The sequence below is a fragment of the Streptomyces sp. AMJ-169 genome, from assembly GCF_055597585.1.
On sequence record NZ_JBVLTJ010000002.1, the window covers coordinates 797638 to 853591 of the forward strand.

Below are 55954 nucleotides of genomic sequence, written 5' to 3' on the forward strand. Positions count from 1 at the left end.
CGCCTTCGGCGTTCTTGGTGGCGTACTTGGCGACGTACCCGGCGACCTTGGCGTCGGTGAGTTCGCCGTCGTCCAGGGCGGTGATGGGGTCGACCTTGTAGCGGTCGCCCCAGGCGATGACGCGTTCGCCGGTGGCGTCGGAGGTGATGGTGAGCCGGGCGCGCTGGACGGCCAGGCGCACGGCGGCGTTCAGGGCGTCGAAGGTGGCCCAGGGCGGGGGTGGGGTGGTGTGGCCTTCGGGTCCGTCGAAGCGGATCACGGCGTGGAAGTGGACCAGGCCGCGTTTCTGGTACTCGGCGACCTTCGCGAAGGAGACGCGGAGGGCGGAGTTCAACGCCTTCTGTGTCATGCCGAGTTGTTCGGCGAGGGCGCGGCGCAGGTACGTGGTGAAGCGGGCCCAGAGCTGTCCGGCGTGGGCGTTCCAGAGGACGGCGCCGGTGTAGTCATAGGCGGTCGGGTTGAGCGGGGTGCCCAACTCTGGTGCTTCCTCGGCGTGTTGGGTGCCGCAGGTGCAGGGAAGGGGTTTGCCCTCGTTGTTGGTCTTGCGGTGGTGGACGGGGCCGAAGGAGGGGGCGGTGAGGGTGACGAAGGCGCGGGGGTGGTTGCGGACGGTTTCCGCGACGTTCTTGCCGCCGGAGAGCCCGGCCTTGATGAGGTGGTAGGTGTCGGCGGCGTAGACGCGGGAGCAGGCGGGACAGCGGGAGGAGCGGCGGTTGCCGCAGGTGGTGAGGAGGCGTCCGGTGGGTTCGTCCTCGGAGTGGTAGGAGCGGACGATTTGGCTGGTGGTGGGGTCGGTGGTGACGGTCCAGCCGTGGAGGTTGACGGGGTGGGTGCAGCCGTGGAGGTCGCGGACTTGTTCGGTGACGCGGTCGAAGTCGTGGGTGTTGGCCAGTTCGACCAGATCCCGGAGGCCGGGGCTGGTCATGTGGCGCAGGTCGAGGTGTCGGCGCATGAGCGGCGGTCTCCTTTCTGGCGTGAAGGGCCTGCGGGCGGCGCGGATCGGCGTGTCCGGACTGCCCGCAGGCATGACGGAGTGGGCCCGGAGAGGCGGGCGGGGGAGGTGTGCCGGGAAGCCGGCGGAGGGTGCGCGGTCCTACAGGGCGGCGTGGAGGGCCGTGGCCATGGGGAGGCCGATGCCCAGGCGCGTCTTCAGCTGGGCCGGAGTAATCGTTTCTCCGTGCTCTGTCTGGTGGGACGCGGCGATGGAGCGTGCTTCGGTCAGCAGGGGCTCAGGCACCTTGGACGCCGGGGCGGCGGAGGTGGCCGGGAGGGGCTGAGGGGGTGCCGGAGCCAGGGCAGGTGCCGGTGCGGGTGTGGGTCCCGGGGCGCTGGTTGCTTCGGCTTCTTCGGCTTCTTCGTCGGCCGGGGCCGAAGCGACCGTGTGGAAGGACCGCAGGAGCTGCGGGCCGACGGCTCCCCAGCCCAGGAGCAGCAGGGGTGCTACGGCGTCGACGGCGGCGCGGCCGTAGCGTCCGGCGATGATGGGTTCGGCGATGTTGAGGGCCAGGGTCAGCAGGCCGGAGACGTGCATCAGGCGGGTTGCCGCCTTCATCTGCTCGGGCGGGACGCCGCGCAGGGAGAGGTAGCGCAGGGCGACCAGGAGGCCGACCACGGACAGGTCCACCATCGGAGCGATGAGTGGTGCGATCGGGGCGGGGACGCCGAGGCGCAGGGCCAGGGTCCAGACGTTGCCGAAGGAGAAGACGAACGCCAGGCCGGCAATGATGCCCATGACCACGGTCACGGTGCGTTGGGTGATCCGGTCCTCGGACATTGGGGTTTCACCTCCTTCCGGGAGAAGCCGTGGGGGGCTTATGGGCTCACGCGGTCCATGGCGGGGTGACGTAGTCGGGGCCGAGCTTGGTGAGGTCGACAGCGCCGGGGAGCAGATCGGCCGGGTCGGCGGTGAGGTGGTGGGTGGCGTACGCGATCTCGGCCGCCCGTTCGTCCGGCACGTAGGGGGTGCGGATGCGGGTGAAGCCGGGCTGTGACTGGTGGTTCATCGAGGCGACGCCGACATAGGTCGGGTCCTGGAGGTTGATCGGGTTGGCGTCCGGCCACTCCCGGATCTCCTCGCCGAGCGCGGCGACGGCGGCTTCGGCGGTCTTCTGCGCGAAGCTCAGGCCGACAGGGCAGACGTCCCGGATGAATGTCGGGATCGCGTCGCCGGTGGACTTCTGCGTGGCGAGGATGACGAGGACGCCGACCGAGCGGCCCTTCTTCACCAGGTCCTCCACCAGCCGGGCGTTCTCGGCGGCCAGGGCGGCGAGCTTCTTCGTCCGGGGGTCGTTGCCCTTGTGGTCGCGGAAGTAGGTGTGCGCCTCATCGATGATCAGCATGACCAGCGGCCACTTCTCGGACGGGCCCACGTCCCACATGGACTTCACCCCCAGCACCTCGCGCACCAGGGCCGAGCGCGCGCGGCGCAGGTCCACCAGCCGTTTGAACAGCCTGTTGGCTTCCTCCAGGTCATCGCCGACGAAGGCGAACATGCGCCTTGCCCAGTCGGCGTAGTCACCCTCGTACGCGGCGGACACCTTGCCGTCCGCGCAGGCGAACTGGACCCACGGGGCGGGTGCCCAGTCGGACAGCAGCCTGTTGAGCAGCGAGGTTTTCCCGTAGCCGGGGAGGCCGGCCACGGTGACGCCGGGTACCTGCGTCAGGTTCACGGACACCGGCTGCGCGTACTCGTCCAGGCCCAGGTCCCACCGAGCCGACTCTTCCGGCACCTCACCCGTGGGGCGGTGTTCGGTGGGGAACTTCAGCGGATCGAGCCGGACACCACGGATCACGACCGATCCCGGTTCGTCCTGGGTGACGGCGACACGGGTGCACCGCCAGGCGTCCGCCAGGTGTGGGGCCGCCTTCTGGTACTGCTCCAGGCCGACGCCGGGCAGGCAGCCCGCCCGCGCGATCACGCCGTACGCGTCGTGCGTGACCTTCAGCGCGGGGATCAGGACGCGCGGCTTGACGGGGTTGCCGTTCGCGTTCGACAGCGACGCCAGGGCGGTCGGCGTCCTGTCCGTGGCCGACAGCTTCAGCATCGGCGCGAGCCGCTTCCAGCCCCGCTGCACGCGCGCCGCCTGCATGATCGACCGACGGGTCATCGCGTCGGCGCGTACGTAGCGGACCAGCCACCACACCGACCAGAGCAGCAGCGCGGCGAGCGCCACGCCGACCACGAGGGACCCGTAGCCGAAGGCCCCTTCCAGCATGTTCTTCATGAGTCGTTCTCCCGGGAGCGAGGGGGACGGCCGGAACCGGAGTGGTGGGCCGGGCGCCCGGCCCGGCGCGAGGCGGGGGAAACCGCACCTTCGACACCGGACCGGGAAGAGGTGGCGCTCACGCCGCCGGGGCGAGCAGTTCAAGACGGTCCGCGCGGTACGCGATGCCGTCCGACAGCGAGCCGTTGAAGATCCGCGCCCACGGGGTGGCGAACAGCTCCTTCGGCGTCACCGGCACACCGGGCTTCAGGCCGTTGGGAAGGCCGGTCTCCGGCACGGTGATCTTCAGGGCCTCGGCGCGGTCCTCCTCCATGAGGAAGAGGGTGATCGTCATCAGCTTCGCGCCGGTCTCCCGGTCGGTCGCGAACTGGGTCTTCTCGGCGTCCGCGTACTTCGGCACCGGCAGGGTGCCGACCATGAACGACGAGGTGGGCAGCAGGCCAACACGGATACGGGCCATGGGAGGTACGTCCTTTCGTAGGTGCTCCACCGGAGGGGTGGGGCGAGATCAACAGTGCACTACGCCCACTTAGTGCGTCAAGCGCTTAGCGCACATCGCGCATAGGGTGAGCTAGCTCTGTCCGGATATGGAGGGGTGCGACAGGGTCTTACTGCGCGAGGTGGGCTAGGCCCGCTACCCTCGGACCATGACGCTGCCCAAGGATTCCGACACCCCGCCCTACCGCTTGGTCGCCGAGGAGCTGAGGCGGCAGATCCGCTCAGGGCGGCTCAAGCCCGGTGAGCGGGTGCCTTCCTCGCGTGACCTTGAAGCGACCTACGAAATCGCGAACATGACGGCACGTTCCGCACTGCGCATGCTGCGGGACGAAGGGCTGATCCACACGATGCCGGGGCGGGGCAACCTCGTCGCTGATCCCCTGCCGGCAGAGGCCGACCCGAAGGCCGGCGCTCCCGAGGCGGCAAGCGGGGGGCGGATGCCCACACCTGAGTACATCGAACTGTCCGAACGGCTGGACGCGATAAACGCCAGGCTCGACAGTCTGTTGCAGGTCTTTCAGCAACTCGGCGGCGCTACCGGGCCGAAGAAGTAACCGATCCCTTCTCGGCGGCCCGGCGCACCAGCTCTTCCAGTCGTTTCACCTTCTCTTCCACCTCCTTGAGCCGCGCCGCGATCCGTGCTGCTTCGTGCTCGTTCATGTCCACCCGCTTGCCGCTGTGCCGTTGCTGCCTGTCGTGTTCGATCGACCGCCGGGCGCCTGTCCGGAGACTTGCCCAACGGCCATCTGCCAGATCGGGGCCCGCCCGTACCGCCGGGCAAGCCGCCGCCACCGCTCTTGACCCGGGTCTACAGGCCGGACCGGGCGGACGGAGGACGAGTGGTCGCGCGCTCCCGCAAGGCGGGCAAGAACCTTCTTTCTCGTCCCGCCGGGTGGACCCGCGCTTTCGATTGCTCATGTGACTTGCCCTTTCGTTCGCCGGTAGGTCATCAAGGGTCCAGAGAATCGCCGGTTTGGGTAACCGGCGTTTCGGCGCTATGTTGCGCGGTCCGCCCCTGCGTGGATCACCCATAGAGGGTGTCGAAATCCGCACCGGCGTGACTCCCATTTGTGCGACTCGTGCCACTCTTTCCGTTCGGGCTGGAGTCCGGCTGACCCCTCTCATCTGCTACAGGTGCCGAAAAGCCGGTCGGTGTGACAGTCGCCGAGCAGAAATCGACCCCGTACCCGCAGTCGGCCGCCAGACCCATCACGCTCCCTCTGAAATCACAGGAAAATGGCGGAATGGGTAGTTAAGTCCCTTCGGGCTCCGCAGTCTGCATCTTGCGGCCCTCAGCCTGTGGATAAAGTCCGTCGATCTCCGGAACGAAACGTACGAAGTGCGATCAATAGACGCCGAAGTGGACAGTCGGAGGGGAAAACCTGGCGGCGCATGGTCGTGCGGTCGGCCAGGGCCCAGCGGCAGCGGAGCTGTTCAGAGTTTCTTTACTGGATCAAGGCGGCCCGCCTGCGGCGGCCCGCGCGCGCTGGCGGCATGGGCCGCCGCCGCTCCCTGTCTCCGCCACCGCTCCAGCGGCCCCCGCCACTCAGCGCGCAGCACAGCCGAAGCGGACAGCGGAACCGGAAAGCGACCCGGCCACCCCGGGCACCAGGACCAGGCCGACGCGCGCCGGGCCCGGCCGCGCCCCCAACCGGCCACCGCTTCAAGGGCATTGTCGACCGCAGGGCCGCAGCCCGAGCGGAGTCGACGACGCCCAGGCGGGAGCCAGTCAACGGCCGTGACGTATCGAGGAAGCGTGGCTGAGGCCGGTACGGGGTTGCCGGAAACACACGTGACGGGTGCTCGTCCGGCGCACCCGCCGTCGTGGCTGACTTTCGGTGGCTCAGGTCAGAACGACCCACGAGAACCTGATCTGCCCAGCTTCGCCATATGGATTGCAACGTAGTCCCTCCTGATCGGCAGCCTGAATTCGGGCACGCCTACCGCCCCGGTAGCATCGATACCGGGGTCCTGACGAGGGATTCCACGACCGGACCACCCGGAGTGCTGTGCAGGCTGAGGGGTGGTCCGGTTTCTCGTTGTTGGCTTCGCGTGGGCAAAGCCCCCGGGCTGGCCGGGGCTTGGGACTAGCGCAGAGCTGCGGCCACCTCGTGGAGGGCGGGCCGGTCTTTCGGGTTGTGGCTGAGCATGGCGTCGATCAGGTCGCCGAGCTTGCCGGGTGCCTTCACAGGCCGACGCTTACCGCTCGCGACGGCTTCCCGTTGCACGGGGCGTGGAGCGTCGTCGGGGTATTCGACGGCCCGCCAGCCGGTGGCGGAGATCAACAGGGATGCGCCGAGGGCGTAGACGTCGGCTTCCGGTGTGGGTTCGGCCTGGCCGGTGGCGAGGACGCTGCGGGAGATCTCCGGGGCTTCGTAGTGGACGAGGCAGCCGCGGAACGGGAAGTCGTATCCCTTGGGCACGTTGCCGCCGTGTGCCAGGGCGAGGTCGATGAGGTGGGTGCGGTCCGGGCCGATGATGAAGTGGGCGGGTTGTACGTCGCCGTGGGCCCAACCCTTGGCGTGGAGTTCGGCCAGCGCCTCGACGCAGCTCAGCGCGACGCTGATGTGGGGTTCGGTGGTCGCGTCCGGTCGGCGGCAGGGTTCCCAGAGTTGGTGCAGGTCCGGCCCGTCACGCCACGGTTGGAAGTTCCACGTCCCTTGCTCCCACTCGCCATATGCGAAGTCCTCAGCATCGAGGCGGTACAGCACGGCTCCCTCGCGGGCGGGGGCGAGCGCGGTCCAGGGCTGGGCGGGCCAGTCGGGGGTGGCCTCGACAGGGTGGCCGAGTTTGACGGCGTAGTGGCCCCGGGGACTGTGCACCTCCCAGACCGTGGAGCCCCGACGGTTGGCGACCAGGCGCCAGTTGGTGGGCATGAGTGCGTGGAGCACCACGATCGGTAGTTCGGAAGTCGGGCCGGACAACGTCACTTCTCCTTCTGGGCTTCCAGGTAGGCGCGGCCGACCACGAATCGAAGCCGACCGCGCCCGTTGGCTTCGTGTGCCTATGCCTGACCGTACGGTCGGCCGCAGTCCGCGTCGCAGTTCGCGAGGTTCGTGCCGTCGATGGTCCAGAGGTCGTCGAAGACCATGAACCCTGCCGCCTTCATCGCGTGCGCCGAGGCCGTGACCATCTCCGGGTCGCGGGCTCCGCCGCCGGGCTTGGGGTTGTGGTGCAGGAAGCGGCCCGCGTACTGCTCGCAGAGGTCCGCGTACTCCTTGGTGTGCAGGATCAGCGCGTGCAGGCCGAGGTCCACGTCGTCCGACGGGACCATGGGGACGGTGGCGGTGGCCGCCGTGACCACGAAGGCCACCGCCTGGTCCGCGATCCGTGCGGCGCGTTCGGGCGACTGGCCGTTGTGGACAACCACGAAGTGGGCGAGGCTCTCGAACAGTTCCTCACCGGCCACGGCTCGGCCGGTCCGCTGGTCGTTCGCTGTTGCCGTCATGGGAGAACTCCCTTGTGAGTGGCGCGGGATGGGCTTGGAGGCCGCCCCGAACGGGGTGGGGAACCAGGGAATTGGCACCCGTCCGGGGCGACCGGTCTTACAGGCCGGCACTGAGAGCCGTTCCGATCACCAGGCCGCACATTCCGCTGACCAGGAAGACGAACAGGGCTCGCGCGTACCAGCCGATGGCGTGCGTCACAGTCCGGTCCGGCTGTTGCCGTTCCTGATGGCCAGGCGCGCGCTCAGTTCCTCCCGCGCACTCAGCGTCACCACGTTGTCCGGCAGGGCGTCCCACTCCGTGCCGCCGGTGAGCGGCCGTATCTGCACTCGGCCGCCGACCTTGTCCATGACGACGCCGATGCGCCCGCTGGCACGGTCCTTCGCCAGTTCGCCGATCCCCGGTCTGATCTGCTGGTTGCTCGCCATGCACAGGAGCATCGCGAGCGAAGGGCCTTCGCCAAAAGGTCAGGCTGATTACCCAACTTGGGTAACATCGCGGCAAGTAGAGAATCAACGACGTTGCGTAGCCCTCGCAGGGGGGAGCCTGCCCGATGCCTGACGCCGACCGGCCGCAGGAACTGCCCGCCAGGCTGCTCACCGATCCCGAGATGATCGAGGCATGTCGGGTAAGGGACTTCGCCCAGGTCTTCCGGCTGGTGAAGATCCGGGCGGGTATCTACCCGTCGATGATCGCCAGGCGATGCGAGCTGACTCCGAGCCGAGTCGGTGAAGTCATCGCGGGGCGACGTCAGTTGCTGCACATGGACGTCATCGAGCGCATCGCGGACGGCTTGCGTATCCCCGGACACATGCTCGGCCTCGCACGACGGGGATGGGAGACGCCCCAGGCGCTTGTGGTCGCCCAGCGCGAGGCGCCCCAAGTGCTGGAGTCCGAACAGCCGGCGCCTGCGTCATTGCCGAGTCCCGAGGTGGACGGCATCCTGTCCCTGGCAACGCGAACGACCTTCAGCGCAGCCACACTTGACGCCTTCCGCTCCTCCATCGAGGACTACTGGCGACGCGACGACCAGCACGGCGGCGAGGCACTTCGGCCGGCGATCGTCGGCCAACTCCGCCATGTCGTCGGACTCCTGAAGGAGAACCGGCCTCCGTCGATCCAGAACGGCCTGTACGGCATCGCGGCCGAGTTGGCACGCCTCACCGGCTGGACCTACTTCGACGCCCGCCAGTACAGCCAGGCCCGCACGTACTTCACGGAGGCCCTGAACCTGGCCAAGGAGATCGACGACCGCCAGTTCATGGCCAACGTCCTTGCCTGCATGAGCTTGCAGGCCACCTACCAGGACAAGCCCGCAGACTCCCTGGCCCTCGTGACCGCCGCCCAGGACCAGGCCCACTCGTCTCTCGGTACGACGCCGCGTGTCCTGTCCATGCTCTCGATGCGCGAAGCCTTCGCCCACGCCACCTCGGGCAACCGGGATGCGACCCACCGGGCGATCGGCGAAGCGCACCGCCACTTCGAACGGATTCGGACTGGCGATGTGGACCCGTCATGGGTGGCGTACTTCGATGAACCGAAGCTCATCGTGGACACCGGCATCGCCCATGGCCAACTGGGCGAAGCGGCGACAGCCGAACCCTTGATTGCGGATGCCTTGCGGCGGGAGGTCGAGACGAACCAACGGGGCCGCGCGTTTCACGCGTTCTGGCTGGCGCGCACGCAGCTCGACCAGGGCAAGCTTGACCAGGCGTGCCACACGGCCACACAGGCCCTGGAATCCGCGTCGGCCGTATCGTCGGAGCGTGTGACGGGCCATCTCAGGGAGTTCTACGACCAGTTGACCCCGCACCGGCAAGAGCCCGTAGCACTCGCCTTCGAGGCACGGCTACGGATGGCGCTTCCGCCGGTCAGCGGATCGATTCGTCCATGAGCAGGTAGAGGAGCCCGACGAGTGACCCACTGCTGACGACTTCGCGGCGGTCGATCATCCCGCGCACCTCACTGAGGGGAATCCACTCGATGCGGTCGGACTCGTTCTTCTCGGTGGGCGGACCGACGTAGGTGGCGCCGTCTGCGCGGAAGACGTGGTGCTGGGAGTCAGTGATCCCGTTCGCCGGTTCGGCGTAGATCAGGGGCTTGATGGGGCCAGGCCGCCAACCTGTCTCTTCGAGGACTTCACGGGCCGCTGCCTGCTCCGGGGTCTCGCCTTCCTCGACCAGGCCCATGGGCAGCTCCCAGGCCCACGAATCCGTGATGAAGCGGTGCCGCCACATCATCAGAACCTCTTGACGGTCGTTGACCACGGCGGCCACGGCCAGGTGCCGCAGTCGGACGACGTGGTACTCCCAGCGCTGCCCGTCAGGCTGCTGAACGTCGACGAGGCACAGGTTCACCCACTTGTTCGTGTAGATCTGCCGTTCACCGTGGGTCTTCCACTCCATGCCTGCGGCCCCTCTCGATCGGACTCCAGGATCTCAGACTGAAGCCGGGGCGGGAGCGAAGTCCATCCTTTTCATGTCAGTGTGACGAAATCTTCCGGCGTGGGGGTGCGGTGGGACACCGCCGTACGAAAATGACGGCAACCCTGACGGCAACGACGGCACACAACCACGCGTGATCGCCAATCTGGGCGGTCAGAACGGGAGGCCAACGGCCCTTCTCGTGGGGTGCTGCCCGATCCTACGGATCAGAAGGTTGCAGGTTCGAATCCTGCCGAGTGCACAGAGAACAGGGGCCCCGGAGAGATCCGGGGCCTCTCTTTTTGCGTCTACGCTCGTTCGTGATGGCGCAGACATGGAAGTGTTCCGGGCTCCGGTGGGGCGATGGCGGGGCTGTGCTGGTGTGGGAGGGGGGTGTGCGCAGTGAGATGGAGTGGGGGAAGCGGGTCGGGTTCGGGGTGGCGGGGGGAGGGGTGCGGCGGTGTGTGGGGGCCCGGGGGAATTCCTGTCCCGTCTCCGCCGAAGTCTCCGCCCGGCGCGGGAACGCCCGCTGCGAGGAGTGCGCGCGGCTGGACCGGGCGCACTCCGTCGCCGCCGACGGGATCGCCGACGATCCCCGTACGTACCGGGTCTACCTCGCCTGGTTCGCCCCCGGGCTGGTCAAAGTCGGGATCACCGCTCTTGAGCGCGGCGGCGTCCGGCTGCTGGAGCAGGGCGCGCTCTGTCACAGCTGGCTCGGCGCCGGCCCGCTCATGGCCGCCCGGCGCACCGAAGAGCTGCTCCGGGCCGCGCTCCGGGTCCCCGACCGGATCTCCTACCAGGACAAACGCGCCCTGCGGGGGTACGCCGCCCCGCTCGTCGCCCCCGTCGGCATCCCGGAAATGGCCGCACTCCACCGCCGGGCCCAGTCCCTCCCCGGCTGGACCGACTCCCTCACCCCGCTCCCTTTCGAACCGGCCGACCACACCGAGCAGTTCGGCCTCGGTACGACTCCGGCGCCGCCCTCCGCCGAAGCCCCCGCCCCCTTCACTCCGACGCCCCCCTCCGCCGAAGCCCCCGCCCCCTTCACTCCGGCGCCCCCCTCCGCCGAAGCCCCCACCTCCGAGATCACCCACCTCACCCCCGCCGCCGCCCTCACCGGCACCCTCCTCGCCGCCGCCGGCCCCGACCTGCACCTCGCGACCGACGCGCACGGCATCGTCGTCCTCGACACCCGCCTCATGGCCGGCTGGGACCTGCTCCCCGCGCCCCAGGACGCCCCGCCCTTCCCCCTGCGCCGCCTGCAAGCCCCCCTCCCGCCTCAGGGCGAGCTGTTCTGAAGGCACATCCAGGTACAGCCCCCGTAAAGCTTCCCCCCAGCGTTTCATCAACGGAATCAATGGTTCCGCTGATCATCTCCGCCCCGCCGCACCCATAAGTCACCACATGTCCCCCGCACCCCCAGGACTCCCTGAGAGCCCCCTGTGTATTTCTCAGGGAAATCACAGATTCTGGAAAGCGTGCTCTCAGAGGACCCCGACATGGTGTCCAACATGACCACGACCTCGCCCCAGGGGCGCACCGAACTGCTGAGGCCGGACGGGAGCCCCGTCCGAGTGCTTGTGGTGGACGACGAGTTGTCGATCACCGAGCTGCTGTCCATGGCGCTGCGCTATGAGGGATGGCAGATCAGGAGTGCCGGCGACGGCACCGGTGCCATCCAGACCGCCCGGGAGTTCCGCCCCGACGCCGTCGTCCTCGACATGATGCTGCCCGACATGGACGGCCTGACCGTCCTGGGCCGGCTGCGCCGCGAACTGCCGGACGTGCCGGTGCTGTTTTTGACCGCGAAGGACGCGGTCGAGGACCGTATCGCCGGGCTCACGGCCGGCGGTGACGACTACGTCACCAAACCGTTCTCCCTGGAGGAGGTCGTCGCCCGGCTGCGCGGGCTCATCCGGCGTTCCGGCGCCGCCGACCGCCGCTCGGACTCGGTGCTGGTCGTGGGCGATCTGACCCTGGACGAGGACAGTCACGAGGTCTCCCGCGCCGGCGACAACATCCACCTCACCGCCACCGAGTTCGAGCTGCTCCGCTTCCTGATGCGCAACCCGCGCCGGGTGCTGAGCAAGGCGCAGATCCTCGACCGCGTGTGGTCCTACGACTTCGGCGGCCAGGCCAACGTCGTCGAGCTGTACATCTCCTATCTGCGCCGCAAGATCGACGCCGGCCGGGAGCCGATGATCCACACCCGGCGCGGGGCCGGTTACCTGATCAAGCCCGCCGCGTCATGAGCGGACGACGACGGCCGCGCCCGCAGAAGAGACGAACGGGAAAGCCGCGTACGCTGCGGGCCCGGCTCGTCGTCGCGTCGGTGGCGCTGATCGCCGTGGTGTGCGCGGTCATCGGTTCGGTGACCACGCTCGCGCTGCACCAGCATCTGTACGACCAGCTGAACGGCAAGCTGAAGGACGTCTCCAGCCGCGCCGCCGGCATGGGCGGTCCGCCCGGTTCGGAGGGCAAGGACGCCCCGGACGCGCTCTCCACCGGTACGGTCGACCTGACCGAGTTCGTCACCCGGGGTCCCCAGCCGCAGGGCACGCTGATCGCCAAGGTCGTCAACGGCTCGATCACGGACGCCAAGTACGGCCTGCGGGACGACAGCAGCAGCAACATCAACCCGATGGTGGCGAAGAACCTCACCGCCGCCCAGCAGACCGCCCTGAACAGCGTCGCGCAGGACAACGACTCGCACAGCGTCGACCTGGCGGGGCTCGGCAGCTACCGGGTCGTCTACGTCTCCGGCGGCAAGGGCTCGTACTACGTCGCGATCCCCACCAAGGACACCGACGGCACCATCACCACCCTCGTCTACGTCGAACTCAGCGTCACCGCCGCCGGTCTCATCGCCGCCGGTATCGCCAGTTACGTGCTCGTCGGCGTCGCCACCCGGCCGCTGCGCAAGGTCGCCTCGACCGCCACCCGGGTCTCCGAACTCCCGCTGCACACCGGCGAGGTGAACCTCAGCGAGCGCGTCCCCGAGTCCGAGACCGACCAGCACACCGAGGTCGGCCAGGTCGGCGCCGCGCTCAACCGGATGCTGGACCACATCCACGGCGCCCTGCACGCCCGCCAGCAGAGCGAGATGCGGGTACGGCAGTTCGTCGCCGACGCAAGCCACGAACTGAGGACCCCGCTCGCCTCGATCCGCGGGTACGCCGAACTCACCCGGCGCGGCCGGGAGGAGGTCGGCCCCGACACCCGGCACGCGCTCGGCCGGATCGAGTCGGAGGCGGGCCGCATGACCCTGCTGGTGGAGGACCTCCTCCTGCTGGCCAGGCTCGACGCGGGCCGCCCGCTCCAGTTCGAGCAGACCGACCTGATCCCCCTCGTCGTCGACACGATCAGCGACGCGCGGGCGGCCGGCCGGGACCACGTCTGGCGGCTCGAACTGCCCGACGAACCCGCCCTGATCTCGGCGGACGCGGCGCGCCTCCAGCAGGTCCTGGTGAACCTGCTGGCAAACGCCCGCACCCACACGCCACCGGGTACGACGGTCACCGCGCGCGTCCAGCGGCGCGGGCCCTGGATGTGCGTGGACGTCCAGGACAACGGCCAGGGCATCCCCGCGGACCTGCTCCCGCACGTCTTCGAACGGTTCGCGCGGGGCGACTCGGCGCGTTCCAGGGCCACCGGCTCGACCGGGCTCGGGCTGGCGATCGTCCAGGCCGTCGCGACCGCGCACGGCGGCGCGGTGACCGTCGACAGCGTGCCCGGACAGACCGTTTTTACGGTCCACTTGCCCGCGCTTTCCCCGGCGCTGCCCCAGCCCGCGCCGGAAACGAACTGGCAACTCGACTCACAGGGTCAGCACAGGGCCACCACATGGGTGCAACAGGGCGTCTGAGCAGAGTCGTTGGCATGCGAACCGACTCTTCTCCCGGCACCCTGCCGGCGCGGGAGCACCTCCCGGCCGGCGTCGCCGGTACGCCTGTCCTGGACGTAGTGATCCCCGTCTACAACGAGGAGAAGGACCTCGGCCCGTGCGTCGAGCGCCTGCACGCCCATCTGACCCGCACCTTCCCCTACCCGTTCCGGATCACGATCGCGGACAACGCCTCGATCGACTCGACGCCGCTGGTGTCGAAGGAGCTGGAGTCCCGGATCCCCGAGGTCAAGGCGTTCCGGCTGGAGCAGAAGGGCCGCGGCCGGGCGCTGCGGACCGTCTGGTCCGCCTCGGACGCCCCGATCCTCGCCTACATGGACGTGGACCTCTCCACCGACCTCAACGCCCTCCTCCCCCTCGTCGCCCCGCTGATCTCCGGCCACTCCGACCTCGCGATCGGCTCCCGGCTCGCCCGCAGCTCGCGGGTGGTGCGCGGGGCCAAGCGGGAGTTCATCAGCCGGACGTACAACCTGATCCTGCGCGGCTCGCTCCAGGCCCGCTTCTCGGACGCGCAGTGCGGGTTCAAGGCGATCCGCCGCGATGTGGCGCAGGTCCTGCTGCCGCTGGTGGAGGACACCGGCTGGTTCTTCGACACTGAGATGCTGGTGCTCGCGGAGCGGGCGGGACTTCGGATCCACGAGGTCCCGGTCGACTGGGTCGACGACCCGGACTCCACGGTGCACATCGTGAAGACGGCGACCGAGGACCTGAAGGGAGTGTGGCGCGTAGGGAAGGCCCTGGCCACCGGCTCCCTCTCGCTGGACCGGCTGACCAGGCCGTTCGGTGACGACCCCCGCGACCGCGAGATCATGGACGTACCCAAGGGACTGGCCCGTCAGCTCGTCGGCTTCTGTGTGGTCGGCGGTCTGTCGACGCTCTTCTACCTGCTGCTGTACAGCGGCTTCCGCACGTTCAGCGGTTCGCAGGTCGCCAACGCGCTCGCGCTGCTGGTCTCCGCGATCGCCAACACGGCCGTCAACCGCCGGCTGACCTTCGGGGTGCGCGGTTCGGGCGGCGCGATGCGCCATCACGCGCAGGGCCTCGTCGTCTTCGGCATCGGTCTCGCCCTGACCAGCGGTTCCCTGGCCGCCCTGAACGCGGCCAGCGACTCGCCCGGGCACTCGACCGAGCTGGCGGTGCTGATCGCCGCCAACCTCGCGGCGACGGTGCTGCGGTTCCTGCTCTTCCGCGCCTGGGTCTTCCCCGACCGGCGGGAGGCGGACGCGACGCCGCGGGAGCCGGCCGTCCCCGACTTCTTCAGCAAGGGCAAGCCCTCCGAGTTCCGCACCGGTGCCGCTGCGGACGCCCCCTGGCAGGACGCGACGATGCGCCTCCAGCCCGTCCGCCACGACGACACCGACCCCCGGGAGAACCGGCGATGACCACCCTCCAGCACGACGAGCGGACGACCTGGGAACCCGCCCAGGCGCCCGCCGAGCCGAAGCAGCCGATCGGCCGCAGACTTCTGCGCGGCCGTCCCGAGGACCCGAACTGGGCCCGCCCCGCCTTCCTCGGCCTGCTGCTGGCGACGGGCCTGCTGTACCTGTACAACCTGAGCGCCTCCGGTTACGCCAACTCCTTCTACTCGGCGGCCGTCCAGGCCGGTTCGCAGTCCTGGAAGGCCTTCTTCTTCGGCTCCCTGGACGCGGCCAACGCGATCACCGTCGACAAGCCCCCGGCGTCCCTGTGGCCGATGGAGCTGTCGGTCCGCGTCTTCGGCCTCAACTCCTGGGCGATCCTGACCCCCGAGGTCCTGATGGGCGTCGGCACGGTCGCGGTGGTCTACGCGGCGGTACGACGGCGCTTCTCCCCGGCGGCCGGCCTGATCGCGGGCGCCACGATGGCGCTCACCCCGGTCGCGGCGCTGATGTTCCGCTTCAACAACCCGGACGCGATGCTCGCCCTGCTGATGGCGGTGGCCTGCTACTTCGTGGTCCGCGCGCTGGAGGACGGCCGCACCAAGTGGCTGCTGTGGGCGGGCGTCGCCATCGGCTTCGCCTTCCTCGCCAAGACCCTCCAGGCGTTCCTGATCCTCCCCGCGCTGGCCCTGGTCTACGGCGTCTGCGCGCCCGTCTCCGTCAAGAAGCGGCTCGGCCAACTCGCCGCCGCCACCGGGGCGTTGATCGTCTCCGGCGGCTGGTGGGTGGCGATCGTCGAACTGTGGCCCGCGTCCTCGCGGCCGTACATCGGCGGCTCGCAGAACAACTCCTTCCTTGAACTTACCTTCGGCTACAACGGACTTGGCCGGCTGAACGGCGAGGAGACCGGTTCGGTCGGCGGCGGGGGCGGCGGGGGCGGCACCGGCCAGTGGGGCGCGACCGGCTGGGACCGGATGTTCAACTCCGAGATCGGCAGCCAGATTTCCTGGCTGCTGCCGGCGGCGCTGATCCTGCTGGTGGCCGGTCTGGTCGCGACGCGCAAGTACAAGCGGACGTCGGTGACCCGGAGTTCGTTCCTGGTCTGGGGCGGCTCGCTGCTGATGACGGCGCTCGTCTTCAGCTTCATGGCGGGCATCTTCCACCAGTACTACACGGTGGCGCTGGCGCCGTACATCGCGGCTGTGGTCGGGATGGGCGCGGGGCTGCTGTGGGAGAAGCGCGCGGAGTTCTGGGCGTCGATCACGCTCGCGGCGGCGGTCGTGTCGGCGGCGGGCTGGGGGTACATCCTCCTCAACCGGACGCCGGATTACCTGCCTTGGCTGAAGTGGCTGGTGCTGATCGGCGGCTTGGCCGCGGCGCTGGGGCTGGTCTTCGCGGGGCGGATCAACCGTCAACTCGCGCTGGGGGCCGCGGCGGTGGGCCTGGTGGCCTCGCTGGCGGGGCCGACGGCGTACACGATCAGCACGCTTCAGGAGGGCCACACCGGTTCGATCGTCACGGCGGGGCCTGCGGGCGCGTCGATGATGGGCGGGCGCGGGGGGCCTGGCGGGGGCGGTATGCGGGGTGGCGGGATGCCTGGTCAGCAGGGTGGGACGGGTAACTCGCAGCAGGGCAACGGGACTAACGGTTTCCCGGGCGGCGGCAACGGTGGCTTCGGCGGCGGCGGTACGGGCGGCCAGGGGGGCAACTCCCAGGGCGGCAACGGCAGTTCGCAGAACCAGGGCACTCAGGGTCAGGGCCAGGGCCGGCAGGGCCAGGGCTTCCCCGGCGGCGGTACGGCCGGCGAGGGCGGCATGGGCGGGGGCGGCGTAGGCGGTCTCCTGAACGGCGCCTCCGTCACCTCCGAGGCCAAGAAGCTGCTGGAGACCGACAGCTCCCAGTACACCTGGGCCGCGGCGGCCATCGGCGCGCAGAACGCGGCGAGCTACCAGCTGGCGACCGGCGACCCGGTCATGGCGATCGGCGGCTTCAACGGCACCGACCCGTCCCCGACGCTGGCCGAGTTCAAGAAGTACGTGGCAGCGGGCAAGATCCACTACTTCATCTCCAGCGGCTCCGGCGGCGGCGGGATGGCGGGCGGCAGCTCGACCGGTACGTCGTCCCAGATCACCACGTGGATCGAGGCCAACTTCAAGAAGGTGACGGTGGGTTCGGCCACCTTCTACGACCTCACGCAGAAGGCGAGCGGCTGAGGTAACTGAAGAGACGGTTCGCTGGGCGCGGGCGGTGACTCCTTTCGGAAGGGGTTGCCGCCCGCGCGGCGTTGTGCGGCGGCCTCTGGCAGGGGGCGCCGCCGGTTCGTGCGGTTCCCGGCGCTGCCTTGTACACCGTACGGGAGTTCTTCTACGGTGTAAGGCATGGCTACGACCCTCCCCGCGCCCACCGCTCTCCCCGGCGGCCATCCGCAGCGCTGGCTGATTCTCGGGGTGCTCTGTCTCGCGCAGCTGACGGTGCTGCTCGACAACACCGTCCTGAACGTCGCGATCCCTTCCCTGGAACGGGAGTTGGGGGCGACCACCTCTGACGTGCAGTGGATGATCAACGCGTACTCGCTCGTCCAGGCGGGGCTGTTGCTTACGGCGGGCAGCGCGGCGGACCGGTACGGCCGTAAGAAGATGCTGCTGGCCGGCGTCGTGCTGTTCGGCGTCGGCTCCCTGGTCGCCGGACTGGCCTCCTCCACCGGGCAGTTGATCGCCGCGCGGGCCGGGATGGGGGTGGGCGGGGCGCTGCTCACGACCACGACTCTCGCGGTGGCCATGCAGATCTTCACGCCCTCCGAGCAGGCCAAGGCGATCGGGATATGGGCCTCCGTGAACTCCTTGGGGTTCGCCGCCGGGCCGTTGCTCGGGGGGTTCGTGCTGGGGCACTTCTGGTGGGGGGCGATCTTTCTGATCAATCTGCCGGTGGTGGTGCTGGCGGTGGTCGCCGGGGTGATGCTGGTGCCGGAGTCGAAGAATCCTCAGGGGGACCGGCCTGATCTGCTCGGGGCCGTGCTGTCGACGGTCGGGATGTCGTCGCTCGTGTTCGCGATCATCTCCGGGCCTGAGCATGGGTGGGGGGTTCGGCGGGTGCTGGTGAGCGGGGTGGTCGCCGTTGTCGTACTCGCCGTGTTCGCCTGGTGGGAGGCGCGGGTTCCCTATCCGATGCTGGACATGTCCTTCTTCCGGAATCGGCAGTTCACCGGGGCGGTGGCGGGGGCCGTGCTGGTGTCCTTCGGGATGGGGGGCGCGCTGTTCTTGCTGACCCAGCATCTTCAACTGGTCCTCGGGTACGGGGCGTTGGAGGCCGGGTTGCGGACCGCTCCGCTGGCGGTGGCCGTCTTGGTGCTGAACTTTTCCGGGGCGGCCGCTCGTATCACCGCGCGGCTGGGCGGGCCGGTGACGATTCTTGTGGGGATGGGGGTGATGGCTGCCGGGCTTGTGTCGATCGGGGTGCTGGGGGAGGAGGGGTATGGGGGGACGTTGCTGGGGCTGGTGCTGATCGGGGTGGGGACGGCTACCGCGAGTCCGGCGATGGCTCACGCGATCATGAGTGCGATTCCTCCGGAGCGGGCGGGGGTGGGGGCGGGGGTGAACGGGATGCTGGCGGAGTTCGGGACGGGGCTGGGGGTGGCTGTGCTGGGGGCTGTGCTGACTTCGGCGGGGGAGTTGGAGGAGGGGTTGCGGGAGGGGCAGTTGGTGGGGGCGGGGGCGGTGGCGGCGGGGGGGTTGGTGGCGGGGGTGTTGTTGAGGAGGGCGGGGGTGGGGGCGGGGAAGGGGGAGGGGGTGGGGGTGTGAGGGCGGGTGCGGGTGGTGTGTGGCTGGTCGCGCCCACCTGCCGCCGCTCCACCAGCCCCGCGCCCCTTAGAAGGCGGCTGCGCCGCCAGCAGGGACTGGCCGGCGCCTCTTGGAGACAGCTGCGGCGCTATCAGGGGCTGGTCCGGGTGCCGGAAGAGGCGGCTGCGCGCCACCTTCACAGGCCGGCTCCCATCAGCGCCTGCCCCTCCCCCCCCCGCACGACCAGCTCTTCCCTGCCCGCCCCTCCCTTCAGACACCCTCTCCCCTTAGCCCCCCTCCCCCTGCCTCCTTGAGCACCGCTCCCCCCACCCCCCCTTAACCTGATTGATTGATTGATCGATAGATCAGTCAGCCATGTTCAGCCAGCCATGTTCAGCAGGAGGTGTCGATGTCGCGGCGGAGTGTGTGGCTGGGGGAGGGGGAGCGGCGTGGGCGGGTCAAGCAGCCGGCGGGGCTGGATCGGGGGCGTATCACCTCGGTCAGCGTGCGGCTGCTCGACGCCGAGGGGCTGGACAAGTTCTCCATGCGGCGGCTGGCGGCGGAGCTGGAGGTGACGGCGATGTCGGTGTACTGGTACGTCGACACGAAGGACGACCTGCTGGAGCTGGCGCTGGACGCGGTGTACGGGGAGTTGCCGGTGCCCGGGGAGGGGGAGGACTGGCGGGGGGAGCTGCGGGAGCTGGCGGGGTGGTACCGGGCGCTCCTGGTCCGCCACCCGTGGGTCTCCCCGCTGGCGGGCCGCTACCTGAACGTCGGCCCGAACGCGCTGGCCTTCTCCCAGGCCGTACAGAACTCCTTCCGCCGAACCGGCCTCCCGCCCAAGGACATCCAGGGCGGAATCGCGGCCGTCTTCCAGTTCGTCTACGGCTTCGGCACGATGGAGGGCCTCTTCCACGCCCAGGTAGCGGCTTCGGGCCTGACCCCGGACGCGTACTACGAGGAAGCAATGACGGCAACAGGCACCCACCCCTCCACGGCCCCCGCAGTAGAACGCTCACGGGACTTGGTCCAGGCGCGGGGGGCGGTGACGGTGGGCGAGATGCAGAACCGGGATTTCACGTTCGCGTTGGATCTGCTGATCGCGGGGATCGAAGCTATGGTGCGGCGCTCTTGAGCGGACTCGGCCACGGCCCTGCGTACAGGATCAACGCGGCCTGCCGTAGTCACCGGCATGCCCTCTGAGCTGCTCAAGTTTCCCTCAGAACATCTGGTAACTACTTGTTGTGTACATACGGTAACCGTAGGGTTCGATTGCTTGATCGCCACGGGGGCGGTCCACCTGAAAGGTGTCACATGGGCATCGGCTCACGGCGCGCACTGACCAGCGCTGCCACCGCTGTGCTGCTTATCGGCATTGGAACAACGGAAACCGCCGTCGCCGCGGACGCGCCGGCCGACGGTACGGCCGTATCGGCCGACCAGACGACGGAAGTGAACGACAGACAGGGCTGGGAAGGCGACGTCGAGCCGGTCGTTCCTGAGATCCAGAGGAGACCGCAGCGGTGTGACGGCCCGTCGACGTGGGTCAGCATCACGTCGAAGCAGAACTACCACATACCGTCGTGGTGGAACGGGACCAGTTATAAGGACGGTCCGGGCGGTTCCATGACCGTCAGCGTGACCAAGACGGGGACCATCACGGCCGAGGTGAGCGGGACGGTCACGGCGGAAGCCAATCTCGTCGTCGCCGCTGCCAAGTCGTCCATCACTTACAAGATTGCCGGCAGTGTCTCGATCGCGACCGGGCACACTTACACCCGCACGGTGGGCACGGGCAAGTACGGGCACTTGCAGTACGGCTCGTGGGGTTACAAGGTGACCTGGAAGAAGTACCGGCTGGGCGGCACCAGTGGCTGTAGCGCCGTCGAAGTCGCCCATGGTACGGCGACGTTGCCCACATCCGAGACCGGCTGGAAGTACTGGGAAACCGCGACATGACGCATGTGAGCCAGCGGACGGCGTGGTTCGTCCGGAGCGCCCTTGTGGTGCCGATTCTCCTGATCACCGCGTGCACGGCGGCGGAGAGCGGGAACACGGGCGCGCATTCCTCACCGTCGGCCGTGGCGAGCCCGTCGCGGTCGGCTGCTGGGCCGTCGGAGCAGAAGTTGACCGAACAAGCCCAGGCCGCGCTCACCGCGGTGCACAGCGGCACGCTGGTCGAGTCCGGTGCGGAGCGCGTGGCTGACGGCATCCACACTGAGCCCGGGTTGAGTGAAGGAAAGGTCTACCGGCTCAACTTGGTGTGCGCCGGCAGCGGCAGTGCGCAGCTGAAGCTCGCGCCTTCGAGCGGCTCCGTGGTGAAGGCCACGGTGCCGTGCGACGAGTCCGTCGTCCAGCAGCGGATCACCGCGGGCAAGGGGATTCGGATCGATGTCGATGGGGGTCAAGGGGCGACCGGCGTGATCGCCTGGCAGATCGACGCTGTCTGAGCCCATCACTGGGTGCTTCCCGCTTTGGTGCCGGGAAGCACCCGGTACTTCTGCCGCAGCACGGCATGCACCTCGGCCACGCCGGAGGGCGCGGCGTCCGGTGTGGCAGGGGCGTCCAGATGGAGGCGGCATGCCTCCTGGCCGAGGAGGGCGAGCTGGCCTGTGATGGCGGCGCAGCCGCCTTTCAGGGGCGCGGGGCTGTGTTGGATTTGCGGCTCCGCCGCGTGGGCGCGACCAGCCACACACTGCCCGCACCCGCCCTCAAACAGCACCCCCCACCCCCTCAGACCCCCCCACCCAACCGAGCCGGAAACCCCCCCGTCGCCACCGGCCCCCACTTCTCCGGTGTCACCCGGATGATGGACTTCCCCTGCCGCAGCATCGCCTCCCGATACTCCGCCCAATCAGGATGCTCCCCCGCGATATTCCGGTAGTACTCGACCAACGGCTCCACAGACTCGGGAACATCGAGCACCTCGGCGACCCCGTCGATCTGAACCCACGGCCCGTTCCACTCGTCACTGAGAATCACGACACTCACCCGCTCGTCCCGCTGAGCGTTCCGCGTCTTGGCCCGCTCCGGATACGTCGACATGACCAGCCGCCCGGAGTCATCGACCCCGCAGGTCAGGGGAGACGCCTGCGGACTCCCGTCGGCCCGCCGCGTCAGCAGCAGCGCACGATGCCGGGGCCGCACGAAGTCGAGGAGATCGGCGAGGGATACGCGGGTGTTAGTAGCGATGTTCGATGCCATGACAGCACCCTAGGCGCACAAGCTGCAGGACCCCAGACACACAGGACCCAACGCCCCAGACTCACAAAGCGCCGAGCGCCGAGCGCCGAGCGCCGAGCAGCGCGCCGCGAGCCCCGAGTCCCCAGCCCCGAGTCCCGAGTCCCGGCCCCTGGCCCTCACCTCACCGCGCCCCGAGCCCCCAGCCCCGAGCCTCCGAGCCCCGAGCCCCCAGCCCTCCCCTCACCGCCAACCCGAGCCCCCACCCCTCCCCCCCCACCCCAAGCTCCCCCTCACCCCTCCAGCACCCCCTCCCCCTGCACAGCCTGCACATCCAACTCCACCCTCAACGTAGTCCCAATAGCCGCAATCCCCGCCTGCACCACCTGGTTGTAATTCATCGCGAAATCCTCCCGCCGCAACTCAGCAGTCGCCCGGAACGCCGCCCGAGTCCCACCCCACGGATCCGCCCCCGTCCCCAGATACGACAGATCGAGATCCACCGCCCGCACGACCCCCCGCATCCCCAACTCCCCCTGCACGACCCACCGATCCGCCCCCGCAACCGTCAACCCCGTTGACCGGTAAGTAATCTCCGGGAACCGCTCGACATCCAGAAAGTCCGCCGACCTCAAGTGCCCGTCCCGCGCAGCGTTCCCCGTATCGATGGAAGCGGCCCGAATCACCGCCTCCACACGGGACTTGGTCACATCATCAGCGGCGACCTCGATGGACGCGCTGAACTCGGTGAACCGCCCCCGCACACTGGAGATCCCGATGTGCTGAGCGGCGGCGCCGACGACGGAGTGGGCGGGGTCGACGGTCCAGGCGCCGGGCGGCGGCAGCTCCGTACCGCCCTGGCGGGAGAGGGTGACGACCCCAACCTCCGCGCGGCCACTGGCGGTCACGAACGCGGTGGACGCGGCCGGCGCGTACCCGACGGCCGTGATGATGACGGTGTGCGGCCCGGGCGCCAGCTCACCGGCGTCCCGTACGACCCCCTCCCCGTCGGCCTCGGCGCGCAGCACTTGGGTGCCGGTCATGTCGGTCACGGTCACGACCGCGTGGGACACGGCCCAGCCGTCCCGCGTACGGATCTTCGCGGACAGGGACATCTCAGGTAACTCCTCGCTCAGAAAACCTAGTTCGACACCGCCACCGACACGGCACCCGCACCGACAAGCCGGCCTCCGACAAGCCGGCCCCCCCACCAAGCCAGCCCCTCCAACCAGCCGCCCCCCAACAAACCGCCCCCCCAACACAGCAGCCCGCGGCGGAAGATGGCTACCCCGCCACGGGCCCCTGCTCACCGCCCCCCACTCACTCCCCCCCCACTCACTCCCCCCCACTCACTCCCCGGGATGCCCCAACTCAACGTCATGCCCGTCAACCCCAGCCCCGGCAACCGTCAACGCGGAAGCCGCCGGCGGATACCCGGTAGCGATCACCGTGTACTCCCCACTGTCCAGATCGGAGAAGGCATAAGCCCCGTCCACCCCAGTAGTGGCACTCCCCACGACATTCCCGGCCGCGTCGACCAACGTCACCCGAGCATCCGCCAGCGGCCCATGCGGCGCCCGTACGACCCCCTGCAACCGAGCCCCGGCATCCAGCACAACTTCCGTACGAGTGACCCCGGTTACCCCGATCTCGACGGGCAGCGCCCGCGGCCGGAACCCCTCGGCGTTGACAGCGACCGTCACCGCCCCAGGCACCAGCTCCCCGAACACGAACTCCCCGCGCTCCCCGGTGACGGCGGTGGCGAGCAGATCGCCGCGTACGTCGGTCACGACGACCATCGCGTCCTTGACGACGTCCCCGCCCGCGGCGGCCCGCACGACCCCGGTGAGCCCGCTGGTCCCGCTGAGCAGGACGTCGTAGGCGAGGGCCTCGCCGCCCACGACGACGGTGGAGGCCTGCGGCTGGTAGCCGTCGGCGGAGGCGATGAGGACGTACGAGCCCGTACCCGGCGTGTGGAGGACGTAGGCACCGTCCGCCTGCGTGACCGCGCGGCCCAACTGCCGTCCGGCCAGGGAGATCAGGGTGACGGCGGCGGAGGGGACCGGAGCGGACTCGGCGCCCCGGACGTGGCCGTGGACGGGGGTGCCGTTCGGCACGGAGTCCCCGCCGGTGGAGGCGAAGGCCTGCTGGGGCTGGGCCTGGAGCTGAGCTTGGGGAGCCCCTTCCACTCCGCCCTCCTCAGCGCCGGCCCCGACCAGCGCCGGCACCCGCTCCTCGACAGAAGCCTCAACGGCAGCCGCAGCAACCGGAGTTACCTCAGCCTCAGCCTCAACCACAGCCACAGCCTCAGCCACAGCCCCCGCCGAACCCGCAGGAGCCGTCCCCCCACTCGCCGCAGCCGCCTGCGCCAACCCCCCCTGCGTCCGCAACGGAACCTCCTTGATGAACAACGTGATGACGAACGCGACCGCCGCCAGCCCCCCGGCGATGAGGAACACATCCGCGATGGCATGCCCGTACGAGCTCTCCATCAGCGTCCGGATGGGCGCCGGCATCTTCCCCAGATCCGGGATGCTGTCGCTCGACGAGCTCGAACCGGCCAGCGCCGCCTGGGACTTGGGGTCGAGCGCGGCGACCCCGTCCTTGACGTAGTGCGTGATCCGGTGCGCCATGACCGAGCCCAGCGCGGAGACGCCCATCGCCCCGCCGAGGGACCGGAAGAACGTCACCGTGGAGCTGGCGGACCCGAGGTCCCCCGGCTCGACCTGGTTCTGCGTGCACAGCACCAGGTTCTGCATCATCATGCCGATCCCGAGCCCCATGAGGGCCATGAAGATCGAGAGCTTCCAGTAGGGGGTGTCGTACCGCATGGTGCCGAGCAGGCCGAGGCCGGCGGTCACCAGGACGCCGCCGCTGACCAGCCACGCCTTCCAGCGGCCGGTGCGGGTGATGAACTGGCCGGAGACGGTGGAGGAGATGAAGAGCCCGCCGATCATCGGGATCGTCATGACCCCGGACATGGTCGGCGACTTGTCGCGGGCCAGCTGGAAGTACTGGCTGAAGAAGACGGTCCCGGAGAACATCGCGACGCCGACGAAGAGGGAGGCGAGGGACGCGAGGGTGATCGTCGGGTTGCGGAAGAGCCGCAGCGGGATGATCGGCTCGCTCGCCTTGCTCTCGACGAGGACGAAGAGCAGCCCGAGCAGGACCGACCCGCCGATCATCGTGTACGTCTGCCACGACACCCAGTCGTACTTATCACCCGCGAAGGTGACCCAGATGAGCAGCAGGGAGACGGCGCCGGCGATGAGGGTCGCGCCGCCCCAGTCGACCTTGACGTCGCGCTTCACGACGGGCAGGTGCAGGGTCTTCTGGAGGACGACGAGGGCGATGACGGCGAACGGGACGCCGACGTAGAAGCACCAGCGCCAGCCCAGCCACGAGGTGTCGGTGATGACACCGCCGAGCAGCGGACCGCCGACCGTCGCTACTGCGAACGTCGCGCCGAGGTAGCCGGAGTAACGGCCGCGCTCGCGCGGGGAGATCATCGCGGCCATGACGATCTGGGCGAGCGCGGAGAGCCCGCCGACGCCGACGCCCTGGAAGACGCGGAAAGTGATGAGCATCCCGGTGTTCTGCGAGAGCCCGGCCGCCATCGACGCGACGACGTAGATGACCAGGGCTATCTGGACCAGGGCCTTCTTGCTGTAGAGGTCGGCGAGCTTGCCCCACAGCGGGGTGGTCGCGGTCATCGCCAGCAGCGCGGCGGTGACGACCCAGGTGTACGCGGACTGGCCGCCGCCGAGGTCGCTGATGATGTGCGGGAGGGCGTTGGTGACGATCGTCGAGGACAGGATCGCCACGAACATGCCGAGCAGCAGGCCGGAGATGGCCTCCATGATCTGCCGGTGCGACATCGGGGCGTCGGCGCCGGGCGCGGCTCCCTCATGCCTCGCATGCTGGGCGGCCCGCACACCGGACGGTGTGGTCGTTGCCATGGGTTTCCTTCTCTTAGGTGGTCGCGGGTGTACGGGGTGTCTCAGCAGCTGCCGGTAACGACCGGCAGTCGTCGAAGCCGGCCCTCAACTGGGCCATGAGCCGCGTCAGTTCGGCGATGTCCCGCTCGTCCCAGTCGCTCAGCCGGGCGGCGAGCATCTGGGTGGTGCGCGAGAACAGCTCGTCGACCTGGAGCTGTCCGGCCGGGGTGAGGCGCAGGATGCGGGAGCGCTTGTCGGTGGGGTCGGGGCGGCGTTCGATCCAGCCCCGGGCGACGACGTGCGCGACGTGCCGGCTGGTCACCGACATGTCCACGGCCAGCAGCTCCGCCAGCCGGCTCATCCGCATGTCCCCGTAGCGCCCCAGCATCGCGAGCACGGCGCCCGAGCCGCTCGGGCAGCCGGCGGGCATGACCCTGGCCAGCTCCCGTTTCACGGCCCCGAAGGCACTGAACTGACGGATCAGTTCCTCGTACTGCGCCTGCCCGGCCATCACACCTCCTGCGGTCCAAGTTGTTGCTTTGGGCAACCATAGATTCCGTTGGTTGCTACAGGCAAATAAGGAGGGGTAGGGGCCGCATAAAAACTTGGCAAAGGCAAGTATTGCGGAAGTAAATGTGCAGGCGGGGGTGAGGGGGAGGTGAGGGAGCTGGTGAGAGTGGCGGGGGCTACGGCCCCCTCGCTTGGGCGAGTCCCGTCCTCTTCGCTAGGGTCCAGCCCATGGCTAACTCCCAGGGCCCGCAGGGCAACTACGACCCCGCCGGCAGCACCCAGATGTTCCGTGCGTTCGTCGACGAAGGCGGTCCCCAGGCTGCACCCCAGGCGGCCGCCGCCGCGACCCCCTCTTCCGGCCCGCGCATCGGCGTGATCCTCGGCGTGGTCGCCGCGGTGATCGTCGTGGCGGCGGTGGCTTGGCTGGCGTTCAAGTAGCCGGGCCGTTCAAGCAGTCGGCGTCCCCGGCCGCCCGCTCGGGCAACTGAGCCCGGGAGCGGCGCGGTTGGGGGAGCACGTCACCAGCGCCACCGAGAGATAGGCGGGCTGTTCGAGGTAGAAGCCCAGGGATACGTCCCCGCCGCGGGTCAGCCGGTCGGCGGCGGATGCGGTGAGGGGGGCTGCCGCCAAGTGTGGGGCGTACTCGGCGAGTTGACGCCCCAGCCAGTCGGCCGCCGCCCCCGGCTCGCGCCACGTCCCCCGGATCAGCCGCGCCGGTTTGACGAGCCAGTGGGCCGTCAGCAGCGGGGGCAGGTCCGTGACGGGGAACTCGGCGGCGACTTCCCGGTAGCGGTCGAGGAGTTTCTGTCCGGCGGGGCCGCCCGGCAGGGGCGGGTCGGGGTGCGGGGGCCGCCGAAGAGCCTCGTTGTCGAAGTGCCGCTTCGGACCGGTCCACAGGTAGCCGTGGTGGTGCAACTTCCGTCCCGTTCAAGGGGGGTGGGAGGGAAGGCGACCGGCCCGCCGAGCAGTACGACGGGACCGGCCGCCGGGGGAAGGGGTGTTGGGCCGGAGTCGGCCGGCAGCCGGGAGTCGGCCGTCGGCCGGGAGTCGGCTGTCGGCCGGGAGTCGGCTGTCGGCCGGGAGTCGGCCGTCGGGCCGGAGTCGGCTGTCGGCCGGGATGCGCCTGTCAGGCCGAGAGGCCGAACCGTGCCGGGTCGATGCCGGCGGCGGCCAGCTCGGCGGTGGTGAACCTCAGCGGCGCCTGCCCGGGCCGCTTGCTGTCACCCAGGGCCCACGCGTCCTCCCCGATCCGCGCGAGCGTCACGCACGACTCGCCGTCCGGGTGCGTGTTGCCGCCGCACGCCCGGGAGAACGCGGCGGTGTCGATGTCGAGCGCGTACAGCTGAGTTCCGTCCAGCATGCCGGTGCCTTTCTGTTTGTCCGACGACGGAATCATTCTCGGACCCTGAGAAAGGCGGCTGTAGCGTTATTCGTGTTGTGGGGTAGACGATCACGAGCGGAACGAATTCGCCCACCTTCCCAGCGCCGCCCGAGCGTCGTCACCGAAGAGCGCCTGCCGCTCGAAGTGGGCGAATAATTCCAGGTGTTCGGCGATGTCCCGGGCGTCCTGGAAAACGATTCTCCCGGTGAACGTCTCGACGGTGGCCAGGCGCTGGTCATACACGGTGAACGTGTTCATGGGACCCCGGCCCGCCGCGATATCGAAGGGGAGCACACCGATACGCACATTGGGCAGATGGGAGAGCGAGACGAGGCGGTCGATCTGTACGGCGAGTGCGGGGCGCGGGATCACCGGCCAGCGGACGGCCTGTTCGGTGAGGAGGAAAGTGAAGCGTTTCGTGATGTCGTAAAGGACCGCTTGGCGTTCCAGTTTCTTCGCCACCGTCTTCGAGACGTCGACCGGGGAATGGCTGAGGCTGGCCCGGACGTACTCGGGTGTGGCCAGCAGGCCGGTGATCATCGCGGGCAGGAAGTAGCGCAGCGCCCTGCCCTCGGCCTCCAGCCCGGCGAGTTCGGCTTGCCGCTTCTCCAGGCCCCTGCGCCACGACGCCCGGGTGCTCTGCCACTCGGTATTCGCCAGGCGGGCGAGGGCAGTTATGTCCGCCACGAGTTCCGGCGGTGCGGCGAGAGCCCGGAGGATCAGCTGAGTGTCGACAAGACTCGGAGTCACCCGTCCCGTCTCGATATTGCTGAGCTTCGTCTGTGAAATATTGCAGCGCAGAGCGAGCCAGACCTGAGTACGGCCGGCTCGCTTGCGCAGTGCGCGGAGGGTTTCCGCCAGGTCGGCTTTGGACCGGCCCAGCTCAGCTGGATCGAGCGTCAAGACCCTTCACGTAATCCTCGAAGGGCACGGCGTGTTCCAGGGCGATCCGCTTCCATTCCCGGTAAGGAGAAGGATCTCCCTCGAATTTCTCCCGGTTGATCTGAGTGCCGTCCGGCCGGTAATTCAGGTGCACCACGGCGCTCTCGTCGAACATCCACCAGTCCTGGCCGCTGAGGGGCAGACCGTAGTCGTCCTGCGTCACGTCCAGTACGCGGATGTCTTCGCCGGCGTGGATGTTCCCGGGGATTCCCCAGGCGAATTGGTATCGCTGATAGTCGGTCAGCGCCTCGCGTACGATCCGGACCCGCCCGATGCTCCGGCCCCCCGCGATGTATCCCCGCACCCGCTCATGCCATCGCGCGTTGTGCTGCGCGGGCATCTCCTCGCCCCGCAGGAAGCGGGCGAAGCTCGCCTGCTCCCCGGGCATCGTGTACGTGGGCTGCGCCTCGAAGCGCCACGCCTCCCGCCCGAACCCGTCGAAGAAGCGCCGCCACTCCTCACCGTCCAAGAACACGGACGGCCTCCTTGAGAACGGCCCCGGGAACCGGCGGCGCGAAGGCGTGGGACACGGCTCCCTGGATCACGAAGGACCCGCTCGCCGTCCGGTAGACGTTGGGGCAATCGTCGTCGTCGCAGTCGGGGCCACCGCCATTGCCGGTGAGCCGGGTCAGACCACTACGTGCCATCGGACTCCCTTCAGCCAGGCGGAGCCGCTCCCCACCCTCGATCACGACGCTAGGGTGACCGTCCGGGCACGTCTACGGCGGAACGCCGATATTCGCGTTGTCGGGTAGACGATCACCCGACCGGTCAACCGGACGTGGACATCACCGAGTTGACGCCCCACCCCCGGCCCCCCCGGAACCCCTCCCGGAACCCCCCGGACACAGCAAAGGCGTTGGCCGGCCCCCTCAGGGTCGGGCAACGCCTTTGCTTCAAGGAGTGGTCAGCGGACGTCGCCGATGAAGGACGTCCACGCGTCGGTGGTGAAGAGGAGGGTGCCGCGGGAGGGGTCCTTGCTGTCCCGGACGGGGATCAACTGGGGGATGTTCGCGGCTACTTCCAGGCAGTTCCCGCCGTCCGGGTTGCTGTAGCTGCTCTTGAACCATGCGGCGCCCGTCAGCAGGTCGTCGGAGACTTCCAGGCACGCGCCGCCATCCTGGTTGCTGTAGCTGCTCTTCCGCCACGAGATGCTGCTCAAGTCGATGGCTTGCACTGTGTTTCCTCCAACAGCTGCCTGATGAACTGGCGTGATACGTCCGGGGATAGGGCCAAATCCCGTACCCGATCGTATCGGAGCTGTAGCTGTCGGACGTCAGAACTTTCCTTGAACAGCTCGCCGCTGTATGCCGTTTCAACCCAGGCGCACACCTTCCCCACCTCGTCTTCCAGGAACATGGTGTCGGTGTTCGGCAGCCCATGGAGCCCGGCGGACATCGGGAGCACGTGGATGGTGATGTTGCTCAACTCCGACATCTCCAGCAGGTGTTGGAGCTGTTCACGCCACTCGGCGGGGTCCTTCAGCGCGGTGCGCAGCACGACCTCGGAGAGGACCGCCCGGAAGGTCACTGACGCCGGCGGCAGCAGCCGTTCGCGTCGGGCCAGGCGGTTCTCGACCTCGATGGCCAGCGGCTCCCCCTTCATCCCGCCCGCCGCGATCAACTCCGTTGCGTACCCCGGAGTTTGCAGCAGACCAGGAATCGCGCTGGGTGCGTACTGCCACATGCTGACCGCCTTCACCTCCAGCGCCATGTACCGCTGGTACTTCTTCTTGAAGCGCCGGACGTCCCCGTTCGCCAGCTCCCACAACGTCAGGAACATGTTCCCGGTGTCATAGAACGTGTCGAACGCGCTGGCCAGCTCCGGGCTCCCGATGCTCGCCCCGCTCTCGACCCGGCTGATGCTGGACTTGTCCCAGCCGGTCCTCCGGGCCACCTCCGAGATGGTTAACCCCATCTCCTCCCGGTAGCGCCTGACCTCTTGCGCGTACCTCCGCCGAGGTTCGTCGCTGAGCCCCGTGACCGGGTTCCGTTTCGGCATCTCCACTCACCGCCCTCCGTGTTGCGTTTTTGACCCCGCGATTGCGTGTGACCTGCTTTCGGGTGCGGAGAGGTATGGCGCAAGGCCATCCTCGTAGCACCTACCGACACGCAGAGTAGTACAACTACCGCAATCTGTATAGAGATTGGGCAAACAGAAGAAAGGGTGCGAAACGGGTATATCGCCATGCCTGAATTCCTGCCCGGCCCCACCTCACCACAGCAAAAAACCGCCCCCGCACCCAAGTTGGAGTGCGGGGACGGCCAAGTCCCGCCAAGGGAAAGCCCCTTACGAGAAGGGTCAGTCCGAGATGAGCCCCTCGCGCAGCTGCGACAGCGTCCGGGTCAGCAGCCGGGACACATGCATCTGCGAGATCCCGACCTCCTCCCCGATCTGCGACTGCGTCATGTTCGCGAAGAACCGCAGCATGATGATCCGCCGTTCCCGGGGCGGGAGTTTGGCGAGCAGCGGCTTCAGCGACTCGCGGTACTCGACCCCTTCGAGGGCGGTGTCCTCGTACCCGAGCCGGTCGGCGAGCGAGCCCTCGCCGCCGTCGTCCTCGGGCGTCGGGGAGTCGAGCGAGGAGGCCGTGTAGGCGTTGCCGACGGCGAGCCCGTCGACGACGTCCTCCTCCGACACCCCTAGAACGGCGGCGAGTTCGGGGACCGTGGGCGACCGGTCGAGCTTCTGGGACAGCTCGTCGCTGGCCTTGGTGAGCGCGAGCCGCAGCTCCTGGAGCCGCCGGGGGACGCGGACGGACCAGGACGTGTCGCGGAAGAACCGCTTGATCTCGCCGACGACCGTCGGCATCGCGAACGTCGGGAATTCCACGCCGCGTTCGCAGTCGAAACGGTCAATGGCCTTGATGAGGCCGATCGTTCCGACCTGGACGATGTCCTCCATCGGCTCGTTGCGCGAGCGGAAGCGCGCGGCGGCGTACCGCACGAGCGGGAGGTTCAGCTCGATGAGCGTGTCCCGGACGTACATCCGCTCGGGACTGTCCTGGTCGAGCGCGGCGAGCCGCAGGAACAGGGAGCGGGAGAGGGTGCGGGTGTCGATCGCCTGCGTGGGGGCCGGCAGCGCCGGTGCGGCGCCGGTCTCGAACGCCGTGACGTCGTCGAGCGGGTCGGGCCCGGCCGGCGCGGACTCGCTTTTCGCGAGCGTGAGCACCTTCGAGCTGCCCTGGTCTGCGGACATGCCACCCCCTTTGGGTCGCGGGACGGTCGCGGTCGGCGCCCCGGGAGGAACGTCGGCCTTCACCTGAATACCGGAGGCGGGGCCCCGGCAAACGCGCTTCCCGCAGAATGTCACATGTCGGCAACACGCTGTAGTGACATGTCGACATCTGGCTCATGAAACGGCCCTGGAAACAGGGGATGTGACAGTTTTTCAGCCCGTATGCCCGCTCCGGCCGGATGAACCGATTCGCTCGCTGAGGTGACGATTCGGCCGCGCGTACGAGTACGCGGGGGCCTCAGGAGTGGCGAAGCGTTACGCCTCGATGCGGTTGGCGGACCGCAGCCGCTGGAAGGATCGGGCCAAGAGCCGCGAGACGTGCATCTGGGAGACCCCGAGCTCGGCGCTGATCTGCGACTGCGTGAGGTTGCTGTAGTACCGCAGCAGCAGGATGCGCTGCTCGCGCTCCGGCAGCTGCACCAGCAGATGCCGTACCAGGTCCCGGTGCTCGACCCCGTCCAGCGCGGGGTCCTCGTACCCGAGCCGGTCGAGCAGCCCCGGCAGCCCGTCCCCCTCCTGCGCGGCCTCGAGCGACGTCGCGTGGTACGACCGTCCCGCCTCGATGCAGGACAGCACCTCGTCCTCCCCGATCCGCAGCCGCTCGGCGATCTCGGCGGTGGTGGGCGTGCGCCCGAACGCGGTGGTCAGATCCTCGGTCGCCCCGTTCACCTGGACCCACAACTCGTGCAGCCGGCGCGGGACATGGACCGTGCGAACGTTGTCACGGAAGTACCGTTTGATCTCCCCGACGACCGTCGGCATCGCGAAGGTCGGGAACTGCACCCCCCGGTCCGGGTCGAACCGGTCGATCGCGTTGATGAGCCCGATCGTGCCGACCTGGACGACGTCCTCCATCGGCTCGTTGCGGGAGCGGAAGCGGGCCGCGGCGTAGCGCACGAGCGGGAGATTCGCCTCGATGAGCGCCGTTCGCACCCTCAGGTGCTCCGGGGTGCCGGGGCGCAGGTGCTTGAGCTGTCCGAAGAGGACCTGCGTGAGGGCCCGGGTGTCCATGGCGCGCTGCTTCCGGGGGGAGGGCTCCTCCGGGGCTTCTTCTTGGGGTGGCGCAGTACTGGCCGACAAGGTCAACGCCACCTCTTCGTCCGTCGTCAACTATCCGTCAAAAGCGGTCATAGCATCACAAGACATCACCACTGTGTGCAAGCACCGCATAACGCCGTGTTGAAGGAGAGTGGGGGCAAATGGGGTGTTATTTGGCCCCATTGGCGAGCCAGGTGAAGAACTCACCGACCGCCTTCGCCGCGTTCGATATGCCCTCGAACCCCAGCTGGACATAGCTCGCGGCCTTCGCCGGATCCGTGATGATCACGTACAGCACGAACACGACGACCACGTAGACGGCGATCTTCTTGGCGTTCACCGCCACCGCGCCTCCCCCTTGTGCCACCCCTGTCGGACGGGCGTGAGTTTAGTCGTACAAACTCGAAGGGCCCCACCTTTGTCAGGTGAGGCCCTTCTGTGAGCGGTAGCGGAGGGATTTGAACCCTCGGTGACTTGCGCCACACTCGCTTTCGAGGCGAGCTCCTTCGGCCGCTCGGACACGCTACCGAGAGAGACCTTACAGCACCCGGAGAGGTGGTTGGTAATCGGTATCAGGGCTTCTTAGCGGGCGCGGAAGAAGCCGGACAGCAGCTCGGCGCACTCCTCGGCGAGCACCCCTTCGATGACCTCGGGCCGATGGTTGAGCCGCCGGTCGCGCACGAGATCCCAGACGGACCCGGTAGCGCCCGCCTTCTCGTCCCGCGCCCCGTAGACGACCCGGTCCACCCGGGCCTGCACGAGCGCGCCGGCGCACATCACGCAGGGCTCGAGGGTCACGACGAGCGTGCAGTCGGTGAGCCGCCACTCCTTGAGGGAGGCGGCGGCCCGGCGCAGCGCGAGGACTTCCGCGTGCGCCGTCGGATCGCCGGTCGCCTCCCGCTCGTTGTGGGCGGCGGCCAGCACCGTCGTACCGTCCGGACCCAGCACGACCGCCCCCACGGGGACGTCCGGGCCGGCCCGCCGCGCCTCGCCGAGCGCGAGCCGCATGGCGGACCGCCACGGATCACGCACCGGGTCCGGGACGTCGGGTGGTCGGGGGGTCAGCGGACGGCTTCCAGGACTTCGGTGGCGCCGAGGACGTCGGCGATCTCGCCGAGGGCGTCCTCCGTGAGGGACTTCAGCTCCTTCTCGCCGAAGCCGAGGTCGTCCAGCAGACGCGCGTCGCCGACGGGGCCGTGCGGAACGGCTTCGCCGGAGGCGTCGTCATCGTCGTCGGCCTCGCCGTCCTCGGTGCCGTCGAGGTCGAGGGCGTCCAGGTCCTCGTCCTCACCGGTGTCCCGGTCGAGGAGATCCGCGATCAGCAGCTCGCCGTACGAGCTGCGGGAGGCGGCGGAGGCGTCGGAGACATAGACACGCGGGTCTTCCTCACCGTCCACGCGGACGATGCCGAACCACGAGTCCTCCTGCTCGATGAAGACGAGGACCGTGTCGTCGTCCACGGACGCCTCGCGGGCCAGGTCCGCCAGGTCCGACAGGGTCTCCACGTCGTCGAGCTCTGAGTCGCTCGCTACCCACCCGTCTTCGGTGCGCGCGAGCAGTGCGGCGAAGTACACCGTGACTCTCCCACTGGTCAAAGGTGTGCCGGTTGGAGGTCCCCCCGGCGGAGGTTTGAGGGCGGGGTCGGTGCGCGGGCTCCGAGCCCCACCCACTCGGAATCGTGGCAGAAACAAGGCGTTCAGGGGACGTCTTCGGACCCCTGTGTCCGGCGGTTTTGATCGCGAATTGCCAAACGGCTGACCGCGAGTTCACCGGCGACTCAACTCTGCCATCAGCGGATCGTACGCGGCTTTGCCGTGCCCCAGCGCACGGGGCGCGGCGGGGGCGGGCGATATGCCGGTGATCTTTGCCTCAGGGGGTTCGGGAATGTCCGTGAGTGCGGTGTCTCACCGGTCTCACCAGCGGAACGTCCGCATCCGCAGCGCGTGCCGCATACGGGCGGCCTTGGCTCTGCGGGGCTGTACGCGATCGCGCAGCTCACGGGCTTCGGCGAGGTCGCGGAGGAAGAGGGCGCGGCGGCGGCGCCGCTCGGCGTCGGTCTCTTTGGCGTCGGTCGGGTCCTCGGACATGGGCACCACCCCGGGTCGGTCCGTGGGTTCCACTTTCCCTCCGGGGGGCGGGTTGACGCCAGGGGAGGGTTGTCGGGGTTCCTCGGTAGGGGGCGGGGCCGCTGGATGAGGGGGCGCGGCGGGCGAGGTTACTGTTGTGGACATGCGCCTTCACGTCGTCGACCACCCTCTGGTCGCCCACAAGCTCACCACGCTGCGCGACCAGCGCACGGACTCCGCGACCTTCCGGCGCCTCGCCGACGAACTGGTCACCCTCCTCGCCTACGAGGCGACCCGTGACGTCCGTACCGAGCAGGTCGACATCGTCACCCCGGTCTCCGAGACGACCGGCGTCAAGCTCTCCCACCCGCGCCCCCTGGTCGTCCCGATCCTGCGGGCGGGCCTCGGCATGCTCGACGGCATGGTCCGCCTGCTGCCGACGGCAGAGGTCGGTTTCATGGGGATGGTCCGCAACGAGCAGACCCTGGAGGCGTCGACCTACGCGACCCGCATGCCCGAGGACCTCTCCGGCCGGCAGGTGTACGTACTCGACCCGATGCTGGCGACGGGCGGGACGCTGGTGGCGGCGATCCGCGAACTGATCCGCCGGGGCGCGGACGACGTGACGGCGGTCGTGCTGCTGGCGGCGCCGGAGGGCGTGGAGATCATGGAACGGGAGCTGGCGGGGACGCCGGTGACGGTGGTGACGGCGGCGGTGGACGACCACTTGAACGCGCAGGGGTACATCGTGCCGGGGTTGGGGGATGCGGGGGACAGGTTGTACGGAGCGGCTGAATAGGGGCGAGGTTTGTAGGTTTTCAGGGGCGCGGGGAACTGCGCGACCAGCCACAACGCACCCGCACCCGGCCTAACACCCCTTGCCGCCCTCCCCAGTTGCCGCCGCAGTACTCCCCAAAGCGGTGATGGCCTTGGCAACGTCCGCAGGCGCGGCCAAGGCCTTGAACGCATCCCCGATGATGAGATCGACGGAAGCGTCCTTACGCGCCGCGTCGGCCTTCCGCTCGGCCCCCGGCAACTGCGAACCCAGCACCGGCATGGACGAGTTGACCCCCGCCGCAGGCCCCAGCACCATCCCGGCCCCGGTGACCTTCTTGTCGAACTCCGCACTGGCGTTACCGACTTGACCGATTCTGAACCCCCGCTTCCGGAGTTCATCGGCCGTCGTCTTGGCGAGCCCGCTACGGGTGGTCGCGTTATAGACGTTGACGGTGATCTGCGCGGGCTGCGGAAGAGAGACCGGCGCGGCCGAAGGAACCGTCGTAGGCGCGCACTTGGCCTTGCCGGCCGCGGCGGCGGAAGCCTTGCCCCCACCCCCGGTGAAGACATCGATGAGCTGGACGGTCCCCCACCCGGCGACGCCGAGAACGGCCCCGCAGACGAGAACCGCGCCCACCATCCGCCCCCGCCGCCGGGGCCGTCGCATCCGCGGGTACTTGTCCCCTGTGATGCGGTACTGGCCGCCCATGCCCGGGGGAGTCAGCATGCTCATGGGCGCAGCGTAGTGCCCCCCGAGGGCCGTGACGAATAGCAGATCATCCGACACCGTCGGTCGTTACGGGAATGAACCCGAAAGGGTCAACGGGGGTGGTGGGGAGAGGGTTTAGCGGGCCCGGGGTTGTCCGGGTGGCCCGGGGAGTTCCGGTGGGCCGGGTTCCTTGCGGGCCGGGATTTGCGGGCCGGGGTTCTTTGGGCCGGGGTTCTTTGGGCCGGTTCGGCTCAGTCCAGCTCAGTCCAGCTCAAGGACGCGGGCGTGCAGCACCTGCCGCTGCTGGAGGGCCGCCCGCACCGCGCGGTGCAGCCCGTCCTCCAGATACAGATCGCCCTGCCACTTCACGACGTGCGCGAAGAGGTCACCGTAGAACGTCGAGTCCTCGGCGAGCAGGGTCTCCAGGTCGAGCTGCCCCTTGGTCGTCACGAGCTGATCGAGGCGGACCGGGCGCGGTGCGACGTCCGCCCACTGCCGGGTGCTCTCCCGGCCGTGGTCGGGGTACGGCCGGCCGTTTCCGATGCGCTTGAAGATCACACGGAAAGCCTACCGGCCCAGACCTTCCGGGCGCAGCCATGACGACGGAGTGCGACGCTGCACATAACATCTTTTATTCGTCCGAAAGGGGTGGGGTGGGTGGCTGATAGTCGCCTCGGTTCGGCGGGCGGGGTGAGTCGGTCCGGCGGGGTGGGGCGGCCCCCGAGAGGGGGAGAGGGGCCGCCCCTGCTTCACGTGGCCCTGGACCCGGCGGAAGAACTCACCGGATTCAGCGGCTGTGCTCCTCCCGCTGGGGGAGCTGCTCGATATCGGTGTCGGTCCGCTTCTCGACGACCATCACGGCCGCCGCCTTCTTGGGCGCGGTACGCGCCGCCTCCGCGCGCAACAGGGCGCGCAGGACCGCATACGGATCTGTGACCATGCCTGTTGTCTTCCTTGCCTTGCCGAGCGAGATGGTTTCCGCGGAACGGCGACCATCAGCACCGCATGACGACACAGCGCACGGCGAGAATGCCGTAAGGGGCACCGGAGGAGGACTTGGGAACGGAGACAAGGGCGGGCGAGGCAAGGGGAGGCGGCTCGGAAATCCCCCCGGAGACGGGAAGCACCAAATAGATGCCCCGCTCAGGAAAAACGGAGGACGGCCGCAACCCCGTATCGACAACGTCATACTCGACGCTCTCGACAGCCATAGCCGCACAAGGCACCGCACACATTTCCACCGGCACGAGCAACGCAAGCACGACGACCACAACCCGCAGCCACTGACGGCCACCCAGAAACCGGCGTGCATCACTCACATCCCCCATTTGCCCACGCCACGCGGACCCTTTGCCGTGTACAGCAGGAATTCCACCCGTACGGGGCAGCGCGGGGGTGAGGAGGGGGAGCGAAGGGGAGGGATTGGGGGCGGCGGTATTACTTAATGACGGGGGGTGGGGGAGGGGCGGGCGGAGGGGCGCGGGGCGCAGGGGGACGGGGCGAGCTGGAGGAGGTTAAGGGGGGCGGGGCGAGCCGGGACGGAGGGAGCGCGGGGGCTCGAAGCGACAGGGCTGAGGCGGAGATGGGCAGGGGCGCGGGGCGCGGGAGAACAAGGGCGGGGCGGGGCGCCGGGGTTGGGGGGAGCAGGGGCTGAGGCGGGGGTAGGCAAGAACGCGGGGCGCGGGAGAACAAGGGCGAGCTGGACGTATTTGAGGACTGCGGGGCGGTGCCGATCTGCGGCTGCGCCGCGAGGGCGCGACCCGGACCGGGGGATGGCGGCGCGGGGCGCCGGGGTTAAGAGGGGCAGCGCCGAGGTGGGCGTAGGCAGGGTCGACGGCGACGCACTTGGGGGCTGCGGGGCTGTGTCGTTTTGCGGCTCCACCGCGAGGGCGTGACCGGCTTGGGCGGGCGCGGGGCGTCGGGGCGGACGTACGCAGGGCGGAGCGTTCGCGCTTGAAGCGACAGGGTCGAGGCCGGCGTACTCGGGGGCGAGCCGGGGGTGGTTGAGGGGCGTGGGCGGGTGTCGATTCGCGGTTCCGCCGCGTGGGTGCGAGGCCGAATTCGACTGGCCCGTGCGAAGGGTGGAGCGCTGGGATTGAGGGGCAGGGCTGAGGGCGCGGGTGGGAGGGGCGTAGGCGGGATGGAGTGCGGGGGTTCGAAGTGACGGGGTTGAGGCGGACGTGGCTAAGGGGCTTGGGGCTGTGCTGTTGCGGCTTTGCCGTGCGGGTGCGACCAGTTTGGGCGGGCGTGGGGCGTCGGGGCGGACGTACGCAGGGCGGGGCGCCGGCGCTTGAAGCGGCAGGGGCGAGGTCGGCGTACTCAGGGGCGCGCGGGGGGCTTAAGGGGCGCGGGGTGCAGGAAGACAAGGGCGAGCCGGACGTACCTAAGGGGCGCGGGGAACTGCGCGATCAGCCCACTGCCGCCCGCAGCCGGACTTGAACCGAACCCTCCTCCTCCTAACCCCCCTTCCCCGCCCGATCCGCCGCCTTCCTCTCCTGTTTGTACGCCCGGACCTTTCCCAAAGACTCCACCCCCGTAATATCCGCCACCGACCGAAATACCTTGGCCTCCCCATAACCCCCGGCAGCCTCCCGCCACCCCTCCGGCCGTACCCCCACCTGCTTCCCCAACAACGCCAAAAAGATCTGCGCCTTCTGCTTCCCGAACCCCGGCAGATCCTCCAGCCTCCTCAACAACTCACCCCCACTCGAAACCCCCCGCCAAACCCCTTCCGCATCCCCCTCATAATGCTCGACAAGGTACTGACACAACTGCTGAACCCTCTTGGCCATGGCCCCGGGATACCGATGCACCGCAGGCTTCTCGGAAAGCAACGCAGCAAACCCCTCCGGATCGAGCACGGCGATCTCCCCGGCATCGAGATCATCGACCCCAAGCCGATCGGCGATCGTACGCGGCCCCTTGAAGGCCCACTCCATAGGCACCTGCTGATCAAGCAACATCCCGACCAGAGCGGCAAGCGCCGACCGCCCCAGCAATTCATCGGCATCGGCGTCCTGCGCGAGATGAAGGGAAACGTCCATACAAAGATGATCCCGCCCAACCCCACCCAGCGCCCCTCGGGAACCCCCGCCCCCAACCCCCGAGCCGTACGCACATCACAAGTGCCCCACGGATACGACGCCGTCGCCATATGCAACGACCCCGGCACCGCCCCGATCGCGGACAGCAGGGAGTCGACGCCGGACAGCGAAGCAGGATCCCCGACGACGAACAGCTGGGCCACCGCCGGCTCAGACACCCCGAACCCGGTCCCTTGAACGGTCACCTCGATCCGTACGCCCGCTGGTGCGCCCGCCCAGCATGGCCGGAACTCACGGCGAGCCCCCCATCGGACACCCACCACGCCCACCTCGCCCACCTCGCCGACCTGAACGGCACCCCGGCGGCCCTCTTCCAGCTGTACGCCCCGCCGCCGACCAGATGGGCGCCCGCTGCGACGTCGGGGAGGGCGACGCCGGTGTTCGTGTCCTGCTGGCGCCGGCGAGGAGCTGGGAGGGCCAACAGGGCTGACCCAGGGCGCTGTTGGGGCGTACGTCTTCCGTGTGCGAGCCGCGCAAGAGCCGTCGGCGAGCCGGATCTCCGCGACGAGAGGACCGTCACCGCGCGGCATCCCCGGGGCACTAGCCTCGCCGCATGACCCCGGACGACCTCATCGCCCACTACTCCCTGGAACCGATCCCCCGAGAGGGCGGCCTCTTCGCCCAGACCTGGGCGGGCCCGCCGCTCCCCGACGGGACCCCCTCCGGTACGGCGATCGTCGCGCTCCTCAGGGCAGGCGACTACTCGGCGTTGCACCGCCTCCCGAGAGACGAGGTCTGGCACCACTACCTCGGCGCCCCACTGGAACTCCTCCTCCTGGCGCCGGACGGCTCGTCGCGGACGGCTGTCCTGGGCCCGCGGATCCTCGACGGCCAGTCGGTGCAGCTGACCGTCCCGGCCGGCACGTGGATGGGCGGCAGGTCCCTCGGGGAGTGGACGCTCTTCGGCTGCACGATGGCGCCGGGATTCACTCAGGAGGAGTACGAGCACGGGGAACTGGGGTCGCTCACGGAGCGTTACCCGAATGAGGCTGGGCGGATCAGGGAACTGTGCAGGCCATGAGGGGAGCGTGGGCATGAAGGGACTGCTGGAGGGGCAGATCGCGCTGGTCACGGGCGCGGGAGGCGTCGTGGGGCAGGGCATCGCGAGGAGGTTCGGGGAGGAGGGCGCCAAGGTCGTGCTGCACTGCCGCGAGGAGCGCCCGCAGGTGCGGGCCCTGGCGGAGGAGCTGGGCGGGGCCGTCGTGCTGCGGGCGGAGCTGCGCGAGGAGGAGCAGTGCCGGCGGCTGGTACGGGAGGCCGCGGAGCGGGCCGGCGGGCTGACGGCGCTGGTCAACTGCGCGGGCGTACAGCCGGTCCAGCCCCTGACGGGGATGAAGGCGGACGACTGGCGGGAGGTGATCGAGTCCAACGTGACCAGCGTGTTCGCCTGTACGCAGGCGGCGGCGGAGGCCATGAGGGAGACCGGCGGCGGCTCGGTCACCCACATCGCCTCGGTGGAGGGCCACTTCCCGGCCGCCGGCCACGCCCACTACTCCGCCTCCAAAGCGGCCGTCCTGATGCACGCGAGATCGGCGGCCCAGGAGTACGGTCCCTGGGGCGTCCGGGTCAACTCGGTCTCCCCCGGCCTGATCGAGAGCGAGGGCCTGGAGGAGGCGTGGCCGGAGGGGGTGGCGCGCTGGCGGACGGCGACGGCGCTGGGGAGGCTGGGGCGCCCGGAGGACGTGGGGGACGCGTGCGTGTTCCTGGCGTCTTCGCTGGCGTCGTGGGTGACGGGACAGGATGTGGTGGTGGACGGAGGGGCGACGGCGAGACCGACGTGGTGAGGGGCGGTCCTTTGAGAGGCGGCGCTTCTGGTGAGGGGCGGTGCTGCCGGTGGAGCGGCCCCTTTTATGAGAGGTGGCCTTTTCCGCCACCGACTCGATGAGCACACCGCCCCCCTGAGCCGTACCTATGAGAAGGCCAGCGGTGAGGGGTGACGCGTGCGGTACGGGTACAGGCGGGCTCTGTTGTTGCTGGGCGGCGTTCTCGCGCTGCTCCTCTTCGGGGGCGCGGGCCCCGCCTCCGCGCACGCCGCGCTGAGCGGGACCAGCCCCGCCGACGGGACCGTCGTGAAAACGGCCCCCCGCGAGGTCACCCTGACGTTCACCGAGTCCGTGGGCCTCCTCGACGACTCGATCCGGGTGCTCAGCCCGGAGAACAAGCGGGTCAGGACGGGGAAGGCGGCGCACGTGCCGGGCCGTTCGGACGCCGTGCGGGTGCCGCTGCCCGGCGGCGTCGGCGAGGGCACCTTCACCGTCGCCTGGCGGGTCGTCTCCGCCGACAGCCACCCCGTCTCCGGTGCCTTCACCTTCTCCATCGGCGCCCCGTCGGCGACCCTCGTACCCGTCTCCGCCGGCCCGGTCGAGAACCCGACGACCAACAGCCTCTACAACCTGACCCGTTACGCGGCCTACGCGGCCGTCGCGCTGCTCGTCGGCACGGCGGTGTTCATCGCGGTGTGCCGCCCCCCGGACAACCGCACCTTGCGCCGCCCGATGCGCACCGGCGCCTGGACCCTCGCCGGGACGACCGTCCTGCTGCTGTTCCTGCGCGGCCCGTACGAGACCGGCACCGGACTCGGCGGCGTCCTCGACCCGTCGTCCCTGCAACGCACCCTCACCACCCGCCCCGGACTCGCCCTGATCGCCCGGCTGTTGCTGCTCGCGGCGGTCGCGGCGCTGCTGTGGCAGAAGCGGCTGTCGCAGCGGACGACGCTCGGGATCGGCGCCGTGCTGGTCCTCGCCCTCGCCCTCACCTGGGCCGGCGCCGAGCACGCCTCGGCCGGGATCCAGGTGCCGGTGGCGATGACGTCGGCGGTGCTGCATCTGCTGTCCATGGCCGTGTGGCTGGGCGGGCTCACGGCGCTGGTGACGCTGCTGAACCGGGGGGCGCCGGTACCCGTTGCCGTAGCGACCCGCTTCTCCCGGCTCGCGGCCGGCTGCGTGACCGTCCTGATCGTCACCGGCGTCTACCAGTCCTGGCGCGGACTCGGCTCGCTGTCGGCGCTCACCGGCTCCGCGTACGGCCGTGTTCTGCTGGCCAAACTCGTGGCTGTGGCTGTGCTGTTGGTGGTGGGGGCGTGGTCGAGAGGGATCGTGAAGGGGCTGGAGCGGGCGGAAGGGAAGGTGGCCGAGGTGGTGGAGGAGCGGCGCGAGGAGGTTTCGGTGTCGGTGGGGGTTGTCGCGGCGGGGGGGATTTCCGAACGAGGCGTTGGGGCGGGGGGAGTTTCTGAACGGGGTGTTGGGGGCGGGGAGTTGGAGCGCGGGGTGGCTGGGGGAACCGGAACTCCGGGTGGGGCAGGGGCGGTTGGTGATTCTGGGGCTTCGGGCGGGGCGGTCGGCGGATCGGGGGCCTCGGTCAAGGAGCGGTCCACCCCCGCCGAGGACGCCCACCGCAAGGCCCTTCGCCGCTCGGTCCTCCTGGAGGTCGTCGTATCCGTCGTCGTCCTGGTCATCACCACCGTCCTCACCGGCACCCTTCCCGGCCGGGCCGAGGCGGAGGCGGCGGCGTCGGGTGGGGAGGTCTCCGTGCAGACGGCCTCGGTGACGCAGGTTCCGTTCACCGTGGACGCGCCCGGCGTGAAGGCGCAGGGCAAGGTCCAGATCACCCTCGATCCCGGGCGGGTCGGCCCCAACTCCCTTGAGGCGGTGGTCTATGCGGCGGACGGCGGCTTCTCGACGGTCCCCGAACTCCGGGTGACGTTCAGCCTCGACAGCCAGGACATCGGTCCGCTGGACGCCAAGGTGGTTGACCGGGGCGGGTATTGGGCGGCGGACTCGGTCAACTTGCCTATCGCGGGGGAGTGGACGATGCGGGTGACGGTGCGGGTGACGGAGATCGATCAGGTGAGTGTGGAGGAGAAGGTCAAGATCAGTCGGTGAGGGGTGGGGTGGGGCGGCGATGCTTCGGGCCCCTTGCTTCGGCGGACGTTGTTCTGGCGGACGTCGATTTGGCGGCGTTGCTTCAACGGGCTTTACCCCAACGGGCGTTGCTTCAACAGGCGTTGTTCCAGCTGGACTTGCTTCGGTTGGCCTTCCTTCAGCCGACCTTCCTTCAGCCGGCCTTTCGGAACACTTGGGCGGCGTGCCATTCCCGGTGCGCCGCCGCGACCTTCCGTACACCTGGCCGCGGCTCGCCGACGGCGCGCCCGGCGAGGTCGTACACCTGGGCGTGTGCGGCGGGACTGGCCCCGGCGAACCGGCCCGACACCGCCACCCGGTACTCCCCGTCGATCCCCAACACCCCTTTGTCGAACAGCTTGTGGTGCAGCGCGCACAGGCACAGACCGTTCTCCACGACATCGGGTCCCTGGAACGCCCACCACCGCACATGCGCGGCCTCAAGCCCGACCGGCCGCGACCCGAGCGTGCCGTCGTATCCGCAGAAGGCGCACCGGTACGCGTACGCGCTGAGCACCAACTCCCGCATACGGGGGTCGCGTTGCTGCCGCAGTACGGTCGCGTGCACGTACCGCCGCTCGTACCGCTGATAGCCGACGCCCTCCGGGTCGACTCCGATCGCGTCGCACAACTCCTCGTGCAGGGACGGCGGAAAGTGCAGATCGAGCAGCAACCGCACCATCCGGTCGAGGAGTTCGGGCTCCCGCCGCAAGTCCTCTTGCAGTTCCGGCACCAACCGCCCCACCGCACCAGCCGACTTGAGCACCCCGGCCCCGTTCCCAGGACTCCCCTCCCCCAGCTCGCTGCGCACCTCCCACACCCCGTCGCTCACGAGATGGTGAAAGGGATAAGCGGGAGTAGTGGCATGCCCGGGCCCATACTCACCGAGCAGCCGCTTCAACTCCCCCTCGACAGAGCTGTACCGCAACTCCCCCTGCTCCCCCCGAAACCGCCCCAACGCATAAAGCAACAACAACGGCTTATGCGGCGCCCGCACATCCCCCTTGACCCACTGCCGAAGATTCGCGACCCGCTCCAGCCAGTCCATGGGGGCGATCGTAACGACCCCTCGAGCCGCCCACCGAGCCCGACCGTCCCTTCCGGGACTGCGGGGGTTCCCGGCAGTGGGCTGAGAGTCCGGCTCGGCGCGGTGATCACGCAGAGCGCGGAGGCATTGGCGGAGGATACGAGATTCGAACCCGTGAGGGGCTGCCCCCAACACGCTTTCCAAATGTTCGTCTGAGGGTCCGTCGGTGTGCGTGAGCGTCCTGACCTGCCGTGGGATGGTGCCAATCGGCCTACTCGAACCCCCGCGCACGGTGCTGAATGCAACCCAAAATGCAACCCTCCGGCACCCTGGGCAGCCCCTACTGGCATCGGCCTGGCGGCTGATCCGGCAGTGGATCGCCCTCCGCCCGCCGGCGTGGCTTTCGGCCGCTCAGGTGCCCCGGCGGGGGCTCCTCCGGACCCCGCCCCCGCCGGTCTTGATCCAGTACTGGGGAGAGGGGCGTGACTCGGCTCTGAGCGGCTCGGCTCGAGCATGCGCACGCGGCACCGTTTGGTGCCGTTCCTGTGCCCTGGACAGGCGGCCGGCTTCGGAGCGCATCGCCGGTACGGTCCGATCGCCTCGGACGAGAGCCAAAATGTCACGTTCCTAATACAGGGATCGATGTAAAGTCTTTGATACAGAGCAGTACTGGGACGATCGGGAACGAGCACGCATGGCCGAGTCGGCAGAGGCATCCAGGAAGACGACAGCGCGGATTGTCTGGGACACCGCGGACAAGTACCTGCGCAACATCGTCGACGAGGAGGACTATGGCGACTACATCCTGCCGTTCACGGTGCTCCGGCGTCTGGAGTGCATGCTCGCCGGCACCAAGGACGGGGTGATCAAGTACGTCGACGCGCTCGGCGGGATGCCTCAGCACCTTATCGACATCGCGGTCAAGGACCGGTTCGGGCTGGGCTTCTACAACGTCTCGGCGCTCGACCTCGCCACGATCGCGTCGGTCGACGACAACGTGGAGAAGTCCCTCAAGAGCTATATCGACGGGTTCTCGAACAACATTGCCGACATTTGGGTCTCCTTCGACTTCAATCGGCGCGCGAAGGTACTTGCCGACGCCAATCGTCTCCACGCCGTCGTCAAGCATTTCTCCACGCTCGACCTCAGCCCGAGCAGCCTGAGCAACACGGGCATGGGCGACGTCTTCGAGGACGTCATGTACCGCGCTTTCAACAAGAAGGGCAAGGCCGCCGGTAACTTCTACACTCCGCGAGACGCCATCAAGCTGATGGTCGACGTCCTGATCGCGAACGACGACGACACCCTCGCGAGAGAGAACACGGCGCGTTCGATCTACGACCCGACGGCCGGCTCCGGCGGCATGCTGCTCATTGCCCAGGAAGCGCTGCGGCGCATGAACGAATCGATCGACGTTACGCTCTACGGCCAGGAGCTCATGCCCTCCGCGTTCGCCCTCGGCAAGGCGGACCTGCTCATCCAGGGCGGCCGCCCGGACGCGATTAAGCAGGGCAACACCCTCGTCGAGGACCTCTACGAGGGGCAGACCTTCGACTACGTGCTCTCGAATCCTCCGTTCGGCATCGACTGGGAGGTCGAGGAGAAGGTCGTGCGGGGCCAGGCGAAGACGCCCGGCTCTCGCTTCAGCCATGGCCTCCCCAGCATCAGCGACGGGCAGATGCTTTTCCTGGCGCACTGCGCGTCGAAGCTCAGTCCGGCCGGCAAGAACGGCCAGGGCGGACGCGCCGCGGTCGTCTCCAACGCGGCCCCACTCTTCAACGGCGACAAGGGGCCGACGGCGATCCGTGAGTGGCTCCTCGACGAGGACCTCATTGACGCCATCATCGCCCTACCGGCCAGCATGTTCTACGGCACCGGCATCCCGACCTATGTCTGGATCCTCGACACGAACAAGGACCCGGAGCGCAAGGGAAAGATCCAACTGATCGATGGATCGGGCCAATCGGCTCTGCTGCGCAGGCCCATGGGCGAGAAGCGCCGGGAGATGCGTGCCGCAGACCGGGACCCGGTGCTCGAGGCGTACAAGGCCTTCGACCACGCAGATCCTGAGATCTCCCGCGTAATGACTCCGGACGATTTCAAGTTTCGGGACGTTCCCGTCTATAAGCAGGCGCGTCTGGCTGCCCGTTTCAGCGGAGAGGCGGTCGAGGCGCTGCGTGAACGGAAGGACTTCACGGACGAGTACGCCGCGGTGCTCGAATCGCTCGACGGTACGAGCTGGAACGATCTGCCCAGGGCCTTCCCACAGGCTGCGAAGGCAGCTGGGCTGAAGGCTCCGCTCGGCCTAGTGGACGCCGTGATGAAGGCGATGGCCGTGCCGGACGACTCAGCGCAGCCAGCTGTCGACCGGAAGGGCAACGCGGTCACCTCGAGCGGATGGAAGATCACAGAGCGCGTGCCACTCAGCGAGGACCTGACAGAGCACATGGAGCGCGAGGTCGTCAAGTTCTCTCCTGACGCCCAGTGGGACGAGAGCAAGGCGAAGTACGGCAACGAGATCCCGATTACGAGGATTTTTTACACGCCGCGGGCACCGAAACCGCTCGACGTGATCGACTCCGAGGTGCAGCGCCTCATGGGTGAACTTGCTGACATGTTCAAGCTGGTGAGCGACCAGTGACCGATCAAGCGGTCCACGAGTCGCTGCTTGAGAGCTCCGCCTTCGTCATGGCTCCGGTCGGATCCATCGTCGTAGAGCGGAACGAGAAAGTCGGTGAGACGGAGTTCTCCGCGCTGTCGGTCGGGAAGCGGGGTGTCACGCCCCAGCTCGCTGGCGTCGCCAAGTCGCAGACCGAAGGTGATCGGAAGCTAGTGCGCACCGGAGACCTGGTCATCAACTCGCGATCCGACCGGCGCGGGGCTTCTGGGCTGGCCCACCAGGACGGCAGCGTCTCTGTCGTTTACTCCGTCATGACGCCGAGGCCGGAACTCCTGGTTCCGGAGTACGGCCATCATCTGTTCCGCAGCATCGCGTTCCAGGACGAGTTCTTCCGTTGGGGCACGGGCATCGTTGACGACCTGTGGTCCACCAACTTCACTCGGATGTCACGCATTCGCGTCCCCTTGCCGCCGTTGGAAGTCCAGCGCGAGCTCGCGGCCCGGCTCGACGAGGCCGATGACATGATCGCGAAGCTCGATGAGCTGACCGACGCACTGCGTGCACGGGCAATCGACACGGCTGCGCTGTTCGGTCTCTCCGAGGAGGACTCGCGCCGAGGCGAAGATGCGCAGTCTCCGCTGTCCGGGACGCCTGAGCACTGGGACCGCACGAAGTTCGGCTACGACTTCACCGAGAGCACCGAGCGGAACGGCGAGAACCCGCCAGGGCCCCTTCTCTCGATCTCCGAGTACCGGGGAGTCGAGCTGAACACGCGGATGGATGGTCAACAGGCATCCCTGGATGTGGCGAAGTACAGGGTAGTGAGGCCGAACCAGCTCGCCGCCAACATGATGTGGCTGAATCACGGCGGGCTCGGCGTTTCGTCGCTCACCGGTTACATCAGCCCTGACTACAAGGCGTTCTGGATCTCGCCGCGATTCCACCCGCGCTACGTGCACCACCTTCTTCGCAGTCCCCGATATGTCGACTACTTCGGAGCCATCGGCACAGGAGTCCGCCCCAACGCCCAGCGAGTCACGAAGACCGCACTCGACATGATGCCCCTGCCGCTGCCTCCCATGGACGAGCAGCAACGCATCGCGGACCATCTCGACGAGGTGACGGGTCGCATTGACGGCATGCTGTCGAAGATCGCCAGCCTTCGAGACCTCCTCGTGGAGCGGTCTTCCGCGTTCCTGCTCGACGTCGTCACCGGACGGAAGGAAGTCGCATGAGCCACGCACAGCTGATGGAGCGCGAGTTCGAGGAGAACATCTGCGCCGAGCTGGCCGGGCGCGGCTGGCTGTACGAGGACGACGGGAAGTCGACGGGCTGGGATGTCGGCCTTGCGATCGCGCCGGCCGACGTGCTCCATTGGCTGAGCACCCAGTACCCGGACGAGTACGAGAAGGCCGTCCCCGGCGACCTGGTCGACGGGCAGAAGGCCGACGCCGAGCGGAAGCTTCTCGAGCACATCATCAAGGAGCTCGCCAAGGCTACAAGGATGGACCCAACGACCGGGCACCCGGTCGGCGGTCTGCTTGGCGTGCTACGCAAGGGCTTCTCCTACGCGCAGATCGGCCGCCCCACGGCGAAGTTCGGCCCAATGATGGCTTTCCCACCAGCGAACCCGAACCTGACCGAGGTCGTAGAGGCGGCCGAGTCGGTCCGACTGCGGGTCCTGCGCCAGGTGCGCTTCGACACGAAGACCAACGAGAGCATCGACGTCGTGCTCCTCGCCAACGGCCTGCCGGTCGTCACCATGGAGCTCAAGACCGACAACACGCAGACCGTTAACCACGCGATTCGCCAGTACAAGGAGGACCGCAAGCCGGGGAGGAGCCGCCCGCTGCTCGCGCCCGGGCGCGTCCTCGTCCACTTCGCAGTCTCCAACGACCTCGTCTACATGACGACCAAGCTCCAGGGCGGGGACACCGTCTTCCTGCCCTTCAACCAAGGCAACGACGGCCACGAGGGCAACCCGCCCTCGGGCACCGGCTCGTCGACGAACTACCTGTGGCGCGAGATCCTCGCGCGCCCGACCTTCATGCGGATCCTGAAGGACTTTGCGCTCTTCGAGCCCGGCAAGTCCGGCAAGAAAGATGAGGATCGCCTCGTCTTCCCGCGATTCCACCAGCTGCGCGCCGTCGAGCGCGTCGTCGCGGACATTGAGGCGAACGGGACCGGCAAGCGCTACCTAATCTGGCACTCGGCTGGCTCGGGCAAGACCAAGACGATCGCCTGGCTCAGCCACCGCCTGATCCGTCACATGAGCACCAACTCGAAGTCGACGTTCGACTCGGTCATCGTCGTCACCGACCGCACGGTCCTCGACGAAAACATCCGCGACGACATGAACCTGGTGCAGTCAAGCAAGGGGCTCGTCGTCGCGGTCGGCGAGAAGTCCGGCGCCAAGTCGCCGCAGTTGAAGAAGGCGCTGCTCGAGGGCGACCACATCATCACCTGCACCCTGCAGACGTTCCCCGAGGTCATGAAGCTCATCGAGGACACCCAGGAACTGCGCGGCCGACGCTGGGCCGTGGTCGCGGACGAGGCGCACTCCTCGCAGTCGGGCTCCGCCTCGCGTCAGCTCAAAGAGCTGCTCGCCGACGTCGAGCTGGATGTAGGAGAGGACGACATCGGCGCTGACGACCTCCTCATGGCCAAGGACTCGGCCATCGCCGCGTCGAGCAACATCACCTTCATCGCCCTGACTGCGACCCCAAAGGCGAAGACGCTGCGTCTGTTCGGCACCCAGCGCGAGGACCGCTGGGAGGCTTTCGATACATACACGATGGCCCAGGCGATTGAGGAGGGCTTCATCCTCGACGTGCTAACGAACTACTCGACCTACGACATGTTCCTCCGCGTGAAGAGCACGCTCGAGGGTGAGGATTCCGAGAGCGAGATCCAGGTCAACACCGGCGAGGCGGTCTCAAGCATCGTCCGCTACGCGAGGCTCCACCCGACCGCGATCGCACAGAAGGTGCGGGTCGTCGTCGAGCACTTCCAGCGCAACGTCATCCACATGCTCAGCGGCCAGGCGCGCGCCATGGTCGTGACGAGCACGCGCATGGAGGCGCTGAGCTGGTCGCGGAAGATGGACGCGTACATCGCCGAAAAGGGCTACGACCTGCACACGCTGGCCGCGTTCTCGGGGTCACTCACCGATGAGGACGGCGAGAGCGTCACCGAGGTGTCGGTGAACGGCGTGAGCGACGTAGGCAGGGCGTTCCGCGAGGAGGGCGTCTACCGCGTCCTCATCGTCGCGAACAAGTTCCAGACCGGCTTCGACGAGCCGCGCCTCATGGCGATGTACGTCGACAAGAAGCTCTCCGGCGTCGCCACCGTACAGACCCTCTCCCGGCTGAACCGGATCTACCCCGGCAAGACCGCGCCGATGGTCGTCGACTTCCGCAACACCCCGGCGAGCGTTCAAGCGGACTTCAAGCTCTACTACTCCGACGCGCACGTCGACGGCGACGTCGATCCCAATGTGCTGATCACGCTGGGAGAGCGGCTCGACACGGCTGGGCTCTACACCCACGAAGAGATGGACGCCGTCGCCGATGCCTTCCTCGAGGACGCAGGCGGCGAGGCGATCGCCAAGGCCCTGTCTCCGATCAAGAACCGGTGGAGTGGCCAGTGGCGTCAGGCTGTGCTCTCGAAGGACAAGGTGAAGAAGGAGTCTCTGGAGTCTTTCCGGGCCGATGTACTCGGGTATCGCAACGCCTGGCAGTTCCTCAGCCAGATCGTCAACTACCAGGACCCTGAGCTTCACCGTCGCGCGATCCTGGCGACGCTGCTCGGCCGCAACCTTCATACCGACGGCAACGACTACGACGACAGCTTCCTCGAGGGCGTGCAGCTCTCCGGGGTCAAGCTCGTGCCCTCCGCCATCAACGAGGACCACTCGCTGAGTGAGGGGAGCGGCGAGGGCATCAAGCTCCCGATCTTCGACGGCGAGCACATGGGCAGCGCTGCGCCGAAGCGCGGCCCGCTTGACGAGGCCATAGACAAGGTCAACGAGATGTTCAAGGCCAAGGGTGTCGACGTCAGCCCCGAGAGCGTCTCCGGGTTCATCACGACCTTCTGGGGCTTCCTCGACGCGAACGAGGAGGCGGTGGCGATGGCAAAGAACAACACCGTCGCCCAGCTCAAGGCGTCTGAGGGCTTCAGCGGTGCCGTCGGGCTCGCGGTCCTGAAGACGGTGGCCGAGTCGAAGGAGATTCAGTCGTACTTGACCGATCCGGCGTTCATCGGGCAGATCGCCAACATTGCGGCGGACGCCCTCCACGCCCAGCACAGCTCCGGCCCGGACTCGGGCTCCGAGGCTGAGGGGTAAGGCGCATGAACGAGGAGTCCGAGGCGAGCCTCGGTGACATCATCCGCGAGGTCCGCAAGAAGCAGGGGTGGTCGCAGGGGGAGCTCGGCGAGAAGGCAGGGGTGTCGCGCCCGACCATCGCGCGCGTCGAGGCGAACAATGACGTCACGACCGCGACCATCGCCAAGGTCGCTCGTGCCCTCGGCCTGAAGCTCGAGCTCAGGGACGACGACTGATCATGCGGGCCAGCGCGAGCATGTCCGAGCATCGTCGTTGTCGGAGCTCTTCGGTAGGGTCGCTCCAACGGCTGCAAAGGGACGGGTCATGGCGTTGACGATGTCCCTTGCGAGCGGAGTCCGGCATTTGGTGCTCCCCCGGGATTGCGGCTGTCGTGTAGTGAAATGGTGGTCAAGTCGAGCAAGGGACCGGTGGCGTAAGTCAACACGCCAGCGACCTTCGCACCGCGTCCACCAGCGACGTCGCACGCACATCGTCGGGACCGCCGATGATGTGGTTCATCGCGTAGCCGAAGGCGATGCCGTGCTCCGGGTCGGCGAAGCCGAGGGAGCCGCCGCGGCCGGTGTGGCCGAAGGAGTTCGGGCCGGCCATGGGGTTGGCCTCGGTGGGCAACATGTATCCGGAGCTGAACCGGCTGGGCACCACCATCACCTGGTCCGCACCGCCGGCCTGCTCCTTGGTCGCCGATGCGAGGATCCCCGGATCGAGCAGGCGTACGCCGTCCACCTTGCCGATCAGAGCGGCGTACATGCGCGCGAGTCCGCGCGCGGTGCCGATGCCGTTGGAGGCCGGGAGTTCCGCGGCCTGGACCTCGGGTGAGTTGAAGTCGATCTCGGCTGGGTCGGTGACCTGGAATGCCCTGTTGCTGAACGAGTTCGGGTCGCGCCAGGCGGCGACCAGTTCGCGGAGCTCCGGGGGGATCTCCTCCGGCGGTACGGTGGTGAGGTCGACCTCGGGCTGCTGGTACACCATCCGGCTGACCCGGTCACGTTCGCTCGCCGGCAGTCCGATGAAGAAGTCCAGTCCCAGCGGGGCGGCGATCTCGTCGGCGAAGAAACGGCCCGGCGTGCGCCCGGACACCCGGCGGATCACCTCACCGACCAGCCAGCCCCAGGTCCGGCCGTGATACCCGTGCGCGGTGCCCGGCGTCCACTGTGGGCGTTGAGCGGCCAGCGCGGCCACGATGGGCTGCCAGGCCAACGCCTCGGCCAGAGGGACCGGTTGGTCCAACGCGACCACGCCGGCCTGATGGGACAACAACCAGCGCACCGGGATGTCCGCCTTGCCGTTCGCGGTGAACTCCGGCCAGTACGTGGCCACCGGGGCGTCCAGGTCCAGCGCGCCGCGCTGGGCCAGCAGATGCGCTGCGGTTGCCGTGGCTCCCTTGGTCGCCGAGTAGACCAGTTGCAGTGTGTCCCGCGTCCACGGCCGACCGGTGTCAGGGTCGGCTGTCCCACCCCACAGGTCCACCACCGGCCGACCGTCCTGGTAGACGCACACGGCCGCGCCGATGTCCCCGTGTCGGGCGAAGTTCGCCGCGAACGCTTCGCGCACCGGCTCGAACCCGGCCGCGACCACACCGTTGATCGTCGTCATGCCGCCCATCCTGGCATTTCGGCTCCTGGGCCCGGGATCCTGCATCCCCAGCACGGTCTCCTCGCTCCCGGTGCCCAAGCCGGTACCGGTCAGGCAGCGACAGGCAGCGCCTGAAGACGCTCACGGAACTCACGGACAGCGGGGACGGACCTGTGCGGTTGGAGCTGCTCGGAGAATTCCTTCAGGCGGTCCAGGGCTCGAACGGAGCTGACCTTGTCTTCGAGCAGTCCGGCGCCGTAGTTCGCGGCGTCGAGGGCTCCGTCCAGGTCGTTTCCGGCGAGGCGGGCCTCGGCCAGACGGCTGGACCGTACGGCCTTGTCCCGGGGCGCGGCCTTCTCGACGGATGTCTCCAACGACCTCGTCGCGCGCTCCACCTGGCCCGAGCGCAGCAGGACCTTGCCCTCGGTCGACTTCAGTTGCGCCTCGCCGAACCAGTCGAGCCAGTCAGGGTTTTCCTCCACCGTGTGGCGCTCCCAGAGGAGACCGGCACGGTTCAGGGCTGTGCCGGCCCGCTGGTGATCGCCGTCGCGGGACAGTGCTTCGGCCTTGTGCAGGTAGAGGAAGGACTGCGTGTAGGGCGACAGCGTGCGAGGAGCGTTGTCGATGGCGGTCGAGATGAGATCGACCCGCTCGGCGGTCCGTCCGGCCTCGGAGACGTGGACCCCCATCTCCGCCAGTACGAAGGCCCCGAAGGCGTCGTCTCCAGCGGTACGGGCGCTGCGCAGGGCTCCGACGTAGTACCGCTGGCCCGCGGACCGCAGCCCTGCGTCGTAGGCCATCCACCCGGTCAGGTGCGACACCCGGGCCGCCAGCGCGTACAGACGTGTGTGGATCCCGCCTGTGTATCGGCCGGCGCTCAGGAGACCGGTGATCAGGGCGAGGTCGCCGCGCGCCTGTTCCAGGAGCCGCGCGCCTCCGAGTTGGTCGTCGAGTGTACGGAGTGTGCTGATGCGCTGCTCGATCGTTGAGACCATCGTGTCCGTGACGCGGTCTCCGTTGAGCGCCGCGGCGAAGGCGGAGGGGGCCTCGACCCAACTCGCCGCGAGCCCCGTCAGGGCGGCGCCGGTGATGGTGAGAAAGCCTCGACGGTCCAAGCGGCCACTCCCCACGAGATCGGCCAATGCCTCAACGGTACCGGCCTCGTTCCAGGGAGCGGTGAGCCCGGTCATCTCCCAGACGGGAAGCCACCGTGGCCACCCGTCGGCCCGCACCAACCCGTATGGAACACGCAGGAGGTCCGCGAGCACGCGCTGAGCATCCGCGTCAGGCTCCTGCCCCTGCTCCCACTTCCATACGGTCGTCCGGTTGGTCGCCAGTGGGATTCCGAGCAATTTCCCGTGCGCCTGCATGAGTCGAGCGAATTCGGCCTTCCCCCATGCGTGCGACTGGCGGACGAAGGCCAACGGGTGGACTGCTAGCGGCTCACCGGGCACGTCATCACTCCCGTCATCCCCTCAGAGCGTGGTACAGAGGCTACTTGCCGTGTGCTCGTGTGGAGGGTCGTCCCCCGGAGAAACCCCCCAGAAACGTTCCGCGTCGGCACGCTCTGGCCGTTGACTGAGTATCAGCCGCTCAAGAGGTCTTCGCACAGCACGGCAGCCTCTTGTACGCCTGCCCAGATCGGCGGTTTCGTCCCCGCTCCCGTCGGGGACGGAGCCGCTCCCCCCCATCCGCTTCGGAGGCGTTCCCATGCCCACGCTCGTCACTCGTATCGTTCTCGCGGGCACTGAGGGAGAGGTATCTCCCGCCCGGCGCGCGGTCGTTGACCAGGTGCGTGCGTGGGGCGTTCCCCTGGATGACGAGACGGCTGACACGATCCGACTCGTCGCCTCCGAGCTCATCACCAACAGCGTGGTCCACGGAGAGGGGCCGGTCACCGTGGTTCTTTACCACCGACCGGGCAGTCTGGTGATCGAGGTGCATGACGGCAATCCTGGTGCCCCGACCTCGCGTTGCGCGCAGGCGGAGGACGAGAGCGGGCGGGGTGTGGCCTTGGTCGACTTCCTTGCGGTGCGGTCGGGGTGGGAGCCCGTCGGGCACGGGAAGCGTGTATGGGCTCAGCTCGTGATCCCGAAGCTGGCGCCCGCCGTTCGGGCCGCCGTCCTACGCCGGTTCTTCACCATCCGGCCGATCCCTGATGCTGGAACCGTGCCCGAGCCGCTCGCCCTGGCGGTCACCTGATGGGACGTCACATGTTGCGCCCTTCCCCACTGCCCGATGCCGATGAGGTGTTCCGTCCGACGCGTCGGGACATCGACCCGGTCACAGGCGAGCCGACCGAGTACGCGCTGTGGGACCGCCACGAGTGGGAGCCACGCGGAGACTGCTGGCTTTGGTGCGGACGCCACGACGTCGAGGTGACGTGGATCGGCCCCGCCCTCTCCAGCGGCATGCACGCGGCGCTGTACTCCTGTCGCGCGTGCTTGTACGCGCTGGATCAACGAGTCCTGGAAGCCAACATGCGCCAGGACACGAGTGCCCCGCCCGTGACCCACTGGCTGAGATAGGTGGACTCGGGCCGTCGGCACAAGACTGCGGCCCACCGCACCACCCCCCTGACCGCCGCCCCTGCGCCTCCGTTCCCTGCGGCCGTGGGGGCGGCTCTCGGTGCGCTTCTCCCACGGCGCATCAGGCATCACCGCGGTCTCCGCGATCCGAACAGACTTCCCGCCGGGGCCCCGGCGGGAGAACCGAAGAGGAAAGAGCACGAGGTGGCACCACACATCACGCCGCCGCCGGCCCCGAGTGGCCTCCTGGTCGCGGTTGAGGAACTGACCGCCGTCCACGACAGGTACGACAGCCTCCGGTCCGACAACCAGGGCAGCTCCGGCGATGCCCCGTGGCCGGGTGGTGACGGCAACCTGACCGACACCGAGTAGCACCGGCGGCGGGGGCTGCACGGTCCGTCGTGCGGCCCCCGCCGTATCCGCGTCCGCGTCGCGTGGTCGAACTCATGAGG

Annotated in this window: 55 protein-coding genes and 1 tRNA gene (1 of these 56 cut by a window edge); 22 read left to right on the top strand and 34 right to left on the bottom strand. The window is 68.7% G+C overall.

Going from position 1 to position 55954, the window contains the following annotated elements; translation table 11 throughout:
• The 4 genes from ACYUD3_RS08045 to ACYUD3_RS08060 form a co-directional block, all read right to left on the bottom strand.
• Positions 1-952 carry the 5' portion of a replication initiator gene (locus ACYUD3_RS08045; RefSeq protein ID WP_470965868.1) on the bottom strand. Its footprint begins 512 nt before the window's first position, so only the first 952 of its 1464 coding nucleotides appear in the window; it begins with the start codon at positions 950-952; its stop codon lies beyond the left edge, outside the window.
• 141 nt (positions 953-1093) lie between these two features.
• Positions 1094-1774 carry a DUF2637 domain-containing protein gene (locus ACYUD3_RS08050; protein ID WP_470965871.1) on the bottom strand — a complete coding sequence of 227 codons (681 nt, stop codon included), beginning with the start codon at positions 1772-1774 and terminating at the stop codon, positions 1094-1096.
• A 46-nt stretch (positions 1775-1820) separates the two neighbouring features.
• Positions 1821-3224, bottom strand: coding sequence for an FtsK/SpoIIIE domain-containing protein (locus ACYUD3_RS08055; RefSeq protein WP_470965873.1), 1404 nt, complete (start codon positions 3222-3224; stop codon positions 1821-1823).
• 118 nt (positions 3225-3342) lie between these two features.
• A complete protein-coding gene (locus tag ACYUD3_RS08060) occupies positions 3343-3684 on the bottom strand; it encodes an SCO3933 family regulatory protein (protein ID WP_470965876.1) in 342 nt (113 codons plus the stop codon).
• Positions 3685-3871: 187 nt separating this feature from the next.
• On the opposite strand from ACYUD3_RS08060, the gene ACYUD3_RS08065 reads away from it, so the two are divergent.
• Entirely contained in the window at positions 3872-4276 is a 405-nt protein-coding gene (locus ACYUD3_RS08065; RefSeq protein ID WP_470965879.1) for a GntR family transcriptional regulator, read from the top strand.
• Here the strand turns inward: ACYUD3_RS08065 and ACYUD3_RS08070 are convergent.
• The 4 genes from ACYUD3_RS08070 to ACYUD3_RS08085 form a co-directional block, all read right to left on the bottom strand.
• On the bottom strand, positions 4257-4382 hold the full coding sequence (locus ACYUD3_RS08070) for a hypothetical protein (protein ID WP_470965881.1): 126 nt from the start codon (positions 4380-4382) through the stop codon (positions 4257-4259). The two genes, ACYUD3_RS08065 and ACYUD3_RS08070, sit on opposite strands and share 20 nt — an antisense overlap.
• A gap of 1427 nt (positions 4383-5809) precedes the next feature.
• Positions 5810-6646, bottom strand: coding sequence for a protein kinase domain-containing protein (locus ACYUD3_RS08075; protein ID WP_470965883.1), 837 nt, complete (start codon positions 6644-6646; stop codon positions 5810-5812).
• Positions 6647-6726: 80 nt separating this feature from the next.
• Positions 6727-7170 carry a glycine-rich domain-containing protein gene (locus ACYUD3_RS08080; protein ID WP_470965886.1) on the bottom strand — a complete coding sequence of 148 codons (444 nt, stop codon included), beginning with the start codon at positions 7168-7170 and terminating at the stop codon, positions 6727-6729.
• 195 nt (positions 7171-7365) lie between these two features.
• Positions 7366-7596 carry a hypothetical protein gene (locus tag ACYUD3_RS08085; RefSeq protein ID WP_470965888.1) on the bottom strand — a complete coding sequence of 77 codons (231 nt, stop codon included), beginning with the start codon at positions 7594-7596 and terminating at the stop codon, positions 7366-7368.
• 125 nt (positions 7597-7721) lie between these two features.
• Here ACYUD3_RS08085 and ACYUD3_RS08090 point away from each other — a divergent pair, with 125 nt between their 5' ends.
• Positions 7722-9062: a helix-turn-helix domain-containing protein gene (locus ACYUD3_RS08090; protein WP_470965890.1), complete on the top strand. Its 1341-nt coding sequence runs from the start codon at positions 7722-7724 to the stop codon at positions 9060-9062.
• On the opposite strand, the gene ACYUD3_RS08095 is transcribed toward ACYUD3_RS08090, so the two are convergent.
• Positions 9040-9573, bottom strand: coding sequence for an NUDIX hydrolase (locus ACYUD3_RS08095; protein ID WP_470965893.1), 534 nt, complete (start codon positions 9571-9573; stop codon positions 9040-9042). The two genes, ACYUD3_RS08090 and ACYUD3_RS08095, sit on opposite strands and share 23 nt — an antisense overlap.
• Before the next feature lie 341 nt (positions 9574-9914).
• Here ACYUD3_RS08095 and ACYUD3_RS08100 point away from each other — a divergent pair, with 341 nt between their 5' ends.
• From ACYUD3_RS08100 to ACYUD3_RS08140, 9 genes are all read left to right on the top strand, one after another.
• Complete coding sequence (locus tag ACYUD3_RS08100; protein WP_470965895.1) at positions 9915-10889, top strand: DUF2797 domain-containing protein; 975 nt, start codon at positions 9915-9917, stop codon at positions 10887-10889.
• A 213-nt stretch (positions 10890-11102) separates the two neighbouring features.
• Positions 11103-11843, top strand: a complete 741-nt coding sequence (locus ACYUD3_RS08105; protein ID WP_059202906.1) for a response regulator transcription factor — start codon at positions 11103-11105, stop codon at positions 11841-11843.
• Positions 11840-13456, top strand: coding sequence for a sensor histidine kinase (locus ACYUD3_RS08110; RefSeq protein WP_470965898.1), 1617 nt, complete (start codon positions 11840-11842; stop codon positions 13454-13456). Before ACYUD3_RS08105 ends, ACYUD3_RS08110 begins: the two co-directional genes overlap by 4 nt.
• Positions 13457-13470: 14 nt before the next feature.
• The gene (locus ACYUD3_RS08115; RefSeq protein WP_470965901.1) at positions 13471-14877 is read left to right on the top strand and encodes a bifunctional glycosyltransferase family 2/GtrA family protein; all 1407 of its coding nucleotides are present in this window, start codon (positions 13471-13473) and stop codon (positions 14875-14877) included.
• On the top strand, positions 14874-17066 hold the full coding sequence (locus ACYUD3_RS08120) for a glycosyltransferase family 39 protein (protein ID WP_470965903.1): 2193 nt from the start codon (positions 14874-14876) through the stop codon (positions 17064-17066). The genes ACYUD3_RS08115 and ACYUD3_RS08120 overlap by 4 nt, the downstream gene beginning before the upstream one ends.
• A gap of 165 nt (positions 17067-17231) precedes the next feature.
• A complete protein-coding gene (locus ACYUD3_RS08125) occupies positions 17232-18650 on the top strand; it encodes an MFS transporter (RefSeq protein ID WP_470965905.1) in 1419 nt (472 codons plus the stop codon).
• 388 nt (positions 18651-19038) lie between these two features.
• A complete protein-coding gene (locus tag ACYUD3_RS08130; RefSeq protein WP_470965908.1) occupies positions 19039-19764 on the top strand; it encodes a TetR/AcrR family transcriptional regulator in 726 nt (241 codons plus the stop codon).
• Between the two features lie 179 nt (positions 19765-19943).
• Complete coding sequence (locus ACYUD3_RS08135) at positions 19944-20588, top strand: hypothetical protein (RefSeq protein WP_470965910.1); 645 nt, start codon at positions 19944-19946, stop codon at positions 20586-20588.
• Positions 20585-21079 carry a hypothetical protein gene (locus ACYUD3_RS08140; protein ID WP_470965912.1) on the top strand — a complete coding sequence of 165 codons (495 nt, stop codon included), beginning with the start codon at positions 20585-20587 and terminating at the stop codon, positions 21077-21079. Before ACYUD3_RS08135 ends, ACYUD3_RS08140 begins: the two co-directional genes overlap by 4 nt.
• 283 nt (positions 21080-21362) lie before the next feature.
• On the opposite strand, the gene ACYUD3_RS08145 is transcribed toward ACYUD3_RS08140, so the two are convergent.
• From ACYUD3_RS08145 to ACYUD3_RS08160, 4 genes are all read right to left on the bottom strand, one after another.
• Positions 21363-21833, bottom strand: a complete 471-nt coding sequence (locus ACYUD3_RS08145; protein WP_470965915.1) for a PPOX class F420-dependent oxidoreductase — start codon at positions 21831-21833, stop codon at positions 21363-21365.
• 269 nt (positions 21834-22102) lie between these two features.
• The gene (locus tag ACYUD3_RS08150) at positions 22103-22924 is read right to left on the bottom strand and encodes a YceI family protein (protein ID WP_470965917.1); all 822 of its coding nucleotides are present in this window, start codon (positions 22922-22924) and stop codon (positions 22103-22105) included.
• 234 nt (positions 22925-23158) lie between these two features.
• Positions 23159-25687: an MFS transporter gene (locus ACYUD3_RS08155; protein WP_470966073.1), complete on the bottom strand. Its 2529-nt coding sequence runs from the start codon at positions 25685-25687 to the stop codon at positions 23159-23161.
• A gap of 94 nt (positions 25688-25781) precedes the next feature.
• The gene (locus ACYUD3_RS08160; protein ID WP_470965920.1) at positions 25782-26258 is read right to left on the bottom strand and encodes a MarR family winged helix-turn-helix transcriptional regulator; all 477 of its coding nucleotides are present in this window, start codon (positions 26256-26258) and stop codon (positions 25782-25784) included.
• A gap of 227 nt (positions 26259-26485) precedes the next feature.
• Between ACYUD3_RS08160 and ACYUD3_RS08165 the strand changes: the two genes are divergently transcribed.
• Positions 26486-26695, top strand: a complete 210-nt coding sequence (locus tag ACYUD3_RS08165) for a hypothetical protein (RefSeq protein ID WP_470965922.1) — start codon at positions 26486-26488, stop codon at positions 26693-26695.
• A gap of 9 nt (positions 26696-26704) precedes the next feature.
• On the opposite strand, the gene ACYUD3_RS08170 is transcribed toward ACYUD3_RS08165, so the two are convergent.
• From ACYUD3_RS08170 to ACYUD3_RS08235, 14 genes are all read right to left on the bottom strand, one after another.
• Positions 26705-27172 (bottom strand): hypothetical protein, encoded by a 468-nt coding sequence (locus ACYUD3_RS08170; protein WP_470965924.1) that lies wholly within the window; start codon positions 27170-27172, stop codon positions 26705-26707.
• A 211-nt stretch (positions 27173-27383) separates the two neighbouring features.
• Positions 27384-27617 carry a DUF397 domain-containing protein gene (locus tag ACYUD3_RS08175; RefSeq protein ID WP_470965927.1) on the bottom strand — a complete coding sequence of 78 codons (234 nt, stop codon included), beginning with the start codon at positions 27615-27617 and terminating at the stop codon, positions 27384-27386.
• A 90-nt stretch (positions 27618-27707) separates the two neighbouring features.
• Positions 27708-28541, bottom strand: a complete 834-nt coding sequence (locus ACYUD3_RS08180) for a helix-turn-helix domain-containing protein (RefSeq protein ID WP_470965929.1) — start codon at positions 28539-28541, stop codon at positions 27708-27710.
• Complete coding sequence (locus ACYUD3_RS08185) at positions 28522-29055, bottom strand: DUF6879 family protein (RefSeq protein ID WP_470965931.1); 534 nt, start codon at positions 29053-29055, stop codon at positions 28522-28524. The genes ACYUD3_RS08180 and ACYUD3_RS08185 overlap by 20 nt, the downstream gene beginning before the upstream one ends.
• Positions 29039-29227, bottom strand: coding sequence for a hypothetical protein (locus ACYUD3_RS08190; RefSeq protein ID WP_470965933.1), 189 nt, complete (start codon positions 29225-29227; stop codon positions 29039-29041). Before ACYUD3_RS08190 ends, ACYUD3_RS08185 begins: the two co-directional genes overlap by 17 nt.
• 260 nt (positions 29228-29487) lie before the next feature.
• Positions 29488-29757 (bottom strand): DUF397 domain-containing protein, encoded by a 270-nt coding sequence (locus tag ACYUD3_RS08195; protein ID WP_470965936.1) that lies wholly within the window; start codon positions 29755-29757, stop codon positions 29488-29490.
• Positions 29739-30581, bottom strand: coding sequence for a helix-turn-helix domain-containing protein (locus tag ACYUD3_RS08200; RefSeq protein WP_470966075.1), 843 nt, complete (start codon positions 30579-30581; stop codon positions 29739-29741). Before ACYUD3_RS08200 ends, ACYUD3_RS08195 begins: the two co-directional genes overlap by 19 nt.
• Before the next feature lie 300 nt (positions 30582-30881).
• Positions 30882-31778 (bottom strand): RNA polymerase sigma factor SigF, encoded by an 897-nt coding sequence (locus ACYUD3_RS08205; protein ID WP_470965938.1) that lies wholly within the window; start codon positions 31776-31778, stop codon positions 30882-30884.
• 294 nt (positions 31779-32072) lie between these two features.
• Positions 32073-32909 (bottom strand): RNA polymerase sigma factor SigF, encoded by an 837-nt coding sequence (locus ACYUD3_RS08210; protein WP_470966078.1) that lies wholly within the window; start codon positions 32907-32909, stop codon positions 32073-32075.
• A 115-nt stretch (positions 32910-33024) separates the two neighbouring features.
• A complete protein-coding gene (locus ACYUD3_RS08215; protein WP_470965940.1) occupies positions 33025-33201 on the bottom strand; it encodes a hypothetical protein in 177 nt (58 codons plus the stop codon).
• A 97-nt stretch (positions 33202-33298) separates the two neighbouring features.
• Positions 33299-33383: transfer RNA gene (locus ACYUD3_RS08220), tRNA-Ser, on the bottom strand.
• A 54-nt stretch (positions 33384-33437) separates the two neighbouring features.
• Entirely contained in the window at positions 33438-33863 is a 426-nt protein-coding gene (gene tadA, locus ACYUD3_RS08225) for a tRNA adenosine(34) deaminase TadA (RefSeq protein ID WP_470965943.1), read from the bottom strand.
• A 53-nt stretch (positions 33864-33916) separates the two neighbouring features.
• Positions 33917-34429, bottom strand: coding sequence for a tRNA adenosine deaminase-associated protein (locus tag ACYUD3_RS08230; protein WP_470965945.1), 513 nt, complete (start codon positions 34427-34429; stop codon positions 33917-33919).
• Between the two features lie 339 nt (positions 34430-34768).
• On the bottom strand, positions 34769-34942 hold the full coding sequence (locus tag ACYUD3_RS08235) for a hypothetical protein (RefSeq protein ID WP_470965948.1): 174 nt from the start codon (positions 34940-34942) through the stop codon (positions 34769-34771).
• Positions 34943-35084: 142 nt separating this feature from the next.
• Here ACYUD3_RS08235 and upp point away from each other — a divergent pair, with 142 nt between their 5' ends.
• Complete coding sequence (gene upp, locus ACYUD3_RS08240) at positions 35085-35720, top strand: uracil phosphoribosyltransferase (RefSeq protein WP_470965950.1); 636 nt, start codon at positions 35085-35087, stop codon at positions 35718-35720.
• Positions 35721-35789: 69 nt separating this feature from the next.
• Here upp and ACYUD3_RS08245 read toward each other — a convergent pair whose 3' ends face one another.
• The 4 genes from ACYUD3_RS08245 to ACYUD3_RS08260 form a co-directional block, all read right to left on the bottom strand.
• Positions 35790-36407 carry a LytR C-terminal domain-containing protein gene (locus ACYUD3_RS08245; protein ID WP_470966081.1) on the bottom strand — a complete coding sequence of 206 codons (618 nt, stop codon included), beginning with the start codon at positions 36405-36407 and terminating at the stop codon, positions 35790-35792.
• 261 nt (positions 36408-36668) lie between these two features.
• Positions 36669-36965, bottom strand: coding sequence for a type II toxin-antitoxin system VapB family antitoxin (locus ACYUD3_RS08250; RefSeq protein WP_003999914.1), 297 nt, complete (start codon positions 36963-36965; stop codon positions 36669-36671).
• 229 nt (positions 36966-37194) lie between these two features.
• Positions 37195-37347: a hypothetical protein gene (locus ACYUD3_RS08255; protein ID WP_470965951.1), complete on the bottom strand. Its 153-nt coding sequence runs from the start codon at positions 37345-37347 to the stop codon at positions 37195-37197.
• A 1516-nt stretch (positions 37348-38863) separates the two neighbouring features.
• Positions 38864-39451, bottom strand: a complete 588-nt coding sequence (locus tag ACYUD3_RS08260) for an HhH-GPD-type base excision DNA repair protein (protein ID WP_470965954.1) — start codon at positions 39449-39451, stop codon at positions 38864-38866.
• A gap of 613 nt (positions 39452-40064) precedes the next feature.
• Here ACYUD3_RS08260 and ACYUD3_RS08265 point away from each other — a divergent pair.
• From ACYUD3_RS08265 to ACYUD3_RS08275, 3 genes are all read left to right on the top strand, one after another.
• Positions 40065-40532, top strand: coding sequence for a cupin domain-containing protein (locus ACYUD3_RS08265; RefSeq protein WP_470965957.1), 468 nt, complete (start codon positions 40065-40067; stop codon positions 40530-40532).
• Positions 40533-40545: 13 nt separating this feature from the next.
• The gene (locus tag ACYUD3_RS08270; RefSeq protein WP_470965960.1) at positions 40546-41295 is read left to right on the top strand and encodes an SDR family NAD(P)-dependent oxidoreductase; all 750 of its coding nucleotides are present in this window, start codon (positions 40546-40548) and stop codon (positions 41293-41295) included.
• A 156-nt stretch (positions 41296-41451) separates the two neighbouring features.
• The gene (locus ACYUD3_RS08275; protein ID WP_470965962.1) at positions 41452-43392 is read left to right on the top strand and encodes a copper resistance CopC/CopD family protein; all 1941 of its coding nucleotides are present in this window, start codon (positions 41452-41454) and stop codon (positions 43390-43392) included.
• Between the two features lie 172 nt (positions 43393-43564).
• Here the strand turns inward: ACYUD3_RS08275 and ACYUD3_RS08280 are convergent, their stop codons facing one another.
• Positions 43565-44458, bottom strand: a complete 894-nt coding sequence (locus ACYUD3_RS08280; RefSeq protein WP_470965965.1) for a phosphorothioated DNA-binding restriction endonuclease — start codon at positions 44456-44458, stop codon at positions 43565-43567.
• A gap of 673 nt (positions 44459-45131) precedes the next feature.
• Here ACYUD3_RS08280 and ACYUD3_RS08285 point away from each other — a divergent pair.
• From ACYUD3_RS08285 to ACYUD3_RS08300, 4 genes are read left to right on the top strand one after another with little or no spacing between them, the layout of a single operon-like run.
• Complete coding sequence (locus tag ACYUD3_RS08285; RefSeq protein WP_470965967.1) at positions 45132-47078, top strand: type I restriction-modification system subunit M; 1947 nt, start codon at positions 45132-45134, stop codon at positions 47076-47078.
• Complete coding sequence (locus tag ACYUD3_RS08290) at positions 47075-48292, top strand: restriction endonuclease subunit S (protein WP_470965970.1); 1218 nt, start codon at positions 47075-47077, stop codon at positions 48290-48292. Before ACYUD3_RS08285 ends, ACYUD3_RS08290 begins: the two co-directional genes overlap by 4 nt.
• The gene (locus ACYUD3_RS08295) at positions 48289-51402 is read left to right on the top strand and encodes a type I restriction endonuclease subunit R (protein ID WP_470965972.1); all 3114 of its coding nucleotides are present in this window, start codon (positions 48289-48291) and stop codon (positions 51400-51402) included. The genes ACYUD3_RS08290 and ACYUD3_RS08295 overlap by 4 nt, the downstream gene beginning before the upstream one ends.
• 5 nt (positions 51403-51407) lie before the next feature.
• The gene (locus tag ACYUD3_RS08300; RefSeq protein ID WP_470965975.1) at positions 51408-51617 is read left to right on the top strand and encodes a helix-turn-helix transcriptional regulator; all 210 of its coding nucleotides are present in this window, start codon (positions 51408-51410) and stop codon (positions 51615-51617) included.
• A 202-nt stretch (positions 51618-51819) separates the two neighbouring features.
• On the opposite strand, the gene ACYUD3_RS08305 is transcribed toward ACYUD3_RS08300, so the two are convergent.
• Both ACYUD3_RS08305 and ACYUD3_RS08310 read right to left on the bottom strand, forming a co-directional pair.
• Positions 51820-52995, bottom strand: a complete 1176-nt coding sequence (locus tag ACYUD3_RS08305; RefSeq protein ID WP_470965978.1) for a serine hydrolase domain-containing protein — start codon at positions 52993-52995, stop codon at positions 51820-51822.
• Positions 52996-53084: 89 nt separating this feature from the next.
• A complete protein-coding gene (locus tag ACYUD3_RS08310) occupies positions 53085-54428 on the bottom strand; it encodes a transcriptional regulator (protein ID WP_470965981.1) in 1344 nt (447 codons plus the stop codon).
• 256 nt (positions 54429-54684) lie between these two features.
• Here ACYUD3_RS08310 and ACYUD3_RS08315 point away from each other — a divergent pair, with 256 nt between their 5' ends.
• Both ACYUD3_RS08315 and ACYUD3_RS08320 read left to right on the top strand, forming a co-directional pair.
• Complete coding sequence (locus ACYUD3_RS08315; RefSeq protein WP_470965983.1) at positions 54685-55176, top strand: ATP-binding protein; 492 nt, start codon at positions 54685-54687, stop codon at positions 55174-55176.
• A gap of 530 nt (positions 55177-55706) precedes the next feature.
• Positions 55707-55874, top strand: coding sequence for a hypothetical protein (locus ACYUD3_RS08320; protein ID WP_203732901.1), 168 nt, complete (start codon positions 55707-55709; stop codon positions 55872-55874).
• Positions 55875-55954: the final 80 nt, after the last annotated feature.

Bases quoted from the DNA above. Each gene is read 5' to 3' on its own strand.
- ACYUD3_RS08100 (WP_470965895.1), top strand. From the start codon at position 9,915: ATGGCGCAGACATGGAAGTGTTCCGGGCTCCGGTGGGGCGATGGCGGG.
- ACYUD3_RS08080 (WP_470965886.1), bottom strand. From the start codon at position 7,170: ATGACGGCAACAGCGAACGACCAGCGGACCGGCCGAGCCGTGGCCGGT.
- ACYUD3_RS08315 (WP_470965983.1), top strand. From the start codon at position 54,685: ATGCCCACGCTCGTCACTCGTATCGTTCTCGCGGGCACTGAGGGAGAG.
- ACYUD3_RS08155 (WP_470966073.1), bottom strand. From the start codon at position 25,687: ATGTCGCACCGGCAGATCATGGAGGCCATCTCCGGCCTGCTGCTCGGC.
- ACYUD3_RS08200 (WP_470966075.1), bottom strand. From the start codon at position 30,581: ATGCCGAAACGGAACCCGGTCACGGGGCTCAGCGACGAACCTCGGCGG.
- ACYUD3_RS08260 (WP_470965954.1), bottom strand. From the start codon at position 39,451: ATGGACGTTTCCCTTCATCTCGCGCAGGACGCCGATGCCGATGAATTG.
- ACYUD3_RS08255 (WP_470965951.1), bottom strand. From the start codon at position 37,347: ATGGTCACAGATCCGTATGCGGTCCTGCGCGCCCTGTTGCGCGCGGAG.
- ACYUD3_RS08065 (WP_470965879.1), top strand. From the start codon at position 3,872: ATGACGCTGCCCAAGGATTCCGACACCCCGCCCTACCGCTTGGTCGCC.
- ACYUD3_RS08050 (WP_470965871.1), bottom strand. From the start codon at position 1,774: ATGTCCGAGGACCGGATCACCCAACGCACCGTGACCGTGGTCATGGGC.
- ACYUD3_RS08125 (WP_470965905.1), top strand. From the start codon at position 17,232: ATGGCTACGACCCTCCCCGCGCCCACCGCTCTCCCCGGCGGCCATCCG.
- ACYUD3_RS08115 (WP_470965901.1), top strand. From the start codon at position 13,471: ATGCGAACCGACTCTTCTCCCGGCACCCTGCCGGCGCGGGAGCACCTC.
- upp (WP_470965950.1), top strand. From the start codon at position 35,085: ATGCGCCTTCACGTCGTCGACCACCCTCTGGTCGCCCACAAGCTCACC.
- ACYUD3_RS08140 (WP_470965912.1), top strand. From the start codon at position 20,585: ATGACGCATGTGAGCCAGCGGACGGCGTGGTTCGTCCGGAGCGCCCTT.
- ACYUD3_RS08265 (WP_470965957.1), top strand. From the start codon at position 40,065: ATGACCCCGGACGACCTCATCGCCCACTACTCCCTGGAACCGATCCCC.
- ACYUD3_RS08205 (WP_470965938.1), bottom strand. From the start codon at position 31,778: ATGTCCGCAGACCAGGGCAGCTCGAAGGTGCTCACGCTCGCGAAAAGC.
- ACYUD3_RS08295 (WP_470965972.1), top strand. From the start codon at position 48,289: ATGAGCCACGCACAGCTGATGGAGCGCGAGTTCGAGGAGAACATCTGC.
- ACYUD3_RS08055 (WP_470965873.1), bottom strand. From the start codon at position 3,224: ATGAAGAACATGCTGGAAGGGGCCTTCGGCTACGGGTCCCTCGTGGTC.
- tadA (WP_470965943.1), bottom strand. From the start codon at position 33,863: ATGCGGCTCGCGCTCGGCGAGGCGCGGCGGGCCGGCCCGGACGTCCCC.
- ACYUD3_RS08120 (WP_470965903.1), top strand. From the start codon at position 14,874: ATGACCACCCTCCAGCACGACGAGCGGACGACCTGGGAACCCGCCCAG.
- ACYUD3_RS08305 (WP_470965978.1), bottom strand. From the start codon at position 52,995: ATGACGACGATCAACGGTGTGGTCGCGGCCGGGTTCGAGCCGGTGCGC.
- ACYUD3_RS08090 (WP_470965890.1), top strand. From the start codon at position 7,722: ATGCCTGACGCCGACCGGCCGCAGGAACTGCCCGCCAGGCTGCTCACC.
- ACYUD3_RS08130 (WP_470965908.1), top strand. From the start codon at position 19,039: ATGTCGCGGCGGAGTGTGTGGCTGGGGGAGGGGGAGCGGCGTGGGCGG.
- ACYUD3_RS08060 (WP_470965876.1), bottom strand. From the start codon at position 3,684: ATGGCCCGTATCCGTGTTGGCCTGCTGCCCACCTCGTCGTTCATGGTC.
- ACYUD3_RS08235 (WP_470965948.1), bottom strand. From the start codon at position 34,942: ATGTCCGAGGACCCGACCGACGCCAAAGAGACCGACGCCGAGCGGCGC.
- ACYUD3_RS08070 (WP_470965881.1), bottom strand. From the start codon at position 4,382: ATGAACGAGCACGAAGCAGCACGGATCGCGGCGCGGCTCAAGGAGGTG.
- ACYUD3_RS08150 (WP_470965917.1), bottom strand. From the start codon at position 22,924: ATGTCCCTGTCCGCGAAGATCCGTACGCGGGACGGCTGGGCCGTGTCC.
- ACYUD3_RS08270 (WP_470965960.1), top strand. From the start codon at position 40,546: ATGAAGGGACTGCTGGAGGGGCAGATCGCGCTGGTCACGGGCGCGGGA.
- ACYUD3_RS08190 (WP_470965933.1), bottom strand. From the start codon at position 29,227: ATGGCACGTAGTGGTCTGACCCGGCTCACCGGCAATGGCGGTGGCCCC.
- ACYUD3_RS08245 (WP_470966081.1), bottom strand. From the start codon at position 36,407: ATGGGCGGCCAGTACCGCATCACAGGGGACAAGTACCCGCGGATGCGA.
- ACYUD3_RS08165 (WP_470965922.1), top strand. From the start codon at position 26,486: ATGGCTAACTCCCAGGGCCCGCAGGGCAACTACGACCCCGCCGGCAGC.
- ACYUD3_RS08280 (WP_470965965.1), bottom strand. From the start codon at position 44,458: ATGGACTGGCTGGAGCGGGTCGCGAATCTTCGGCAGTGGGTCAAGGGG.
- ACYUD3_RS08145 (WP_470965915.1), bottom strand. From the start codon at position 21,833: ATGGCATCGAACATCGCTACTAACACCCGCGTATCCCTCGCCGATCTC.
- ACYUD3_RS08095 (WP_470965893.1), bottom strand. From the start codon at position 9,573: ATGGAGTGGAAGACCCACGGTGAACGGCAGATCTACACGAACAAGTGG.
- ACYUD3_RS08300 (WP_470965975.1), top strand. From the start codon at position 51,408: ATGAACGAGGAGTCCGAGGCGAGCCTCGGTGACATCATCCGCGAGGTC.
- ACYUD3_RS08110 (WP_470965898.1), top strand. From the start codon at position 11,840: ATGAGCGGACGACGACGGCCGCGCCCGCAGAAGAGACGAACGGGAAAG.
- ACYUD3_RS08285 (WP_470965967.1), top strand. From the start codon at position 45,132: ATGGCCGAGTCGGCAGAGGCATCCAGGAAGACGACAGCGCGGATTGTC.
- ACYUD3_RS08135 (WP_470965910.1), top strand. From the start codon at position 19,944: ATGGGCATCGGCTCACGGCGCGCACTGACCAGCGCTGCCACCGCTGTG.
- ACYUD3_RS08085 (WP_470965888.1), bottom strand. From the start codon at position 7,596: ATGGCGAGCAACCAGCAGATCAGACCGGGGATCGGCGAACTGGCGAAG.
- ACYUD3_RS08175 (WP_470965927.1), bottom strand. From the start codon at position 27,617: ATGCTGGACGGAACTCAGCTGTACGCGCTCGACATCGACACCGCCGCG.
- ACYUD3_RS08160 (WP_470965920.1), bottom strand. From the start codon at position 26,258: ATGGCCGGGCAGGCGCAGTACGAGGAACTGATCCGTCAGTTCAGTGCC.
- ACYUD3_RS08105 (WP_059202906.1), top strand. From the start codon at position 11,103: ATGACCACGACCTCGCCCCAGGGGCGCACCGAACTGCTGAGGCCGGAC.